The organism is Pseudomonas sp. WS 5411, from assembly GCF_012985595.1.
Taxonomy (GTDB): Bacteria; Pseudomonadota; Gammaproteobacteria; order Pseudomonadales; family Pseudomonadaceae; genus Aquipseudomonas; species Aquipseudomonas shahriarae.
On record NZ_JAARMC010000017.1, the window covers coordinates 1 to 57,671 of the forward strand.

Genomic DNA, 57,671 nt, shown 5'->3' on the forward strand with positions numbered 1-57,671 from the left:
GCTTTGCTTTTGATCTTAGGCGCCCCGTTAAACCACGCTGGCCGTCATCCGATATTGATTTGGGGGGTAACCCGGCAGGACGCCGGGTTAGCCGCGCTGGGCCATGAATGGCCCAGCGCGGCGGCCCCCCAAATCAATGTCGGATGACAGGCACACCGAGCCTAGGCGAGCGGCCGAGTGGTGGGGCAAGAGCCCTTTTGGTTACTTTTGGCTGGGCCGGCACTCCGGGCTCTTTTCCAAAAGTGACCCGCCGTAAGGGCGGAACCCTAAGTGGCCGTGATCGCAGCAACGGATATGTACACATACCCATAAGAAAGTTGTGTAGATACCTATGCTGCGATAGCGGTATATCAAGTTAAGGTCTGTTACTGACACACTGCTATCGCAAGCAGCCCCGCTCCCACCTTGGGCTGCATTTCAACCCTGGACTGGCCTCAAGCCAGGCTCTCGTCGATCACCAGCACCAGCTTCCCGGAAATCTGGTTGGTCGCCAGCTCCGCAAACGCTGCTTCCGCATCCTTGATCGGGAAGGTCTTGGCCAACTGCGGGCTCAGCCGCCCTTCGCCAAACAACGGCCACACCTGCTGGCCCAGATCGCTCAACAGATCCGCTTTGAATTGATCATCACGGCTGCGCAAGGTCGAGCCCAGCACCTGCACGCGCTTGGCCAGCACCTGCGCCAAGTCCAATTGGGCCTCGCGCCCCCCCATCAAGCCGATCAATACCCAACGCCCATCGCGGGCCAGGAGTTTGAGGTTAATGGCCCCATAGTTGCCGCCCACCGGATCGAGAATCACGTCGAACGGGCCAAAATCCCCCAGGCTCTCGATGCCGTCGGTACGTACCACACCGCCCTGGGCGCCGAGGTCTTCGCAATAGGCCAGGCGGTCCGCCGAGCCGACGCTGACCCAGCACGGGCTGCCAAAGGCCTTGCACAGCTGGATCGCTGCCGAGCCGACGCCACTGGCACCAGCGTGTAACAGCACCTTTTCCCCGGGCTTGAGCGCCGCCAGTTGGAACAGGTTGAGCCAGGCGGTGCTGTATACCTCGGGCAACGCAGCGGCTTCGGCCAGGGACAGACCTTCCGGCACCGGCAGCACGTGGCGCGCGTCCACCACCACTTCCTGGGCCATGCCGCCGCCCGCCAGCAGCGCACAGACCCGATCCCCCACTTGCCAGGACGAGCCGGCGCCAACCTCGCTGATTACCCCGGAACACTCCAGGCCCAGCACCTCACTGGCCCCGGGCGGTGGCGGATAGAGCCCTGCACGCTGTAATAAATCCGCCCGATTCAGGCCGGCTGCCGCCACCTGAATGCGAACTTGCCCTACATCGCACGTAGGACTCGGGGTCTCAACCCACTCCACATGACCTTCAACGCCTTGCAATGCTTTCACAGTGCCTCCATAGTGAGTCTGGACTGAGCCCGTTGCTGTAGCGCCGGGCTTTTTGCATTATGCGACCGGCCCAAATGGAACCGGCGACTTCAAAGACGGCCTAATATGCGTTATCAATTGCCCCCGCGTCGAATCAGCATGAAGCATTTGTTCCCCAGTACCGCCCTCGCTCTTTTCATTGGTCTCGGCCTGTTGCCGCTGTCGACCAATACGTTCGCAGCCAACAGCTGGGACAAACTTCAGCCTGATCGCGATGAGGTGATTGCCAGCCTTAACGTCGTTGAGTTGCTCAAGCGCCACCATTACAGCAAACCGCCGTTGGACGATGCGCGCTCGGTGATTATCTATGACAGCTATCTCAAGCTGCTGGATCCCTCGCGCAGCTACTTCCTGGCCAGCGATGTGGCCGAGTTCGACAAATGGAAGACCCAGTTCGACGACTTCCTCAAGAGCGGCGACCTGCAACCTGGCTTCACCATCTATAAGCGTTACCTGGACCGTGTCAAAGCGCGTCTGGACTTCGCTCTGGGTGAGTTGAACAAAGGCGTCGACAAGCTCGACTTCACCCAGAAGGAAACCCTGCTGGTGGATCGCAAGGAGGCCCCATGGCTGACCAGCACCGCCGCCCTGGATGACCTGTGGCGCAAGCGCGTCAAAGATGAAGTCCTGCGCCTGAAGATCGCCGGCAAAGAGCCCAAGGCGATCCAGGAGCTGCTGACCAAGCGCTACAAGAATCAATTGAGCCGCCTGGACCAGACCCGCGCCGAGGATATCTTCCAAGCGTATATCAACACCTTCGCGATGTCCTACGATCCGCACACCAATTATCTGTCGCCAGATAACGCGGAAAATTTTGATATCAACATGAGTCTGTCCCTTGAAGGCATCGGGGCCGTGCTGCAGAGCGACAACGATCAGGTGAAGATCGTGCGCCTGGTGCCGGCAGGCCCTGCGGACAAGACCAAGCAGGTCGCCCCGGCCGACAAGATCATCGGCGTGGCCCAGGCTGACAAAGAGATGGTCGACGTGGTCGGCTGGCGCCTGGACGAAGTGGTCAAGCTGATCCGCGGGCCCAAGGGCAGCGTGGTGCGCCTGGAAGTGATTCCCCACACCAATGCGCCAAATGACCAGACCAGCAAGATCGTGTCGATCACCCGTGAAGCGGTGAAGCTCGAAGACCAGGCCGTGCAGAAGAAAGTCCTCAACCTCAAGCAGGATGGCAAGGACTACAAGCTGGGCGTCATTGAGATCCCGGCGTTCTACCTGGACTTCAAGGCCTTCCGTGCCGGCGATCCGGACTACAAGAGCACCACCCGCGATGTGAAAAAAATCCTCACCGAGCTGACCAAAGAGAAGGTTGACGGCGTGGTCATCGACCTGCGCAACAACGGCGGCGGCTCGTTGCAGGAAGCCACCGAGCTGACCAGCCTGTTCATCGACAAGGGTCCGACCGTGTTGGTGCGCAACGCTGACGGCCGCGTGGATGTGCTGGAAGACGAAAACCCGGGTGCCTTCTACAAGGGCCCGCTGGCACTGCTGGTCAACCGTCTCTCGGCCTCGGCCTCGGAGATTTTTGCCGGCGCGATGCAGGACTACCACCGCGCGCTGATCATCGGTGGCCAGACCTTCGGCAAAGGCACGGTGCAGACAATCCAGCCGCTTAACCATGGCGAACTGAAGCTGACCCTGGCCAAGTTCTACCGGGTTTCCGGCCAGAGCACCCAGCACCAGGGCGTACTGCCGGACATTGATTTCCCGTCGCTCATCGACACCAAGGAAATCGGCGAAAGCGCCCTGCCTGAAGCCATGCCGTGGGACACCATCCGCCCGGCTATCAAGCCGGCGTCCGATCCCTTCAAGCCGTACCTGGCCCAGCTCAAGGCCGAACATGACCTGCGCTCCGCCAAGGATGCCGAGTTTGTGTTTATCCGCGACAAGCTGGCCCTGGCCAAGAAGCTGATGGCCGAGAAGACCGTCAGCCTCAATGAAGTGGACCGTCGCGCGCAGCACACTGCGATCGAGAACCAGCAACTGGCCCTGGAAAACATCCGTCGCAAGGCCAAGGGTGAAGACCCGCTCAAGGAGCTGAAGAAAGAAGACGAAGACGCGCTGCCGACCGAACCTGAAAAGACCAAGCCGGAAGACGACGCCTACCTGAGCGAGACCGGGCGGATTCTGCTGGACTACCTGAAAACCAGTAAGGCAGTCGCCAAGCAGTAGATGATGGCAATTTAATGTCTCCGCTCCACTGAGCGTCATCAAACAGACATCATTCTGTCGTGAAATGAAGGACCGGGTGCCCCAGGCACCCGGTCCTTTTTTTTCGACCGAGATCATCATGACCATGACCGAACAGCTGCATGCCCTGGGCTCCATCCTGGCTCAAGGCAGTCTGCACAGTCTGTTCCAACCGATTATCAGCCTCAGCGAACGCCGTATCCTTGGCTACGAAGCCCTGAGCCGCGGCCCGTCCAACAGCCCGCTGCACTCGCCCCTTGCGTTGTTTTGCGTGGCGCGCCAGGCCGGACGCCTGAATGAACTGGAGATAGCCTGCAGGCAAAGTGCCTGCAAGCGCTTCAGCGAGCAGGCGCTGCCAGGCAAGCTGTTTCTCAACGTCTCGCCCGAGTCCCTGCTGGAAACCACCCATCAACCGGGGCGCACCCTGCAGATGCTGCGCGAGTACGGAATCGCGCCCAGCCAGATCGTGATCGAACTCACGGAGCAAGCGCCGACCGACGACTTCCAACTGCTGCAGACCGCCCTGCACCACTACCGCGACATGGGTTTTTCGATTGCCCTGGATGACTTGGGCGCCGGTTACTCCAGCCTGCGCCTGTGGTCTGAGTTACGCCCGGACTACGTGAAAATCGACCGGCACTTTATCGACGGCATTCATCAGGATGCGCTCAAGCGCGAGTTCGTCGGCTCGATCCTGCAGATCGCCAAGGCCTCCCGCGCACAGGTGATTGCCGAAGGCATCGAGTTGCCGGAGGAACTGGCGGTGCTCACGGAAATGGGCGTGGACCTGATCCAGGGCTACCTGCTGTGCCGTCCCCAGGAACATCCGCCGATCGAAGCAAGGTTGATGCTGGCCAAGCCTGACAGCACCAGCGTCTCGCTCAATGAAGACGCCAGTGACCTCAGCGCCCTGCTCAACGAGCAACCGGCCGTGGCCCAGGACACCGCCACGGCAAAAGTCCTGGAAGCGTTTCGCAGCCAGGCCAATCTCAACTCCCTGGCGGTCCTGGATGGACGCGGGCAGCCCATCGGCATTGTGCATCGGCACTCGTTGTCCGACGTCCTGCTCAAGCCATTTGCCACCGACCTGTTTGCGCGCAAGCCGATCAGCCGCCTGATGAGCGACGACTTCCTGGCCGTGGAGTTGAGCCAGTCGTTGCAACAGGTCAGCCGCCTGCTGACCAGCCGCGCGCGGCAGCGCATCGAAGAAGATTTCATCATCACCCAGAACGGCAACTACCTGGGCCTGGGACGGGTGATCGACGTGCTCAAGCTGATTACCGAACTGAAAATCCAGCAGGCGCGCTACGCCAACCCACTGACCCTGCTACCGGGCAACGTGCCGATCCAGCAGTGCCTGACGCGACTGTTGCAGCAGCAGCGCGAATCGGTGATTTGCTATGTGGATATCGACAGTTTCAAGCCGTTCAATGACATCTACGGCTATGGCCGAGGCGATGAGGTGTTGCTGTGCCTGGCACAGTGCCTGAACGACCGGGTGGACCCCAGCCGCGATTTTGTCGGGCATATTGGCGGCGATGATTTTCTCCTGGTCCTGGGTGCCCAGGACTGGCGCAAGCGTCTCAACCAATTGGTGGACGATTTCCAGACCCAATGCCGGCGCTTCTACCGCAGCGAGCATTTGGACGCGGGCTGTTTTATCGCCCTGAATCGCCAGGGGGTGCGCCAGGAGTTTGCCTTGCTGTCGCTGTCCATTGGCGTGGTGCACCTGCATCCGCTGAGCTGTGGATATCTGGATGCCAGCCAGTTGGCGGAACTGGCCTCGCAGGCCAAGCATCACGCCAAGAACGTGGCCGGCTACAGCATCCACGTCCTCGACAGCCGCGAACTTCTGTAAGGCCGGCCCTTACAACTGCTCCAGGCGTATCTGCGCCAGCGGATGCCCGGCCTTGGCGGCAATGGTCCACCAGCGTGCGGCTTCGGCCGGGTCTGGGGCCTTGCCCAGGCTGCCCGCCAGGCTCAACACTCCCACCTGATAGGCGGCCTTGCCATCACCGGCCTGGCCCGCCAGGCGCAGCAAGCGCACGCCCTCTTCCCGCGCGCCAAGCCCTTGGCCGCGAAACGTCAGGATATGACCATAGAAACTTTGGGCCTCGACATTACCCAGGTTGGCCATGCGCGCAAACTGACCCTCCAGCCAGTGCCAGCCACGGGGCTGACGCATAAACCATGACCAATGAAACAACCTGCGGGCCAACCAATAGCTGACGTACGCTTTAAGCTTCCAGAACACTCAGGCCTCCGCTGACTCAGGATATTCGTACTCGAACACACGCACCACTTCCGAGGCATGCCACGACGCCGCAGCAACGCCATCGGACGGTCCGCAAAAGCGCCCGAGGCGCTCGACACATTCAAAAAAACCGGTGCGCGGCAAGCGGCTGGCGCCCTGGCTGATCACCAGTGAACTGCGCAGCGGTTGATCCGCCTTGGCATCCAGAGCCGCCAGGTGCTCCAGGGCGGCGGTCAGGGTTTGCATGGCTGGCGTGGGGAATTGCAGACGCTCCAGCAACGCACGGTAGGTCAAAAGATGTCGCTGGCGACGGGCCTGATCGAGCTCATTGAGCAACCCATCCCAATGTTGACGACTGATGCGCACACTCACACTTCATCCCTCCAACCCGCAATCCCCAACTCCCAGGCCAGGCTGCGACGAATCGCGGCATCCGGCTGGCGCTCACCACTTTCAATCAACCCCAGGTAGGACGGGCTGATGCCCACGGTGCGAGCCAGGGTCTCGATGGCCAGGCCTTTGGCTTCGCGCAGGCTGCGCAATTGTGCCAGGGGACGCAGGTCCTGCTCGGTAGCGACGGGAGGGGTCTGTGCAGAAGAAGTAGCGGGTTGCGGCACACCGGCGGCTTTTAGCAGCGCCTGGTACTGAGCCCATGGCAGAACCGCGTATTCGGGTTCGCCGTCCCGTGAAATGATTTGTATATCCATGACTGCCCCGTAGGATCACAACACTTACGAAGTAAGTACTTTCCTTAGGAGTGTAATCCTAACAGCCCCAAAGAGCGCAGGGGGATAATCCGCGCCTTCAGTTTTTTTTCGGGTTTTCCTGCTCCAGAAGCTGCGGCGTTGCGGGCAGACGCTCCACCACCACCAGCTTCTCCGGGCGCTGGCGTTCACGCCAGGCGCGGAAGGCACTCAACTCGCCGTCCAGGTTCTTCATGACCCAGGCCAGTACCGCAATGTCATCGAGCATGCCGAACATGGGCAAGAAGTCCGGGATCGCATCAATCGGGCTGAGGAAGTACATCAGCCCCGCCACCACCGAGATCAGCGCCTTGGGGCTGATCGCCCGGTACTCGCCACGCCAGTAGGCCAGGCACAGCGCCTGAAGCAGCTTCAGGTCGTCCTTGAGCTTACCCAAGCGATTGCCCTGGCTTGAGCCTTTGGCAGCCACAGCGAACAACAGGGTGGGCAGGCGCCCACGCACGATCAGGCGGGCGGCCAACGGCAGGAAGCGGGTGAAATTCCAGGGTGCTTTCATCGTCACTCCAGTTCCAGGCAAGAGAAAAGGTTATCCACACAACTTGTGGATAACCTTGTGAACAGAGCCCATTTTCGCGGCTGAAAGCCACGTAATACAAGGCCCTGAGTCAGATCGGGCGTTTTTTGCGCACATAAAAAAAACCCAAGAATTCATTGACTTGAAGCGCGCCTGCGGCTAGCCGTGCCGAGGTATTGCATCAGACTGCTCTAAGTCGCAGGTGTTCGTTTTGATTTGCCCCACGGTCAACTGTGGGAGCTGTCGAGCCCCAGCGAGGCGGCGATGGCGGCGGCATGGCCAACAGGAGTGTTGCCTCCACCGCTATCGCAGCCTCGCCAGGGCTCGACAGCTTCCATACGGATTGGATCAAGCCCCACACCAGAAACAACAACGCCCCGTAAAACGGGGCGTTGGGTGTTTTTGCAGCGGCTTACTTGGCAGCCGGTGCCTCAGGCGCATCGGCCTTGGCCGGGTCCTTGATTGCCAGCAGCTCCAGGTCGAAGACCAGTACGGAGTTGGCTGGAATTGCCGGGCTCGGGCTCTGGGCACCGTAGGCCAGGTCGGACGGGATGTACAACTCGACCTTCTCACCCACGTGCATCAGTTGCAGGCCTTCGACCCAACCCGGGATCACGCCGCTGACCGGCAGGTCAATCGGGCTGCCGCGATCCACGGAGCTGTCAAAGGTGGTGCCGTTGGTCAGCTTGCCGGTGTAGTGAACAGTCACTACGTCGGTAGGCTTGGGCTGGGCGCCTTCGGCTTTCTTCACGATCTTGTACTGCAGACCGGAAGCGGTGGTGACTACGCCGTCTTTCTTGGCGTTGTCTTCGAGGTATTTCTTGCCGGCAGCTGCCGACTCTTCGCTCAACTTGGTCATGCGTTCTTCAGCACGCTTCTGCAGTGCGGAAAACGCTTCAACCAGTTCTGCGTCCTTCAGTTTCTGTTCTTTCTTGCCGACGGCATCTTCGATGCCTTGGGCCACGGCCTTGGAGTCCAGGTCGTCCATACCTTCCTGAGCCAGGCTTTTGCCCATGTTCAGGCCGATACCGTAGGAAGCTTTCTGCGCCGGGGTTTTCAGCTCTACGCTGGTTTGCGAATCACAACCCGCAAGTACCAGGCTAACCAGGGCCACCGCCGCCGCCAACCGATGCTGTTTCATGCTATTTCCTTGTTCATGCGCCAAAAGGGCATTCGAATAAAGTCGCGAGCTTATCAGGCGGCCACGACCAATGGCTACCGGCATGTGAGCAGGAAACTTCTGATAAGTTCACGTGTTTAAAAGCATTTTCATCTGCCCCAAAGCCCGGCGAAGGACAGCAGGCAAGCCGAAAACCGCCGCAACAGACCGATCATGGCTACTTGCCGCCTGCTACGCTCGGTGGCATAAGGACGCAACAACTCGACAAGGATAGTTATCTTGCGCATTTTTTCCCGTGTTTTACTCCTGATCCTGTCATTTATGGGACTGGCCCTGGCCGTGGTCCTCTATTACGTGGTCAACCCCAAGCTGCCGGATTACGTGCCGGTGCAGCAGGTGCACTACCAGGACCAATGGACCGCCACCGACCGCCAGGTCTACTACTTCACGCCTCAGGGCACCCAGGTCAAGGGCCTGCGCTATAACTGGTTCACCGCGCTGGAGCTGCCGTTTTCCCAGCAGCGTTTTGCCGAACCGGCCAACCTGGCGCGTTTCGGTTTCCTCGTGGACCCGCGACAACAGGCCACAGCCCAGAACCCTGGCAACCTGCCCGTCGGCTTCGCCCGGCACAAGAATGCCGGCAGCGACGACGAGTTTCTCGATATCACTTGTGCCGCCTGCCACACCGGCGAGTTGCACTTCAATGGCCAGGCCCTGCGCATCGACGGCGGTGCTGCACAGCATGTGCTGCCCTCCAGCGTGCCGACCCTGCGCGGTGGCAGCTTCGGCCAGGCGTTGGTGGCCAGTCTCGCCTCCACCTATTACAACCCGCTGAAGTTCAGGCGCTTCGCCCACAGCGTGCTGGGGGATCAATACGACGCCCAGTACGATCAGTTGCGCCAGGACTTCAAAAAGTCCCTGGACAACTTCCTCAAGGTGGCCTGGAACGATACCCACCGTGGTCTCTACCCCACCGAAGAAGGCCCGGGGCGCACCGATGCGTTCGGCCGCATCGCCAACGCGAGCTTTGGTGATGCGATTTCGCCGGACAACTACCGCATCGCCAACGCGCCGGTGGACTACCCGCAACTGTGGGACATGTGGACCTTCGACTGGGTGCAATGGAACGGCTCGGCCCAGCAACCCATGGCGCGCAATATCGGCGAAGCCTTGGGCGTAGGCGCGACCCTGGCGTTCTTCGACAGCGCCGGCCAGCCGCTCAAGGGCGATGCACGCTACCCTTCCAGCGTACGCGTGCGTGACCTAAACCGCATCGAAGAAACCCTGCAACGGCTCAAGCCGCCGACCTGGCCTGAAGCGCTGTTCGGCGCCATTGACAAACCCCTGGCCGCCCGTGGCCGCGCGCTGTTCGCAGAGAACTGCGCAGCTTGCCATGTGCCCAGCGTGAGCGAAGTCAACGGGCGCCCGGTGCAGCAGTTGAAGATGCTGCCAGTGGACTACATCGGCACCGACCCGGGCACCGCCAGCAACATTGCCGACCAGCGCTACGACCTCAGCGCCCTGCAATGGGACCCGGCCGAACTGGCGCAGTTGAATGTGGAGTTGCACCCGACGCCGACCGAACCCCTGGACTTGCGCAGCCTGTCCGTGGCCAAGGGCCTGGCCTATGTCACGGCGTTTGTCGAAGAGCACGCCTACCGCGCCGCCGGCATCAGCCCGGCCGAACGCCCACGCCTGGACGGCTACGGCCTGCCTATCGGCGTGCGCGAACTGCGCGCCTACAAGGCCCGTCCACTGGCTGGCGTGTGGGCCACGCCGCCGTTTCTGCACAATGGTTCGGTGCCGACGATCTACCAGTTGCTTTCGCCCCAGTACGAGCGCAGCCGCACCTTCTATAAAGGCACCTTCGACTACAACCCGCGTCACCTGGGTTATCGCACCGAAGCCTTTAAAAATGCGTTCCTGTTCGATACCAGCATCACCGGCAACCACAACAGCGGCCACGAATTCCGCGCCGGCAAGCGTGGCAATGGGGTAATTGGCCGGGGCCTGGAGCCTGAGGAGCGCTGGGCGCTGCTGGAATACCTGAAGGTACTGGGCGGCCCCCTGGAGCAACAACTGCCATGACTTCCCCATTTCGATACAAGGACCGTTCCATGCTCGCTCGACTGTGGCTGCGCCTCGGCGCGTTTCTCGGCAAGACGCTGTTATGGCTGGTGGGCCTGGGCCTGCTCGGCTGGTTGCTGGCGACCCTGTGGTTTGCCTGGCACCACCGCGGCCCGGTGTCGGCCGATGAACAGATTCCGCCGGGCGAAGCCGCCATGACCCAAGGCATCATTCAGACGGCCGTGCGTATCGTCGACCAGCACCGCGAAGGCACCCGCTACCTGCGTGATGCCCATGCCAAGGCCCATGGCTGCGTGAAGGCCGAAGTCAGTGTGCTGCCTGGTCTCGACCCGGCGCTGCGCCAGGGCGTGTTCGCCGAGCCGGGCAAGACCTGGCAGGCGATGATGCGCCTGTCCAACGGCAACGCTTATCCACAGTTCGACAGCATCCGCGACGCCCGCGGCTTGGCGATCAAACTGCTGGACGTGCCGGGCAAGCAACTGCTGGCCGATCAGCAGGCGCGCACCGAGCAGGACTTTGTGATGTTCAGCCACCCCAACTTCTTTGTCAGCGACGTGGCGGAATACGCGCAGAACGTCGGGGCCCAGGCCGATGGCAAGAAGGCCATGGCGTTTTTCCCCAGCCTCGACCCGCGCAGTTGGCAGGTGCGCCATCTGTTCATCGCCCTGGCGACGTTGGCGCCGGCCCCCGCCAGCCCGACCGAGGCGACATACTTTTCGGTATCGCCCTACAAATTTGGCACGGCCAACGCCAAGTTCCGCGTCGCCCCGGACCCGCAAAGCTGCCCGGAATACAACCTGCCCAAGCAGAACCAGGACTTGCCGAACTTCTTGCGCAGCGCCTTGAGCCAGCAGTTGTCCACCGACCGGGTCGACGCGTGTTTTGTGTTGCAGATCCAGCGCCAGAACCCACAGAAATACATGCCCATCGAAGACACCAGCATCGAATGGAAGGAAAGCGACGCGCCCTACGAGAGCGTGGCAAAAATCCGCATTCCGGCGCAAGACTTTGATACCCCAGCCTTGAACCTGGCCTGCGACAACCAGTCGTTCAACCCATGGTTTGGTGTGGAAGAGCACCGGCCGATTGGGGGGATCAATCGGCTGCGCAAGGCGGTGTATGAAGCGGTGAGTGATTATCGGCATAGCCGCAACGCCCCGTGAACAACGCCCGCGCTGACGTCAGCAAGAACGCCTCACCGCGTCATCGTTAACGATCATCGCGGGCAAGCCCGCTCCCACAGAAAAGCCCCTGCGGCGTTGTATCGGACGCCGTCAGCAACCATTGCTGAAAACTACGCGCTGCCGAAGGCGGGTTGCGATGCTGTGGTTGCATCAGTTGCAGGCGGCCACGGCTGTGCATGTGGTGCGCCAAGGCCAGTTGCAGGCGACCGGCAGCCAGCTCGCCTTCGAGCAAGCGCTTCCAGCCCAGGGCCACGCCATGCCCCATCACCGCCGACTGCATCAGCAACTGATAGCTGTTGGTGCGCAAAGCGTGCCGGGGCGTGTGGTATTGCGCGCCGATATCGGCGAACCAGTCGGTCCAGGTCAACCAATCGTGATAGTGGTCCTCGACGATCAACAAGGTATGGCTGTGCAACAGGTGTTGGGCGTCGCGTATCGCGCCATGACGCTCGATGTAGGCCGGGCTGCACACGGCGATGACCTGCTCGCTGGCAAACACCGGGGTCAGTTCCAGGCCAAGGGGCGCCGGCAGTTCGTCGAGGTGATAGAACAGGCCCAGGTCATATTCGCTGACATCCAGGTGGCTCGGGCTTTCACTGCACAGGATGCGGATATCCAGGTCCGGGTGCGCATGCTGGAACGCCGGCAGCAGCGCGGCGAGCCAGATCGAGCTGATGGTCGGCGTGCTGGCCAGGGTCAGTTGGCGATCGGCACCGCGTCGGCGCAGCTCCGCCGACTCACGGTCGAGCTCGCGCAGCAGGCGCTGGATGGTACGAAAGTAACGCACCCCGGCCGGGGTCAGACTCAGCCCCAACGCCAACCGATAAAACAGCGGCCGTGCCAGGTCCTCTTCGAGGCGCTTGATCTGCCGGCTCACCGCGCTTTGGGTCAGGTTCAGTTCGTGGGCCGCCTGGGTAAAGCTCAGATGACGGGCGGCCGCTTCAAACGTCTGCAAACAATTGAGCGGTGGAAGGTCGACATTTCGGCGCGACATGCAGGGATCCGTGGCTGATCAGATGAGCAGGCATCCTGCCATTTGCCCGCTCACAACGCGACCCGCGCAACCCGTTTGCTCCAGGTGCGGTGATGCACCTGCACCCCGTTTTCCAGGGCCTGCTGCTGCGCCTCAATGTAGAACCACTGGGCGTCGGCGCGCACCTGCAGGCGACTGTCGACCTCCACCGACCACGGCGCTCGCTCGACGCGGTACTGCCAGTGGATATCGGCCTGGGTCGACAACGGGTCCCAGGGCAAGGTGCGATATTGCTCGGTACAGCGCTGGTCCACCGCCAGGCCATGCTCGGTGAAACGCACGGCGCCCAGGTCGTCCTCGATGGTGACGCAGACTTCGCCACTGCCCACATCCTCGCTCAAGGTGCGTTTAGGCGCTGCCGCCCGCAGCACCTCCAGCGCAACCGGGCTAGCCGCTTGCGGGGCCTCGAACGGGCACGGCACGGCCGCGCCGCTGAAGATCGGCAATTGCACACGCTGCACGGCGGGCAGCACAGTCAGGGTGGTCAACTCACGACTGGGCCACAGCAACGGGAAGCTCGCAGTACTCAGGGCCAGGCGCAAGCGGTGGCCGGCCGGCACGCGTACGCCGACGTGATCCAGGTTCAATTGCACGTCCATGGGCTCGCCCGGCACAGGCGGCGTCAGACGGGAGAAATCTTCACGTAGGGCAAGGTTAAGCACGCCGTAGGTGATCTGCGTGACTTGGCCGTCGGGCGCCACCGCATTCAGGCGTGCCACCAGTTGCCCGCAGGGGGTATCGCTGGCCAGGCGCAGGTGCAAGCGCACATCCCCCAGCAGCGCCAGGGGTTCAGCCAACGGCGGCGAGTCGAAACACAGCGACTGCGCATCGTCGCGACGCTGATCGGTGGGGCCATCGGGGCCGAACCAGATGGCGCAGTACTCGCCCTGGTGCAGACCGGTGGTCAGTGGCGAACAGATACTGCGCGGGCCGCCCAGTGCCTGCTGGCCGGGGCTGAGGCCATGGTCGTTGAGGCTGTAGTCGGTCCATTGCACCTGGGGATCGGGCCAGCCCGAGGTCTGCACCCAGATCCCTGGGCGCTCGGCATAACTGCCCTTGGGTGCCAGCACATCCTGTAGGTAAAAGGTGCAGGCAGCGTCGTCCATCACCCGATTGTCGATACCTTTAAGCCAGTGGTCCCACCAGCGCTTGGCCTCCTGCAGGAAGCCAATGGCCGGGTTGGGCACGGCGAAGTGCGGGTACTTGTGAATCCACGGGCCGATCATGGCTTTCTTCGGTCCCGGCAGATGTTGCATCAGGCGCGGCACCGCATTCTTGTAGGCATCGCCCCAACCGCCCACGGCATACACCGCCGCCTTGATCGCCGAGTAGTCCTCGCAGACCGAACCGTGACGCCAATAGGCGTCGCGGGTCTGGTGCTGCAGCCAGGTCTCGGCCAGCAGCGGCATGGCGTCGAGGCGTTGTTGCCACAGGCTTTTCCAGGCATCGCCGACCAGCAGCGGGTCGGGCGCCGCCGCGCTGAAGTTGAGCATGGTCGCGGCCCAGCCGAAGTTCTCCAGCAGCAGGTTGCCGCCCTTGTAATGGATGTCATCGGCATAGCGGTCATCGGTGGAGCACAGGGTGATGATCGCCTTCAATGCTTCGGGCTGGCGCGCGGCGACTTGCAGGCTGTTGAAGCCGCCCCAGGAGATGCCCATCATTCCCAGGTTGCCGTCGCACCAGGGCTGCTGGCACAGCCAGTCGATCACTTCGAGGGCGTCATCCTGCTCCTGCAACAGGTACTCATCGGCCATCAGGCCCTGGGATTCGCCATTGCCGCGCATATCGACCCGCACGCAGACATAGCCCTGCCCCGCCATCCACGGATGGGTCAGCGCATCGCGTACCGCCGTGCCATCACGCTTGCGATAGGGCAGGTATTCGAGGATCGCCGGGAAGGCCTGCACACTGGCGGTGTCAGGCAGCCAGATACGCGCTGCCAGTTGCGTGCCGTCGCTCAGGGGGATCAGGCAGTGCTCGATTTCACGGACCTTGTAGGCAAACTCGGTGACGATTTCCATCGGTAACTCCAGCAACAAAGAGGCAAGTCAGCGGGCAAAATCCGCCACGGGGCTGGCACCACGCAGGCCAGGTTCGACGTGGACCGCAGGGGCCTTTACGTCCAGCAACGCGGGGTTCTTCAACCAGTAGAGCAACGACGTGCTGGCCAGCAGCACCAGGATCATTCCCGGCAGGCCGCCGAGGTTGGAGAGCATCTTCACCCCGTCGATGCCGACAAAGGCCACCATGACCCACGACACCGTGCCGATGATCACGCCCCAGACAATCTTCAGCAGCGGGTTGCCGTCCAGGTCCGAATCGGCGGTGACGCCTTTGCTGCACAGGTTGGCGATCACGTCGGTGCTGGAGTCGGCGGCAGTGACAAAGGAGATAAAGGCGACAAACAACAAAAACGCGATCATCAGGCCGCTGGCCGGCAACTGCTGGAACATCTGGTACAGCACATGCTCCACGCCTTGCTCGTTGAGCACGCGGTTCAAACTGCCATCGCCGAGGGCATCGAAGTACAGGCTGCTGCCGGAGAAAATGCAGATCCACAGCGCGGTAAACAGCGCCGGGTACAACATGTTGATCTGGATAAATTCGCGCACCCTGTAGCCCCGGCCGATCTTGCCGAGGAACAGCGCACTGACCGGGGCCCAGGCGAACCACACCGACCAGTAGAACACCGTCCAGCTCTGCGGCCAGCTGTCGCCACTGGCGGCACCGGTGGACAGGCTGCGGCTGAAGAAGGTGTCGAGGTACACCCCCAGGGACTCGACGCCCAGGCTGAAGATGTACAGGGTTGGCCCACACACCAACACGAACGCGCCCAGGGCCAGCATGATCCAGGTGTTGAACGACGACAGCATGACGATGCCGCGCTGCAGGCCGCTGGCGGCCGAGGCGACAAAGGTGAACACGATCACCGCAATGATCAGGCCCAGGCGCAACGGCGTGGTCTCACCGCCGATGTACTGGCTCAGGCCACCGGACAGGGTCAGCGCCCCGGTGCCCAGGGACGACGCCATGCCTGCGACCAGGGCGAACATCGCCAGGGTGTCGATCAACCCCGCATAGCGTTTGACCCGCTCGGCGCCGAGCAAAGGTTGCAACATGGCGCCAATCGAGAAGTGGCTGCGCAGGTTGTAGAACACCAGGGCAAACACCAGGGAGGGCACCAGGTAAATCGCGTAGGGCGTGAGGGTCCAGTGCAGGAACATCGTCGACAGGGCAAAGCTCTTGGCCGCCGCGCTGCCCGCCTCGATCGGCAGGCTGGAGGGTGGCGAGTACAGATGGTAGAGCGGCTCGGCCGTGGTCCAGAACAGCACGCCCACCGCCAGGGTGGTGCACAGCGCGACCATGAACCAGCGCCATTTGCTCAACAGCGGCGTGGCGCCCTCCCCGCCGATACGCACCTGGCCCAGGGGCGAAAAATACACAATGGCCGTGAGCACCAGCATGGCGAAAGAACCGGCACTGAATAGCCAGGAAAAGTTTTGCAGGATCACCGTATTAAGCTGTTTGCTCACGGCGAGGAATGCGGTGAGGTCAACGTAGCTGGCGATCACCGCCGCCAGCAAGATCAGAAAGGTTGGCCAGAAGACCAAAGGACGCAATGGGTATTTCATCTCGTGCGCTTCCCCAGACAGACTATTTTTATTGCCTTTGCAGGCCATTGTTAGAAGCGGGCACTGTGCCGCCTTGAAGTCTTCGCGTGGCTATAGATAAGCGTGGGTGCCGGCCGCGGTGCAATCGACCAATGGGTATGGGGGTATTCCGTCAGGTCATGGCTGAGCAGGAGCAAAACCGCGATTGCTGTGGCGAGCGGGCTTGCCCGCGTTGGGTCGCGCAGCGGCCCCAGTAGGGTCGCGCCGAGTCTTCCAGGTAGACCGGGGGGATGGCTTTGGGGCTGCTACGCAGCCCAACGCGGGCAAGCCCGCTCGCCACAACAAGCCCGCTCGCCACAATTGATTCTCAGGTTTTAGGGTTTTTATCCGCCCCCCCTGTAAAGAGTTCATATAGTTTGCCTGTTCGCCATAACGTTTACGTCGCCGCTATTGAGTAACTAAGTCCAAACCCTCTACCGTCACCTCCTACCCCAACACCCGTAGGAAGTTATCGTGGAAAGTTCAACTTTAGGCATGGTCGTCCTGTCGATGATTGCGCTCTTCGGCACTGCCGCGTTTTGCTTCGAACACCTCGCCACCCGCAGCGAGAAGAAAAAGAAAACCAAATAAGCGGGTCGTCAACCTCAGCAGCACCCCAGCGTTTAAAGGGATACCCGGGCGGCGGGCTATCCCTTTTTTTCGTGCACCCGGCAGAACCTTTTCTATATGCCGTCTTAATGCCGCTGCGCGTAATCAGTGCCCGAACTTGATACTCCGGGGATTAACCTCCCCGCCTCCGCAGTTGCGGCTTATTTACTCAGGGGAGTTACACCGTGCTCACACTTACGTTCATTTATATCGCCAGCGGCATATGTGCCGTGGGGCTGTTCGCTTACTTGGGCTACGCCCTTATTCGCGCAGAAAAATTCTAGGGAGTTGGCCATGTACGACCTGATGTTTATCAGCCTTTCCCTGGTGTTTTTTGTTGCGACTGCCATGGCCATTGTCGCCATGGGCAAGATTTGAACGGAGCCACGACATGTTAAGCACGCTGCTGGAATTTACGCTGGTCCTGGGGGTAATGACGGGGCTCGCCGTACTGATGGGCAAATGGCTGACCCGGGTCTTCACCGGAACCCACCATGCCTTGCCGGAACGTTATACCTATCGCCTGCTGGGCATCGACCCACAGGAAACCATGGGCTGGGCCCGCTTCGGTTCGGCGCTGTTGTTGTCGAACGCGGCAATGATGCTGCTGGGCTATCTGGTCCTGCGCCTGCAGGCGGTCACGCCGATCAACCCGCTGGGGCTCGCCGCGCAATCGCCGGACCTGGCGTTCAACACCGCCGTGTCCTTTATCACCAACACTAACTGGCAGGCGTATTCGGGCGAGACCAGCCTGTCGAACTTCAGCCAGATGGCGGTCATCACCTTTCTGATGTTCGTCGGCGCCACCTCCGGCGTGGTTGCGGCGGCCGGTTTCATTCGCGGCCTGAGCCGCTCCAGTTCGGGCGATATCGGTAACTTCTGGGTCGACTTCACCCGCACGCTGTACCGCGTAATGCTGCCGCTGTGCGTGGGCATGGCGCTGGTGTATGTCTGGCAGGGCATGCCACAGACCTTCGCCTCCCAGGCCCTGGTCACGACCCTGGAAGGGGCGCAGCAACAGTTGATTGTCGGTGCGGTGGCCAGCTTTGAGTCGATCAAGCATATCGGCACCAACGGCGGTGGTTTTTTCAGCATGAACGCCGCGCATCCGTTCGAAAACCCGACGCCGCTGACCAACATCCTGCATATCCTCAGCATGTTGCTGATCCCCTCGGCGCTGACCTACACCTTTGGCAGCATGCTGTTGCAACGTCGTCAGGGCTGGGTGTTTTTCGGCACCTTCCTGGTGATGTTCATCGGCTTCCTCGCCCTGGTCTACAGCGCCGAGCAGAACGGCAACCCACTGCTGACCCAGGCCGGCGCCAACCAGACCCTGTCGGTGGAACACAGCGGCGGCAACATGGAAGGCAAGGAACTGCGCTTCGGCATCGCCGACAGCAGCCTGTTTATCGCCACGACCACCGCCGCCACCACCGGTTCGGTCAACACCATGCATGACTCGCTGACGCCCATGGGCGGCTTCGTGCCCCTGGCGCAGATGATGCTCAACTGCGTGTTCGGCGGCGACGGCGTGGGCTTTATCAACCTGATCCAGTACGCCCTGCTCACGGTGTTCCTGGTGGGCATGATGATCGGCCGCAGCCCGGAGTTCCTCGGCAAGAAAATCGAGGCGCGGGAGATCAAGCTGGTGATGCTCTCGGTGCTCGCGCACCCCATCAGCATCCTCGGCTTCACCGCCCTCGCCGCCCTGTGGCCCGACACCATGGCCAGCCTCAACAACATCGGCCCCCACGGGTTCAGCGAGGTGTTGTACGCCTACACCTCCGGCACCGCCAACAACGGCTCGGCCTTTGCCGGCTTGAACGCCAACACGCCGTTTTTCAACACCACCATCGGCCTGGCAATGCTGATCGGACGCTTCTTCACCATGCTGCCGATGCTGGCCGTGGCCGGCTCCCTGGCGATGAAAAAAACCGTGCCTGCCGGTGCCGGCACCATCCCCACCGCCACCCCGCTGTTCATGCTGCTGGTGGTGTTCGTGGTGCTGGTGGTGGGCGGCCTGACCTTTTTGCCGGCGCTCGCGCTCGGCCCGCTGGTGGAGCAACTGCAGTTGCTGTCCGGCCAGACGTACAACTGAGGACACCTTGATGACGACTCACTCGATATTCAAAGGGCTGTTGCGCCCAGTGCTGGTTTCGGCGGTGTTTTTCATGCTGTTGACGGGGCTCGCCTACCCGGCGTTCACCACCGTGACCGCACAGCTGATGTTCCCGTTCCAGGCCCGTGGCTCGCTGATTGAACGCGATGGCCTGGTCATGGGCTCGACGCTGATCGGCCAACACTTCACCCGGCCGGAATACTTCCATGGCCGCCCGAGCATGACCCTGGGCGCCGACCCGCAAGACCCAGGCAAAAGCGTCTCGCAGCCGTACAACGCCGGTTCCAGCGGCGCCAGCAACCTGGGGCCGACCAGCCAGAAACTGGTGGACCAGGTGGCCGCCCGCGTGCAGGCCTATCGCCTGGCCAACGGCCTGCCCGCCGACGCCCAAGTGCCAGTGGACGCGGTCACCGCCTCCGCCTCGGGCCTCGACCCGCATATCTCGGTGGCCAATGCACGGCTGCAACTGCCACGGGTGGCGCGCCTGCGGCAAATCCCCGAAGCCGAGCTGCTGCAACTGGTCAGCCAGCACACCAGCGCGCGCACCCTCGGCCTGCTCGGCGAGCCCCGGGTCAATGTGCTGCAACTCAACCTGGCGCTGAACGCCCGCCTGCCATCACCTCCTATTGCGGCCAGTGAGTAAGAGATTTCCCCCATGAAAAATGCTCGTTTACCTCTGTTTGATCGCGCCATCGTGCTCACCGCGTGCGGCGATGCCCTGAAAAAACTGTTGCCCCAGGCGCAATGGAAAAACCCGGTGATGTTCGTGGTCTACCTGGGCAGCATCCTCACCACCCTGCTCTGGTTCCAGTCCCTGGGCGGCCAGGGTGAAGCTCCCAGCGGCTTTATCCTCAGCATTACCTTGTGGCTGTGGTTTACCGTGCTGTTCGCCAACTTCGCCGAGGCCTTGGCCGAGGGCCGCAGCCGCGCCCAGGCCGCCAGCCTGCGCGGGATGAAACGCCAGACCCTGGCCAAGCTGCTGCAACAGCCCAAGCATGGCGCGCCATGGCTGCCGACCGAAGCGTCGCTGCTGCGCAAGGATCAAGTGGTGTTGATCGAAGCCGGCGACCTGGTGCCGCTCGATGGCATCGTGATCGAGGGCGTGGCGTCGGTGGATGAAAGCGCGATCACCGGCGAATCGGCGCCGGTCATTCGCGAGTCCGGTGGCGATTTTTCCTCGGTCACCGGCGGCACCCGTGTGCTGTCGGACTGGCTGGTGGTGCGCATCAGCGTCAACCCTGGCGAGTCGTTCCTGGACCGCATGATCTCGATGGTCGAGTCGGCCAAGCGTCAGAAAACCCCGAACGAGGTGGCCCTGACCATCCTGCTGGTGGGCCTGACCCTGTTGTTCCTGCTGGTGATCGCCACGCTGAGCCCTTACTCGATCTTCGCCGTGGCCATGAGCGGCAGCGGCAGCGTGGTCAGTGCCACAGTACTGGTGGCCTTGCTGGTCTGCCTGATCCCCACCACCATCGGCGGCCTGCTCTCGGCCATCGGCGTGGCGGGCATGAGCCGGATGATGTCGGCGAATGTCATCGCCACCTCCGGGCGGGCGGTCGAGGCCGCGGGTGACGTCGACGTATTGCTGCTGGACAAGACCGGCACCATCACCCTGGGCAACCGCCAGGCCAGCAGCTTTTTGCCGGCACCGGGGATCAAAGAGGCCGACTTGGCGGATGCCGCGCAATTGGCCTCCCTGGCCGATGAAACCCCGGAAGGCCGCAGCATCGTGGTCCTGGCCAAGCAGAAGTTCGACATTCGCGCGCGGGACATCAACCAACTGGGCGCCAGCTTTGTGCACTTCACTGCGCAGACCCGTATGAGCGGGGTCGACCTGCCCGCAGGCCGGGCGATTCGCAAGGGTGCAGCGGACGCGATTCGCCGCCATGTCGAGGCCTTGGGCGGTAGTTTTCCGACAGCCTTGCAGGCCAAGGTCGATGAAGTCTCGCGGCGCGGCAGCACGCCGCTGGTGGTCAGCGACGGCGCCACGGCGCTGGGCGTGGTGGAACTCAAGGACGTGGTCAAAGGCGGCATCAAGGAACGCTTCGCCGAGCTGCGGCGCATGGGCATCAAGACCGTAATGATCACCGGCGACAACCGCCTGACCGCCGCCGCCATTGCCGTGGAGGCCGGGGTGGATGACTTCCTCGCCGAGGCCCGCCCGGAAGACAAGCTGCAATTGATCCGCGACTACCAGGCCAAAGGCAAGCTGGTGGCCATGACCGGCGACGGCACTAACGACGCGCCGGCGCTGGCCCAGGCTGACGTGGCGGTGGCAATGAACAGCGGCACCCAGGCTGCCAAGGAGGCCGGCAACATGGTCGACCTCGACAGCAACCCGACCAAGCTGATCGAAGTGGTCGAGGTCGGCAAACAGATGCTGATGACCCGCGGCGCCCTCACCACCTTCAGCGTGGCGAATGACGTGGCGAAGTACTTTGCAATCATCCCGGCGGCGTTTGTCGCGACCTATCCCCAGCTCGGCGCGTTGAACGTAATGCAGCTGACCAGCCCCAACTCGGCGATTCTCAGCGCGGTGATTTTTAACGCGCTGATCATCGTCGCGCTGATTCCCCTGGCCCTGCGCGGCGTGACTTACCGCGCAATCGGCGCGGCGGCGCTGCTCAACCGCAACCTGCTGATCTATGGCCTGGGCGGGGTGTTGGTGCCGTTTGCCGGGATCAAGCTGATCGACATGCTCTTGACCGCAGTGGGCTTGGTGTAACGACTCAACCCCATGTGGGAGCGGGCTTGCCCGCGATAGCGGTGTGACTGACTCACCCCTGTCGCGGGCAAGCCCGCTCCCACACTTGAACCGCATTGACCAGGAATGACATGCCCGCCTTAAACAACGAACGCCCCGACCCCGACGCCCTGCTCGCTCGGGTCCAACAAGAAGAACAGGCCGCCTTGCGCGGCAAATTGCGTATCTACTTTGGCTCTAACGCCGGGGTCGGCAAGACCTGCGCGATGCTCGAAGCGGCACGCCGCGAAACCGCCCTGGGCCGCGACGTGCTGGCCGGCGTGGTGGAAACCCACGGCCGCCAGGACACCGCCGAGCTGCTCCACGGCCTCGAACAACTGCCTCGCGCCCAGCACCGGCACCGTGAATTCGCCCTCAGCGAATTTGACCTTGACGCCGCCCTGTTGCGCCATCCTGCCGTGTTACTGGTGGACGAACTGGCCCACAGCAACGTGCCCGGCTCGCGCCACCCCAAACGCTGGCAAGACGTGGAAGAACTGCTCAGCGCCGGCATCGACGTGTGGACCACCCTCAACGTCCAGCACCTGGAAAGCCTGAATGACCTGGTCAGCGGAATCATCGGCATACGCGTGCGCGAAACCGTACCGGACCATGTGTTCGACAACGCCCACGAAGTGGTGGTGATCGACCTGCCACCCGACGATCTGCTGCAACGCCTCAAGGACGGCAAGGTGTACCTGGGCCCGGCGGCGGCGCGCGCCTCACAGCATTTTTTCCGCAAGGGCAACCTGTTGGCGTTGCGCGAGCTGGCCCTGCGCCGCACGGCCGACCGGGTCGACACGCAGATGCGCGTGTACCGCCGCGAACAGTCGATCAAGACCCTGTGGCCGGCCCGCGAACGGCTGTTGGTCGGCGTAGCCGGTGATGCCGGCGATGAGCGCCTGGTGCGTGAAGCGGCGCGCCTGGCGCAAAAACTGGAAGCCGACTGGATTGTGGTCCATGTGGCCTCGGCCCAGGGGCGCGGCGCCCGGCGCTACCTGAGCGCGATGAAAACCCTGGCCCTGGCCGAAGAATTCGGCGCCGATACCGCCACACTGCCGGGTATGGACGTTGCCGAAGCCCTGGTGGCCTGCGCCCGTGAGCACAACGCCAGTCGCCTGATGCTCGGCCATCATCCGCGCCGCCGCTGGCGGTTCTGGCATCAGTCGGTCAGCGACCGGATCAGCCGTCACCACCCGCAAATCGACCAGATTGTGATTGCCCATGGCCTGCTGCCGGGCAAACCCGCCGTGCGCGAAAACACCACGCCACTGCCCGGCACTCGCCTGGCCTACGTCTGGACCAGCCTGGCCTGTTTCGCCACCAGCGCCGTCGCCGCGCTGCTGCTGCAGGTGTTCGACCTGGCCAACGTGGTCATGCTGTTTTTGCTCACAGTGGTGCTGGTTGCGCTGCGCTTTGGACGCGGCCCCGGCGTATGGGCGGCGATGCTTGCGGTGCTGTGTTTCGACTTCTTTTTCGTCCAGCCGCGCTATTCCTTCACCGTCACCGACACTCAGTATTTCTTCACCTTTGCCTTGATGCTCGGCATCGCCCTGATCACCGGCCAACTCACCGCGCGCCTGCGCCACGAAGCACGTACCGCCGCCGCACGGGAACGCCGCGCAACCTCCCTGGCGCGCCTGGCCCGTGATTTGTCGGCGGCGCTGACGGTGGAGCAAATCAGCGAAGTGGCGCTGCGCACCTTCAGCGGCGTCTTCGAGGCACGGGTGGGCCTGGCCCTGCCGGACGCCGCCGATGGCGTCCACAGCGTGAGCGCCGGTGGGCTGCCGATCGACGACAGCATCGCGCAATGGACCTACGACCACGGCCACCCCGCCGGGCACGGCACCGACACCCTGTCCGCGGCCAAGGGCTGCTACTGGCCGCTCAAGGCGCCGATGCGCGTGCGCGGCGTGCTGGTGCTGGAACTGGCTCAGCGCGATCGCCTGAACGACCCGCAGGAACGCCGCCTGCTGGAAGCCTGCATGAGCCAGCTGGCGATTGCCCTGGAGCGCGTGCATTTCGTCGAAGTGGCGCAAAGCACCCTGGTACAGATGGAAGGCGAAAAAATGCGCAACACCCTGCTCGCGGCGATTTCCCACGACCTGCGCACACCGCTGACCACCCTGATCGGCGCCGCCGAGACCGCCCTGCCCCACGCCCAGCCGGGGCCACTGAACGAGCTGCTGCAGGGCATTCACGAACAGGCCACGTCCATGCAGCGCCTGATCGAAAACCTGTTGGACATGGCACGCCTGCAAGAGCGCGGCGTGCGCCTGAACCGCCAATGGCACTCGCTGGAAGAAATCGTCGGCAGCGCCCTGCGTCAATTGCGCGAACCCTTGGCGCAACACCGCGTGCAGACCACGCTCGACGCGCACTTGCCGTTGGTGGAGGTCGACGCGCTGCTGATCGAGCGGGTGCTGGTCAACCTGCTGGACAACGCCGCCAAGTACACCCCGCCGGGCACCACCATCAGCGTGGCCGCCAGCCAGGCCGGCGAGCAGATTGTGCTGGAGGTCAGCGACACCGGCCCCGGTAGCGCGCCGGCCAATCTGTTTGAGCCCTTCACGCGCGGCCAGCAGGAATCGTCGGTGGCCGGCATCGGCCTGGGCCTGGCGCTGGTCAAGCGCATCGTCGAAGCCCACGGCGGGCGCATCCAGGCCAACCCCGGCCGCGCGGGCGGCATGCATTTCACCATCACGCTACCGGCAGGCACCCCGCCGGCCATGGAACCCTTATGAACACTGCACGCATTCTGATCGTTGAAGACGAGGCCAACATCCGCCGCTTTGTGCGCATTGCCCTGCAAGATGAAGGCTTTCATGTGTTCGAGGCCGACAGCGTCAAACGTGCGCTGATCCATGCCGCCAGCCGACAGCCGGACCTGGTGATCGTCGACCTCGGCTTGCCGGACAGTGATGGCAAACAATTGATCCGCGAACTGCGCGGCTGGCTGGCGGTACCGATCCTGGTGCTGTCGGCGCGTGACCGTGAAGAAGAAAAAGTCGCCGCCCTGGACGCCGGTGCCGATGATTACCTGACCAAGCCATTCGGCGTGCCCGAGTTGCTGGCACGCATCCGTGCCCAACTGCGCCGGCATGGGCACACTGGCACGGTGATGGCCACCAGCAAGGTGGTGTTTGGTGAGATTGCCGTCGACCTGGCGACCCATGAGGTGTGGCGCTCAGGCCAGCCGGTACACCTGACGCCCATCGAGTACCGCTTGCTCTGCGCGATGATCCGTGGCCAGAGCCGGGTCCTGACGCACCGGCAACTGCTGCTGGAAGTGTGGGGCCTGGATTACGTCGACCGCGCCCACTATCTACGGGTGCATATGGCGCATCTGCGGCAAAAGCTGGAGGTGGATCCGGCGCAGCCGCAGTACTTTATTACCGAATTGCAGGTGGGCTACCGGCTGGTGGGGTTGTAGAACAGCAAATCCCAGGCACAAAAAAGCCCGCTCAATGAGCGGGCTTTGCGTGGTGACCTGGCGTTCAGCGTTCCAGGTAACCGAATATGGCGCAGCGGACGGGACTCGAACCCGCGACCCCCGGCGTGACAGGCCGGTATTCTAACCGACTGAACTACCGCTGCGCGTAGCGTTGGACGTAATGGTGGGTGATGACGGGATCGAACCGCCGACCCTCTGCTTGTAAGGCAGATGCTCTCCCAGCTGAGCTAATCACCCTTTACGTTCGGTGCGGGGCGCATCATATACGAAAAATCCGCAATGTGTTGATTTAAATGCAATTTATTTTAAATATCTTTTCGCCGGCAGCCTACACCCCGGAAAACCGGCGCATGTAGCGGGTAGATGCGAGTCTATTGGTTACCCCGCCCCAGCCCCACAAAAGGACGACGCGGCGCTCTCAGGTGCTTCGCGAGCAAGCCCATTCCCACAGAAAGGCAAACCCCAGACAGCAAAAAGCCCGCTCGATGAGCGGGCTTTCTGTGGTGACCTGGCGTTCAGTGTTCCAGGTTACCGAATATGGCGCAGCGGACGGGACTCGAACCCGCGACCCCCGGCGTGACAGGCCGGTATTCTAACCGACTGAACTACCGCTGCGCGTAACACATGAAGCGAATGGTGGGTGATGACGGGATCGAACCGCCGACCCTCTGCTTGTAAGGCAGATGCTCTCCCAGCTGAGCTAATCACCCTTCGTTTCGGTGTGGCGCGCATTCTACGGAGCGTCCCCTGGTCTGGCAAGCACTTTCTTAAATCTTTTTTTTCAGCCCTTCCAATGGCTTAGGCAGGGTTGGCCTCAGGCCTTATCAAGAGAATAATGCCCCACTTTGTATAAAGGAGAGACTCACCCCATGTGGTTCAAGAACCTGCTTATCTATCGCCTGACCCAAGATCTGCCTGTTGATGCCGAGGCGTTGGAAACTGCAATGGCCACCAAACTGGCGCGCCCTTGTGCAAGCCAGGAGTTGACCACTTACGGTTTCGTCGCGCCTTTTGGCAAAGGCGAAGACGCGCCCCTGGTGCACGTCAGCGGTGACTTCATGCTGATCGCTGCGCGCAAGGAAGAACGTATCCTGCCGGGTAGTGTGGTGCGTGATGCGGTGAAGGAAAAGGTCGAAGAGATCGAAGCCGAGCAAATGCGCAAGGTCTACAAAAAGGAACGCGACCAGATCAAGGATGAAATCATCCAGGCCTTCCTGCCTCGTGCGTTTATCCGTCGCTCGTCGACCTTCGCTGCCATCGCGCCGAAACAGGGCCTGATCCTGGTGAACTCGGCCAGCCCCAAGCGCGCCGAAGACCTGCTGTCGACCCTGCGTGAAGTGATCGGCACCCTGCCGGTACGCCCACTGACCGTGAAAACCGCGCCGACTGCGGTGATGACCGACTGGGTCACCACCCAGAAGCCGGCCGATGACTTCTTCGTGCTCGACGAATGCGAACTGCGCGACACCCACGAAGACGGCGGCATCGTGCGCTGCAAGCGCCAGGACCTGACCGGCGAAGAAATCCAACTGCACCTGACCACCGGCAAAGTCGTGACCCAACTGTCCCTGGCCTGGCAGGACAAGCTGTCGTTCATGCTCGACGACAAAATGACCGTCAAGCGCCTGAAGTTTGAAGACCTGCTGCAAGACCAGGCCGAACAGGACGGCGGCGACGAAGCCCTGGGCCAACTGGATGCCAGCTTTACCCTGATGATGCTGACCTTCGGCGACTTCCTGCCGGCGCTGGTGGAAGCATTGGGTGGTGAAGAGACCCCGCAAGGCATCTAAACGCGCACGCTCAATGTAGGAGCTGGCTTGCCTGCGATGGCGGCGTATCAGTTACAGAGTCACTGACTGACTGACACACCGCTATCGCAGGCAAGCCAGCTCCCACAGTTGATGGGGTTACCACTCCCAGTACTCTAATAATAAGGACATCGCCATGCGCGCACTCGCCGCCTTGAGCCGTTTCGCCGGCACTACCTTCGCCTACTGGGTGCTGATTTTTGCTGTGCTCGCCTTCCTTCAGCCCCACTGGTTTATCGACCTGAAAAGCGCCATCGTGCCGCTGCTGGGCCTGGTGATGTTCGGCATGGGCCTGACCCTCAAACTGGAAGATTTCGCCGAAGTCGCGCGCCATCCGTGGCGCGTGGCCCTGGGCGTGATCGCGCAATTTGTGATCATGCCCAGCGTGGCCTGGCTGCTGTGCCAGACCTTCAACCTGCCAGCAGAAATCGCCGTTGGCGTGATTCTGGTCGGTTGCTGCCCTAGTGGCACCTCTTCCAACGTCATGACGTGGCTGGGCCGTGGCGACCTGGCGCTGTCAGTGGCCATCTCTTCCATCACCACCCTCCTCGCCCCGCTGCTGACGCCGGCCTTGATCTGGCTACTGGCCTCGGCCTGGTTGCCGGTGTCGTTCATGGACCTGCTCTGGTCGATCCTGCAAATGGTGTTGCTGCCTATCGTGCTGGGTGTCTTGGCGCAGCGTCTGCTGGGTGAGCGCGTGCGTCATGCCGTCGAAGTGCTGCCGCTGGTCTCAGTGGTCAGCATCGTGACCATCGTCGCTGCCGTGGTGGCTGCAAGCCAGGCGAAGATTGCCGAGTCGGGCCTGCTGATCATGGCGGTGGTGATGCTGCACAACAGCTTTGGCTACCTGCTGGGTTACCTCACCGCCCGCGTATTCGGGCTGCCACTGGCCCAACGCAAGTCATTGGCGCTGGAAGTCGGCATGCAGAACTCGGGGCTGGGCGCCGCATTGGCCAGTGCGCACTTCTCGCCACTGGCGGCGGTGCCCAGCGCGTTGTTCAGTGTCTGGCACAATATTTCCGGGGCGTTGTTGTCGACGTATTTCCGCCGGATGAGCGAGAAGGAAGATCGCAAGGCCCTCGCCGAAACTTGATCGGCTGCGGGCTTTTCGGCACTCTACGAACCTTCGCGGGGACGACCCCGCGACTCGTTTGAGCACTTACCAGGGGACGACCCCACTTCTAAAAGGAAGGTCTTTATGTCCTGGGTCATTCTGTTTTTCGCCGGGTTGTTTGAAGTTGGCTGGGCCGTCGGCCTGAAATACACCGACGGTTTCAGCAAGCCAATGCCCACCGCCCTGACGATTGCCGCCATGGCCGTCAGCCTCGGCCTGCTGGGGCTGGCCATGAAGGAGCTGCCGCTGGGTACCGCCTATGCCATCTGGACCGGCGTCGGTGCAGTGGGCACGGTGATTGCCGGGATTATCCTGTTTGGGGAGTCCATGGCGCTATTCCGACTGGCCAGTGTGGCGTTGATCATTGCCGGGTTGATCGGGCTCAAGATTAGCGCGTAAGCCACTAACGCTATCGCAGGCAAGTCGAATCGTCGACTTGCCTGCGATGAGGCCCTTAAATCCGAAAACCTACCTGACACTCCCCCGCAACGCCCCAACCTGTTCCTGCAAGGCCTGTGGCGTCGCCTGCTCCACCGCCAACGGCGGCCCCGCCACCAACGTCACCCGCGACCAGATCCGGTGAAAGATCCCCTTGTTCGGGTCACGGCTGAAAAAGCTCCCCCACAACCCCTGCAACGCCATGGGAATCACCGGTACCGGGGTTTCCTCGAGAATCCGTGTCACACCACTCTTGAACTCGTTCATCTCACCGTCGGCAGTCAACTTGCCTTCGGGGAAAATGCACACCAACTCGCCATCCTTCAGGTACTGGCTGATGCGCTGGAAGGCCTTTTCATAGATCTGCAGGTCTTCATGGCGTCCGGCAATCGGAATGGTGCCAGCGGTGCGGAAGATAAAGTTGAGCACCGGTAAGCGGTAGATCTTGTAATACATCACAAAGCGAATCGGCCGACGCACCGCGCCGCCAATCAGCAGTGCATCGACAAACGACACATGGTTGCACACCAGCAACGCCGCGCCTTCGTCCGGTATATGTTGCAGGTCGCGATGCTGCACGCGGTACATGGAGTGGCCGAGCAGCCAGATCATGAAGCGCATGGTGAACTCGGGAACAATCCTGAAGATGTAGGTGTTGACCGCGATATTAAGCAGCGACACCACCAGGAACAGCTCGGGGATCGACAGCTTGGCCACACTCAACAGCACGATGGTGACAATCGCCGAGACCACCATGAACAGCGCATTGAGAATATTGTTGGCGGCAATCACCCGCGCCCGCTCGTTTTCAGCGGTACGCGACTGGATCAAGGCATACAGCGGCACGATATAGAACCCGCCAAACACCCCCAGGCCGAGGATGTCAGCCAGCACCCACCAGGCCTGGCCGTACCCCAACACCGCCAGCCAGTCGTTGGCCTGGACGTTTTGCGGGAAGCCGCCGGAATGCCACCAGAGCAACAGGCCAAACACCGTCAGGCCGAATGAACCAAAGGGCACCAGACCGATTTCCACCTTACGCCCGGAGAGTTTTTCGCAGAGCATCGAGCCCAGCGCGATACCAACCGAGAACACCGTGAGGATCAGGGTCACCACGGTCTCATCGCCATACAGCCACTCTTTGGCGTAGGCCGGGATTTGCGTGAGGTAGATCGCCCCGACAAACCAGAACCACGAGTTGCCGACAATCGAGCGCGACACGGCGGGCGTCTGCCCCAGGCCCAGGCGCAAGGTGGCCCAGGACTGGCTGAAGATGTTCCAGTCCAGGCGCATCTCGGGGCTGGACGCCGCGGCGCGCGGGATACCCCGGCTGGCCAGGTAACCCAGCACGGCAATCGCGACAATCGCAGTCGACACCACCGGCGCGTACTGCGCAGAGGACATCATGACCCCGGCCCCGATGGTCCCGGCGAGGATCGCCAGGAATGTGCCCATTTCCACCAGGCCATTGCCGCCCACCAACTCCTCTTCGCGCAAGGCTTGCGGCATGATCGAGTACTTCACCGGGCCAAACAGCGCCGAGTGGGTGCCCATGGCAAACAGCGCCAGCAGCATCAGTTCCAGGTGGTTGGTCATAAAGCCGACGGCCCCCACGGCCATGATCACGATCTCGCCGAGCTTGATTGCGCGGATCAACGCATCCTTGTTGAATTTCTCGCCAAACTGCCCGGCCAGGGCCGAGAACAGGAAGAACGGCAGGATAAACAGCAAGGCGCACAGGTTGACCCAGATCGAGCGGTCACCTTCGATGGTCAGCTTGTAGAGAATGGCGAGGATCAACGACTGCTTGAAAATATTGTCGTTGAACGCCCCCAGGGACTGGGTAATGAAGAACGGCAGAAAACGCCGTTTGCGCAGCAAAGTAAATTGCGAGGGGTGACTCATCGTCAGTGTTCCTGCGTGGCCTGAAGGCTTTATTGATTTTTCAGGCCACGACTTTACCTAATCCTGCTTACTTATTCCCCAATCCTGCAATGCACGGTGAAACAAACAGCTCACCTTTATAGGCACCCTGCACCGTGCGCTTGCTGACCACCAGCCACATCAGGGCCAGCGCGGCGACCAGCACGCTGCCGGTCACGCTGAAAAATGCCAGGTGCAAGGTACTGCCCAGTTTCAACGTGGTCAGGGCATACACCCCCAGCGGGAAGGTAAAACCCCACCAGCCCAGGTTGAATGGAATCCCGGCACGCAGGTAACGCAGGGTGATCAGCACCGCGATCAACATCCACCACAGGCCCAGGCCCCACAGGGTGATGCCGGCAACCAGCCCCAGGCCGGCGGCAATCTCGCCGATGCCGGCAAAGCCATTGGCGGCGAAGATCGCCGGCGCGTCCTGGCCCAGCAGCAACATGCCCAGGGCGCCGGTGCCGATCGGGCCCAGGGCCAGCCAGCTCGACGCGGCCATGTTGGCGTGGGGCAGTTTATGCAGGGCCATGCGCAGCATCAGGATCGTCAGAATGCTGAACGCAACCGGCAAAGAAAACGCCCAGAGCACGTAGCTGGTCACCAGCATCACCAGTTGCGAATGGGCGTCGACCAGATGCGGCGCCAACAGGCCACCACTGGCGGCGGCGACTTCGGCAGCCACCACCGGCAACAGCCAGACCGCTGTCATCTGGTCGATGCTGTGTTCCTGGCGGGTAAACATCATGAACGGGATCAACACCCCGCACGCCAGGGCCATGGCGACGTCCAGCCACCACAGGGCCTCGGCCAGTTGCACCACGCCCTCGCCCCAGCGCGGCAGGCCAAACAGCAGCAGGCCATTGATAATGGTCGCCAGGCCCATGGGGATGGTGCCGAAGAACATCGAGACCGTGGAGTGTCCGAAGATTCGCCGCGCCTCGTGAAAAAACATCACCCAGCGCGCCGCGTATAAACCGCTGAACAACACAAACAAAACGATCGTCAGCAGCCACAGCCCTTCGGCGATGGCATAGACACCCGGCAGTTGCACCGGCAATTGCGCCAGGGCCAACGCCAGCACGCCGGTGCCCATGGTGGCGGCGAACCAGTTGGGGGTGAACTGGCGAATCACTTCCCTGGGGGCGGCCAAATGGCTGAAAGGTTTGTAACTGGGGGTGATGCTATTGGGGCAGGTCATGGCTCAATCCTCTTCCTCGTAGGAGGTTGAGCCCATGATAGAAGCCTAAGAAATATCTATATAACGGGTAATATCTCTAACTGTTATCTGTTTTACCTATATGCAGACTTGGCCGGCGCTTGCCTCATCAAGCCAATCAAGGCGCCGAGGGCCAATACGATCAACACCCCGCCGTAGCCATAAGTGGTAGCGATCAGGCCAAAACTGCGGGTCAGGTTGCCCGCCAACAGGGTCGGCAGGCAGAACGCCAGGTAACTGAGGACGTAGAACGCCGACATCAACCCGGCCCGCTCATGGGGCAAGGCCAGGGGGACTACGCTGCGCAACGCGCCGAGAAAACCTGCGCCAAATCCGCTGCCAGCCACCAGCGTGGCGAAGAAAAACAAGCTCAGGTTGGCGCTGTGAACCGCACCGAGGATCAGTGTGACGCCCACGGCCAACAGGCCGGCTCCCAGGCGCAGCACCTTGTCCGCCGGGCGATTGCGCAGGCTGAAAATCATCACCGCACCGCTCAAGGTCAACACCGCGACCAGGCCGCCACCGATCAGGTTGGAGGTGGATCCGGTCGCCGCCCTTACCAGCGACGGCGCCAGCGACAAGTAGAAACCACTCATGGCCCACACCGCGATATCCACCGGCAGCGACAGCCACAAGGCCCGGCGCGCCTGGGCCGGCACATGCAGGGTCGGCCATAGCGAGGCGAGCGCGCCAGGGATGGGGCTGACGCTTTCCGGCAAGCGCCAGACATACAGGCTCTGCAACAGCATCGGCGCGAACAAGGCCCAATAGATCAACTGGGTCGGCAGCGGCGCGAACTCCACCAGTACACTGCTGCCCATGGCGCCACAGGCCATGCCCAGCAATGGCGCAACACTGTTGACCAGCGGGCCCTGCCGACGGTCGGTGTCGAGCAACGCAGCGCCGAGCACGGCGGTGGCCATGCCTGTGGCAAACCCCTGCAAGGTGCGGGCGGCAATCAGCCAGGCGACACTGTCGGCGTAGATAAACAGCAGCATCGCCAGCATATTCAGCACCAGCGCGGCAAAGATCACTGGCTTGCGCCCCAGGTAATCCGACAGCGAACCGACGGTCAACAACGCAGCCAGCAGGCTCAAGGCATAGACGCCGAAGATCAGCGTCAAGGTGCCAGCAGAAAAGTGCAGGCCCTCCTGGTAAAGGTGATACAACGGCGTCGGCGCGCTGGAGGCGGCGAGAAACGTCAGCATGGTGCTCGCCAGAAACACCAGGCTGGAACGATGAGAAGTGACGCTGGACATGGGCACGCTCCGCTAAAGCTAATATTTTGCTTTTGTGCAGTGTGCTACTGGGTCGCGCTTAAAGCAAATTCTTTGTGTTAAGGTTTTGGCATGGCGATAAAAGAAGGCCTCCGCCCGGGGGGCCGTAGTGCCCGGGTACAAGAATCGGTTCATTCGGCGGTGCACCAGCTACTGCAAGAGCAAGAGCGCGCCAGCGTGACAGTACCGCAAATTGCCACACGCGCCGGGGTCACGCCGTCGACCATCTACCGGCGCTGGGGCGACCTCGCAGCCCTGCTCGCCGACGTCGCCCTGGCCCGCATGCGCCCCGACAGCGAGCCCGCCAACACCGGCAGCCTGCGCGGCGACCTGCAAGCCTGGGCCGAGCAGTACCTGGACGAGATGAGTTCGGAACCGGGGCGCACGATGATGCGCGATGTGCAGTGCAGCCAGACGCCGGGGTACTGCGTGACGATTCTGGGGGGACAGTTGCAGGTGATACTGGACCGTTACCAAGGCAGCGGCCAGGCATTGCCCAGCGTGGATCGACTGATCAATCTGCTGGCGGCGCCGACGGTGTTTCGGATTCTGTTTGACGCAACGCCGATGCGGGTTGAGGAGTTGCATGAGCTGATTGAGATTGCCCTGCACACCTGACCCAACTGTGTGTATGCGGGCTTATGTGGGAGCGGGCTTGCCCGCGATTGCAAGGTGTCAGTCAATACCTCTTTAACTGACCCGCCGCTATCGCGGGCAAGCCCGCTCCCACACAGGCCCGTACATCTTTAGACCTGGCTTAGGTACGCATCCCACGCCCGCTCACCAGCAGCCGTGCGCAGCCCAGATACAACACCACCGTCGCCACGATCATAAAGGTGATCGCCACGCTGATCTTGATATCCGACACGCCCAGGATCCCGTAGCGGAAGGCATTGACCATATGCAGCACCGGGTTGGCCAGCGACACGGTCTGCCAGAACGGCGGCAGCAGGGTAATCGAGTAGAACACGCCGCCCAGGTAGGTCAGCGGGGTCAGCACAAAGGTCGGGATGATCGAGATGTCATCGAAGTTGCGCGCAAACACGGCGTTGATAAAGCCCAGCAGCGAGAAGATTGTCGCCGTGAGCACCACCACCAGGATGGTCACCCCCAGGTGATGCACCTGCAGGTCGGTGAAGAACATCGACAGCACCGTCACAATCGCCCCGACCATCAAGCCACGCAGCACGCCGCCCAGGGTGTAGCCGATCAGGATGGTGTGTGGCGACACCGGCGAAACCATCAATTCCTCAATGGAACGCTGGAACTTGCTGCCAAAGAAACTCGACACCACGTTGCCGTAGGAGTTGGTGATCACCGACATCATGATCAACCCCGGCACGATGTACTCCATATAGGTGAAGCCACCCATATCGCCAATCTGCCGGCCGATCAGGTTCCCGAAGATCACGAAGTACAGAACCATGGTGATCGCTGGCGGCAGCAGGGTCTGCGGCCAGATGCGCATAAAGCGCTTCACTTCGCGGTAGACGATGGTGTTGAGCGCTACCAGATTGGGTTGGAACTCGGAATTCATACCGCCACCTTCGCCAGATTCTTCTCCACCAGGGACACGAACAACTCCTCCAGGCGATTGGTTTTGTTGCGCAGGCTCTGCACTTCAATGTTCTGCAAGGCCAGTTGGCTGAACAGCGCGGTGATGCCCACGGTTTTATCGACCTGCACTTCCAGGGTATGGCTGTCCACCAGGCGGTTGGGGTAGCCGATCAACGCAGGGGGCGCGGACAGGTTGTTTTTCAGGTCAAGCAGGAACGTCTCCACATGCAACTGGCCCAGCAAGTTACGCATGCTGGTGTTCTCGACAATGGTGCCGTGGTCGATGATGCCAATGTTGCGGCACAGCTGTTCAGCCTCTTCCAGGTAATGGGTGGTGAGGATGATGGTGATGCCTTTCTGGTTCAGCTCGGTGAGGAAGGTCCACATTGAGCGACGCAATTCGATGTCCACGCCGGCCGTCGGTTCGTCGAGGATCAGCAGGCGCGGCTCATGCACCAGGGCGCGGGCGATCATCAGGCGCCGCTTCATGCCGCCGGACAAGGAACGTGATGGCACGTCGCGCTTGTCCCACAACCCCAGCTGGGTCAGGTACTGCTCGGCGCGCTCCTTGGCGATTTTCGGCGGGATGCCGTAGTAACCGGCCTGGGTCACGACGATATCGAAGGTCTTTTCAAACTGGTTGAAATTGAACTCCTGGGGCACCACACCAATGCAGCGCTTGAGCGCGGCCGGGGATTTATCCAGGTCATGACCAAAGATATTCACCGTGCCACTAGTCTTGTTGACCAGGGTCGACAGAATACCGATGGTGGTGGATTTGCCGGCACCGTTGGGGCCGAGCAATGCGAAGAAATCACCTTCGGCGACATCCAGATCAATACCACTCAGGGCCTGGAAACCGTTGCCGTAGGTTTTGGTTAGCTGCCGGATGGACAGAGCGGAACTCATATCGGATTACGCACCAAGGAAGGGAATAGAAGAAATAGATAAGGGCGCGCCACACCTAATACAACCGCAGCGCACGGCAAGCATGGTGCTTGCCTGCGCCGCACAAGTACAGTCACCTGTATTAATAGTCAGTATTAAGTCAACGCGGTCATTACCGCTTTTTGATAGGCCGGACGTTGCTGCAAACGCCGGTACCACGCCTCTAGATTGGGCATCGCCGGGCGTTCGATCGGCATCTCGAACCAGGCATAAATAAAGCTGCCCAGGGGAATATCACCCATGCCGATCTCGTTGCCGGACAGGTAGGGCTGCTCAGCCAGGGCCTGGTCCACGGTTTTCAACACCTCGATACAGGCATTGCGCCCGGCATGGATGCTGTCCCAGTCCTGCCGCTCGGCCGGCGTGCGCAAAATGCCCCAGAACACCGTTTTGAACGGTTCGGCAAAGGTCGAGGTGGTCCAATCCATCCACTTCTCGGCATTGGCCCGCGCCTGCAGATCGGCGGGGTACCAGCTCGAAGCCTGTTTGGCGCAGAGGTAACGCACGATGGTGTTGGATTCCCACAACACAAACTCGCCGTCCTCGATCATCGGCACCCGGCCATTGGGATTCAATGCCCGGTACTGCGGTGTATCGACCACACCAAAGGCCCCGCCCGCATCAATTGCCTCATAGTCCAGGCCGAGTTCCTCGGCGCACCACAGTGCTTTCCTGACGTTTGACGAATTTTTACGACCCCAGATCTTCAGCATGACCGCCTCCCAGTGGATGAATGCCGGAGCAGCATACGCCGGTTCAGCCGCGACTCAAATCGCTCTGCATATCACCTAACAATTGCGGCGAATGCTCGCCAAACAGGTGCGGGTAACACTTTTCCAGGTGGGCAAAGAAGAATTCCTCGGGCACCTCGGCAAATTGCCCATGGTCCACCACATACTCCATGGAGCGCTGGCCCTGGCGGTTGAACGGGTGGAAAACGCTGTCGTTGATTCCGTCGAAATCCAGGGGCGGCACATCGAACAATTCGCACAATTGCTGGTTGAACGCCGGGGTCGCCTTGACCCAGCGCCCATCCAGATACAACTCCGTGTAGCCATGCATGGCGAACACATCACTCTTGAGCAACTCGATCAGGCGCGGGGTCGACAGATGGTTGCGCACATCGGCCAGGCCAATGCGCGACGCTATGCCGCAATGCCGGGCGCACGCCGCCAGCAGGGTGGCCTTGGGCACGCAATAGCTCTGCCCGGCAGCCAGGGCGTAACTACCACGCAGGGTTTGCGGATCGCGGCTGAAGGTGTAAGGGTTGTAGCGCACCGCTTCACGCACGGCGTAATACAGACTGACTGCCTGGTCACGGGGATCACGGCTCGAACCGCGATGTTTTTCGGCGAACTCCACCACCGTGGGGTGGTCACTATCGATGAAGCGGCTGGGACTCAAGTACGCATTCATGGGGATTTTCTCCGAGGCGAGCCTGGAGTCTAACCACAGGCCCGACCGAAGGTTAACGACGATTCGGCCAAATGTCGGCGCCTGCTGCCTGTGACTGTCGAGCACTTCCCGCCACACCACGTAACACCCTCAGGCACCGCTTTTCCGGATGCCGGCTAAGCTCTGAGGGTGCTTCTGCCCCTGGTTTCACGGAGGATTGAATATGCTGTTGTTGTGGATACTGGTTCTGGTGCTCGGCATTGCCTACCTGGCACACCGTCGTACCGCGCCCCTGCCCGCCCTGGGCGTGGTCGCCGTCTACCTGTTGGCGATGGGCGCCTTCAGCCATGCACCGGGCTGGTTGCTGCTGGTGTTCTGGGTGCTGCTCGCGATAGTCGCCGCCCCCCTGCTGCTGCCCGACCTGCGTCGCCAGTATTTCACCGCACCGCTGTTCAACTGGTTCCAGAAAGTATTGCCGCCGATGTCCGAGACCGAGCGCGATGCCATCGACGCCGGGACCGTGTGGTGGGACGGCGAACTGTTCAGCGGCCGCCCCGACTGGGACAAGCTGCTGGCCTACCCCAAGGTGCAGTTGACCGAAGAGGAACAGGCTTTTATCGACGGCCCCACCGAGGAGCTGTGCGCGATGGTCACCGATTGGGAAATCGGCCAGGCCATGGACCTGCCGGCAGCGGCCTGGGACCATATCAAGCAACACGGTTTCTTCGCCCTGATCATCCCCAAGGAGTTCGGTGGCAAGGGCTTTTCCGCCTACGCCCACTCCCAGGTGGCAATGAAACTGGCGACCCGCAGCGGCGACCTCGCCTCCACCGTCATGGTCCCCAACTCCCTGGGCCCGGCCGAGCTGCTGCTGCACTACGGTACCGACGAGCAACGCAACCACTACCTGCCGCGCCTGGCCCGTGGCGATGACATCCCGTGCTTTGCCCTGACCGGCCCGCTGGCCGGCTCCGATGCCGGCGCGATGCCCGACACCGGGGTGATCTGCAAGGGCGAATGGCAAGGCAAGGAAACCCTTGGCCTGCGCCTGAACTGGGAAAAACGCTATATCACCCTGGGCCCGGTCGCGACCCTGCTGGGCCTGGCCTTCAAGGCCTATGACCCGGACCATCTGCTGGGCGGGGAAGAAGACCTGGGCATCAGCCTGGCGCTGATCCCCACCGACACCCCCGGCGTGGAAATCGGGCGCCGTCATCTGCCCCTCGGCGCGGCATTCATGAACGGCCCCAACTCCGGCAAGGATGTGTTCATTCCCCTGGACTTCCTGATCGGTGGCCAGGAAATGCTCGGCAAGGGCTGGATGATGCTGATGAACTGCCTGTCGGTCGGCCGTTCGATCTCCCTGCCGGCGGTGGGCACCGGTGCAGCCAAGTTCACCAGCCTGGTGACCGGTCAGTACGCCCAGGTGCGCGAGCAGTTCAACGTACCGCTGTCCGCCTTCGAGGGCATCCAGGAAGCCCTGGCCCGTATCGGCGGGAATGCCTGGTTGATGGACAGTGCGCGGATGCTCACCGCCAATGCGGTGGACCTGGGGGAAAAACCCTCGGTGCTCTCGGCGATCCTCAAGTACCACCTGACCGAGCGCGGCCGCGAGTGCATCAGCCACGCCATGGACGTGCACGGCGGCAAGGGCATCATCATGGGCCCCAACAACTACCTGGGCCGCAGCTGGCAGGGGGCGCCGATCTTCATCACCGTGGAAGGGGCGAATATCCTTTCGCGCAACCTGATGATCTTCGGCCAGGGGGCGATTCGCTGCCATCCATTCGTCCTCAAGGAAATGGCCCTCGCCGGTCGTGAAGATCGCGACCAGGCACTCAAGGAGTTCGATGGGCTGTTGCTGCAACATATCGGTTTTGCGGTGAGCAACGCCGCCAGCACCCTGGTGTTGAACCTGGGCCTGGGCCACTTCGAAAAAGCCCCGGGCAACCGCTTGAGCCAGGGTTACTTCCGCGCCCTCAACCGCCAGGCCGCCGCGTTCGCCCTGCTGGCAGACCTGAGCATGATGCTGCTGGGTGGTGAGCTGAAGCGTCGTGAACGCCTGTCGGCACGGCTGGGGGATGTACTCAGCCATATGTACCTGGCCTCGGCGGCGCTCAAGCGCTACCACGACCTCGACTCCCCGGATCATCTGGAACCGCTGTTTGCCTGGGCCATGGAAGAAAGCCTTGGCCAATCGGAACGCGCGCTGGATGAGTTACTTAGCAACTTCCCCAACAAAGTGCTGGGCTGCCTGTTGCGGGTCATCGTGTTCCCATTCGGGCGTCGCCATAAAGGCCCGTCCGATGCACTGGACGCTGAAGTCGCCGCAGTGATTGGCCGGGCCAAGGGCGACCCGACCCTGGAAGAGCTGCTGGCTGGCTGCTATCGCCCGCAATCGGCGGAAGATCCGGTCGGCGCGTTGCAACACGCCTATGACCTACTGGGTGCCAGCCACCCGCTGCAAAAGAAACTCCACAGCGCCCTCAAAAGTGGCCAGGTCAAGCCGCGTGCAGGGGAACATGCCATCGACGCCGCACTGGAAGCTGGCGTGCTGCAACCAGCTGAAGCGCAAACCCTGCGCGACGCGGAAGTGGCGCGGCGCAAGGTGATCGACGTGGATGACTTCAGCAAAGAGGAGCTGGCCCAGGCGCCCGGCAGAGTCCGCTGAGACCAACCGTCATATAAAAACGGGCGCGAGAGCTATATACTCTCGCGCCCGTTTTTGCTTTTGAGGACTTACTCTCGTGTCCAACGTCGTTGCCGATCATCTCGTCTTGCTCGACCACCTGCGCAGCATCCTGGTTGCCGTCGGCGAAGCCGAACAGGTTCCCGAGGAAAGTCACGCGCTGTTCCTGGAACGCTTTGATGAACTGCGGGCCCTGCTGCCCATCGACCCGATCGAAAGCCAATACCTGGGCCAGGACATGATGAGCCAGGTCATCCTGCGCTACCCGCAGATTGCCCATCTGGTACCGCGCGACCTGTTGTGGTTCTTCGGCGGTGACTGCCTGCACTTCATGCCCGACGATGAACTGGACCTGTACCAGGCCCTGGAAGAACGTCGTTTCGAAGCCGAACAGAACGACGAACCGTTCGACTGGAACCAGGAAAAGCAATTGCTGGCCATGTCCAACGACCAGCCCAAGCACTGATCTCAAAAGCACCAAAGATCCAAATGTGGGAGCGGGCCCGCTCCCACACTAACCTGCTCCACATTCTCGATCGCGCGCCTACCGCCGATGCAATGTAGGCTCCTTAGCCATGCACTCCACCAGATAATCAATAAACACCCGCAACTTCGGCGGCAGGTAGCGTGTGGGCGAATGCAGCAACCAGGCATCCCCATGGTACGAGGCAATGAAATCCCATTGCGCCAGGACCTGCACCAACCGCCCCTCCTCCAAGGCATGCCGCGCGGTGAAGTACGGCAAGCTGCCAATCCCTACATCCTGCAACACCGCATCCAGCCGCACCCCCGTGTGATTGGCCGCATACCGCCCGCGTACCCCTACCGTCACTGTCTTACCCGCCTGGCGGAATTTCCAGCGCGCATCCCCCGGCGTTTCGCCCAGGTAGATGCAACTGTGCCCCAGCAAATCATGGGGATGCAGCGGCGTACCGTGGGCAGCCAGATACTGCGGCGTGGCACACAACAAATGCTCAATCGGTAATAACTGGCGCCCTACCAACCCCGGTGGCGGGCTATCGGTGATGCGGATGCTCAGGTCGACATTGTCATCAATCAAATCCACCTGCCGATCTTCGAGGATCAACTGCAGATCGACCTTGGGATAACGCCGCAAGAACTCTGGCATATGCGGATGCACCACAAACCGCCCGACCGCCTTGGGCACACTGACCCGCACCAGTCCTTCGGCTTCGTGGGTGTACTGGCCGCTGATTTCCATCACCGAGCGCGCCGCGCTGACCATTTCCTGGCAGCGTTTGAAAACCTCTTCGCCACCTTCGCTCAAGCGTAATTTGCGTGTGGTGCGCTGCAGCAGCCGCGTGGCCAGGGCCTGTTCCAGGCGCGAGATGCTGCGACTTACCGCCGATGGCGACGCCCCCAGTTGGCGCGCCGCCTCGGAGAAGCTGCCGGTTTCCACCACCTTGACGAAAATCGCCATTTCGCCCAGCAGCGGCAAAGGAAGATTGATGCTCATGACGCACAAATCCATTGAGATTTCAGCGGATTATCACCCATTGGCGCACTACTTATACTGCTGTTTAGAACCCTGATGCGGATGTAGACGATGACCCAGCGCCTGTTTTTTACCCATGACCACCTGGTTGCCGATGTTGATGTGCTGGAGTGCACGCCGTTTGAGCAGCAGTTTGCGGTGGTGCTGCACTCCACCATTTTCCACCCCCAGGGTGGCGGCCAGCCTTTTGATACGGGTTGGCTGGGAGACAGCAACGTGTTGAAAGTGGTGCAGGAAGCCGAGCGCATCGTGCACTACGTGGACCAGCCCGTCGCACTCGGGCTCCAGCAAGCGCGGGTCGACGGCGAGCGCCGCGCCCTGCATACACGCCTGCATTCGGCAGGGCATCTGATTGGCAACGCCGGTGAGACCCTGGGCTGGATGCCGATCAAGGCCCACCACTGGCCAGGCGAAGGCAAGATCAGTTTTATCCGTGGGGAGTTCGCCCAGAACATGGAGGCCGATGCCCTGCAACAACAGGTCAACCAATGGATCGCCGCAGATTTACCGCGCCAAATGACGCTGCAAAGCGGCTCCCGGGAAGTAGGTTTTGGTGATCTGCCGCCCTACGCCTGCGGCGGCACTCACGTACAGGCCCTCGCCCAAGTCGGCCAGGTCACGATCCTCGGCCTGTCGGAGAAGAAGGGCACGTTGTCGGTGCGCTACAGCCTCGACTGACAGATTGATGGCAGGCGGCGTTTTATTATTGAGATAGGACATCACCGCGCAAGGGGCTCCCCTGGAGCTTGTGGGTGATGCTAGTGTGTGAAAATGTTTCCGACATAAAAATCGGAAACCTCCTACTCACCACCTGCAAAGGAATGCCCCCAGCAATGGACTTCTCCCTCAAGCATCTGGCCGCCGCCATCCTGATGGTCACCAGCCTGTCCGCCGTTACCGCACCAGCGTTCGCCAATATCACCCCGCAACAGAGCGCGACCATCCTCAAGACGTTCAATGACGCCTCGTTCAAGGACTTCCGCACCTTCCTCGGCAGCCTGGCCACAAGTGAACTGGGCAAAACCGCCGACTTGGGCCCGGCAATCAGTGCTTTTCTCGATAACAAACGCCTGTCCGCCGAACAGCAAAACGAAATTCATCGCCTGCTGGGTCTCTACGCCCGAGTGAAATACGGCACGGCGGCTACCGAGACCCTGCGCGAGCTGGTGGCCATACCGACCTTCCAGGTAGAAGGCGTAGCCCAGCACGACAACCCTGAATTCATCAAGATCGCCGACAAGATCAAAAGCCTGGCCCAGGCGTTCAACCTGAAGTTCCGCAATATCGACAACCGCGTCTACGAAATATCCCTGGAAGGTGCCGGCGACGAAGTTGTGGGCATCCACGCCCACGCCGACGTGGTGCCGGTGACCCCGGAAAACTGGGTACTGGCCGATGGCACCCGCCTCGACCCGTTCAAGGTCACGCTGATTGGCGACCGCATGTACGGCCGCGGCACCGAGGATGACAAGAACGGCATCGTGGTGACGCTGTACGCGATGAAAGTGATCAAGGAAGAAAACCTGCCCCTGGCACGCAACTTCAAGCTGCTGGTGGACACCACCGAAGAAACCACCGGCGACGCCATTCCCTACTACTTCGAACACAACCCGACGCCCAACTACAACCTCGCGCTGGACGGCGGCTACCCGGTCGTCATCGCCGAAAAGGGTTATGGCACGGTCATGGCCACCTTTGCCAAGCGCAAAGCCGACGGCAAAGGCGCCGAAATCATTGCCATGACCGGCGGCCTGGCGACCAACCAGATTCCTTCGGCATCGGTGGCCACGTTGCGCAGCGACAGCCCCGCCGAACTGGCTGCCAGCCTGCAACAGGCCGGGAGTGCATTCGCCAAGGCCAATGGTGGCGATTTCACAGTAGATGCCAAGGTCGTCGACAAAGACGTCAAGCTGACCGTCACCGGGGTATCGGCGCACTCTTCCGAACCCGAATCGGGCATCAACCCGGTGGCGCGGATGCTGGTCTTTATCAACAGCCTGGACGGCAAGGTTGCGTTCAAACACAACGAGATTACTGACGCTGCCCGCTATGCCTCCGATAACTGGGGCCTGGATTACCTGGGCGGCAAATTGGGCGTGGGCTTTGCCGATACGTTCATGGGGCCACTGACCACCTCGCCGACCTTTGTCGGCATGGACGAAAAAGCCTTCAAGCTGGCGGTCAACCTGCGGGTGCCAAAAGGTAAATCTCCAGAAACGCTCAAGAAAGAGATCGCTGACAAGCTGAGCGCCTGGAGCCAAAAGACCCATATTGCGCCAGCCTTCGACTACTCGGTCGCCGCGCCGATGTACCGTAACCCCGAGGGTGAATGGGTCAAGGCGCTGCTGGCCGTGGCCACGGAAAACCTGGGCATGAAGCCTGAGTACGGGACTTCGGCTGGCGCAACCTCGGTGCATGACCTGCCCAATGGCGTGCAATTCGGCCTGGCCCGCCCCGAGGTCAAATACACCGGGCACACCGACAACGAGTTCAAGACCACCGAGCAGTTCCTGCTGGACCTGCAGATCGTGACGGAAATGATGGGCCGTATCGGGCAGTTGCCGAAACTCTGACCCAGCACCTGGACCCGCTTGTGCGGCGGGTCCATTTGCGCAGGCTTGAATTGCAGACAAACAAAAACGCCGCTCATCACTGAGCGGCGTTTTTGTTGAATATGGAGCGGGAAACGAGACTCGAACTCGCGACCCCGACCTTGGCAAGGTCGTGCTCTACCAACTGAGCTATTCCCGCAAATGGCGTCCCCTAGGGGACTCGAACCCCTGTTACCGCCGTGAAAGGGCGGTGTCCTAGGCCACTAGACGAAGGGGACACGCTAACTGAAACACATGGTGTGTGTTCCAGTGCCCAGAGGCCTTGTCCGAAGACTTGGTCCTGGTTTCACTCAGTGCCGCCCGAAAGCCACACTGTTTAAAAATGGAGCGGGAAACGAGACTCGAACTCGCGACCCCGACCTTGGCAAGGTCGTGCTCTACCAACTGAGCTATTCCCGCAATGGCGTCCCCTAGGGGACTCGAACCCCTGTTACCGCCGTGAAAGGGCGGTGTCCTAGGCCACTAGACGAAGGGGACACACGTACAACATTCACTCCCTACCGCGTTTCGCTGTGTGCTTTACGCTGTAAGTGGCGCGCATTCTATGGATGGATTGAAAGGTCGTCAACCCCCAAGGATAAATTTATTTAAATCAATGACTTCGCCCCGCTTTACCGCCACTGTCGGAGTTTCTCGCCGTCCAGGCTTTGGCGCCTATATTCTGGCGCCCGACAAGACGTTATAGTCCTGACCCGCGAATGGTGGCAATGTGCATCTATTCAGAGTTACTACATATACAGATGAAAGCACTGACTCATCTCGTCGAAGAGTCCTATCCGCCGCAAGCGCCAATCACTACACTTCAACGCACATACTACAAAGAGGTCACACCGGTGACACCACTCATGATCACCCTGCTGGTAATAGCCGGGATCGTAATACTGATCGCCATTGGCTACATGAACCACGTGGTGGAAAACAACAAACTGGAAAAAGCCCGGGCCCAGATTGAGCTCAATGATCGGCTGCGCCGCTGTGGCGAGATCACCGAGACGTTCCCCGGCCAACTGATGACGCCGCAGCTCAAACTGCTGCTGACCCGCCTGGAACTGAACGTCAACCAACGCATGCTCCACCTCAACAAATCCAGCAGCACCATCAAGGCCCGTATTGCCGAGCTGGAAGCACTGGTGGGCCAGGGCGAGTCGATCCCGGTGAACAACCCTCCAGGGCCGATCCAGACCGAAGCCAAGGCCAAGGATGTACGCTTCCTGCTCGAAGCCCTGCACGGCCAGGTCACCCGCGCCGCCCAGGACGGCTTTTTGCCCACCAACGAGGCCAAGCACTGGATCCGCGAAATCCGTCACCTGCTGGTGCTGCTGCACATCGAGTTCTTCAACAATCTTGGCCAACACGCGCTGCAACAGGCGCAGCCCGGCCAGGCGCGCCTGGCGTTCGAGCGCGGCGTGCAATACCTGCGCAAGCAGCCTGAACCGGCCACCTACAGCCAGCACCTGCAACTGCTGGAAAAACAATTGGCGCGTGCCAACTCCATGGTGCTGACCAACAGCCAGCAAACCGCCGAAGAGACCAATGAGCTGACCGCAGGCTTGAAAGCCGATGACGCTGATGCCGAGTGGAAAAAGAAAGTCATCTACGACTGATCCTCTCCTGCCTTGATTCGCCGGGTGCATGCTTTGCACCCGGAGCCATCATCCTGCCTCTACCCCTCGCTGCAATAACTCGCGTACAAAAGTGCACTTCATTCCGTAAACGAAAGAGGCCTTCATGCCAAGTGTCATCATTGATGGTCAGCCCCTGCACTACGTGGACCAGGGCTCGGGCCCTGCTGTCCTGCTCGGCCAGAGCTACCTGTGGGACCAGCACATGTGGGCACCGCAGATCGCCGCCCTGTCGCAACAGTACCGAGTGATCGTGCCAGAGCTGTGGGGTCACGGTGAGTCTGGCCCGCTACCGGCACAGACCCGCACCCTGGACGACCTGGCACGCCAGGCCCTGGCCTTGCTGGACCATCTGGAGATTGCCCAGGTCAACCTAGTGGGTTTATCCGTCGGCGGCATGTGGGCTGCGCCGCTGGCGTTGCTGGCGCCCGAGCGGGTCAACAGCCTGGTATTGATGGATACCTATCTGGGCGCAGAGCCTGAGGCCACCCGCGAACAGTATTTCGCACTGCTCGGCGCAATCGAGGCCGCGGGTGCTATTCCAGATGCCCTGCTGGATATCATCGTGCCGATCTTCTTCCGCCCCGGCATCGACCACGACTCTGCGCTGTATCAGGACTTCCGCCAGTCCCTGCGCGACTTCCCCAAGGATCGCCTGCTGCAAAGCATCGTGCCCCTGGGTCGCCTGATTTTCGGTCGTGGGGATGCGCTGGAAGGCTTATCCCGCCTGAATGCTGATACGACTCTGGTGATGTGTGGCAACGAGGACCAGCCGCGCCCCCCCGCAGAAGCGCAGGAAATGGCCGATCTGATCGGCTGCGATATGGTATTGATCCCGGACGCAGGGCATATCTCCAGCCGGGAAAATCCTGATTTCGTCAATGAGGCACTGCTGACCTTTTTGGCCAATCACGCCTGATCACACCTCGAGTATCTCCAACGTAGATGAGATGCCGAGGCGCGCAGCTACACTCCCCCCTGTGGGAGCGGGCTCGCCCGCGATGGCGCCCGTGAGTACACCTCAGGGTGTCAGCTCCCTCAGGGAACTCGTTCCGGCCCTGAATATGATCACAGCCGGAAATGCCCCACCATCCCCTTGAGTTCCGCCCCCAGTTGCGCCAACTCGATACTCGATGCCGCATTACCCTGCATGCTCAGCGCCGATTGATCGGCGCTGGCGCGGATACTGGTGACGCTGCGGTTGATTTCTTCGGCCACCGAGCTCTGCTGCTCGGCCGCCGCCGCGATCTGCTGGTTCATCTGCTGGATCAGCGACACCGCCGCGGCAATGCTGCCCAACGCACTTTCGGTTTCCAGGGCATCGCTGACAGCCAGCTTCACCAGCTCGCCGCTGTGCTGGATATCCCGCACTGAAGACTGCGCCGCGCTGCGCAAGGTGCTGACCAGACGTTCGATTTCCTCCGTCGATTGCTGGGTGCGCCTGGCCAGGGCGCGCACCTCATCGGCGACCACCGCAAAGCCGCGCCCTTGCTCCCCGGCGCGTGCCGCCTCGATGGCGGCGTTGAGCGCCAGCAGGTTGGTCTGCTCGGCAACACTTTTGATCACCTCCAACACGCTACCGATATTCTGGATTTCGGCGCTCAGGCTTTCGATGCTGGTGCTGGCAGAGGTCGCCGAACTGGCCAGCAGCTCGATGCGCTGCAGGCTCTGGCGTACCACCTGCTGGCCAGTGTCGACCTTATCGTCGGCGGTCTGCGCCGCTTGCGCGGCCTGCTCGGCATTGCGTGCCACATCGTGCACCGTGGCGGCCATCTGGTTCATGGCAGTGGCGACTTGCTCGGTTTCTTCTTTCTGGCTACTGACTTCGAGATTGGTCTGCTCGGCCCCCCGGGACAATGACTGGGCCGAGCTGGCCAATTGTTCAATCCCCGCCTGCAGCCCGCTGACCATATTGCTCAGGCCCCCGCCCATCTGCTGCATCGCCTGCATCAACTGGCCCATCTCATCCTGTCGGCTCACCTCCATGCGCCCGCTGAGATCCCCGGCCGCAATCTGCCGGGCCACGGCAATCACGCTGCGCAGCGGCATCACGATCAGCCGGGTAATCAGCCACGCGGCAATCACCCCGACCAATAAGGCCAGGGCCGATGACACAATGATCAGCAAGCTGCTCTTGGCCAACTGCGCCTGCATCGACTGGTCCTGCGCGGCATAGGCCTGGTTGACCTGCGCCACCACTTGCGCGGCCCGCTCATGCAACTGTTGGTAGACGATCTTTTCCTGGGCCAGCAGGCCGGTGTATTCGGTGAGTTTTTCGCTGAAGGCTCCGATATGCCCGACCACCTCATTGAGCACGGTCTGATAGCCAGGATCCTTGACCAGGTTCTGCAGTTGCCCGGCCTGGGCCAGGGCCTGATCGGCCTGCTCGATGTGGCCTTGCCCGGCACTGTCCGCGTCGCCCTTGCGGCTCTGATCCAGGCGCACATGGGCTTCGTTCATGGCCTGCAACATCAAGCGCGAAACCTGCCCCACCTGCCCGGCCTGCTCGATAAACTCGGCGCCCTCTTTGCCTTGGCTTTCCTTGAGGTTATAGGCCCCATCGTCGGCCAGGCCGGCCTGCAATACATCAAGGTTGTTGGCGACACTGGACACCGACCAACTGGCCATTTCCAGCGCCAGGTCCTTGGCCTGGGTCAGCTCGACAAATTCGTCAAATGCCTTGCGATAGGCGCCCAGCGCCTGCTCGACCTCGCTCATGTTGAGCGCCTGGGCTTCGGCCACCAGGCTATCCACCCGTTGGTGCAGGACCTCGACCGAGTCGGCATCGCTGCGCAACGCATACTCCTGCTCAATCAAACGCACATTCAGCAGCCCCTCATTGAGCGAAGACATGCCCTTGAGCCCCACAAAACGCTGACCAACGGTTTGCAGGGACCACACGCCAATCGCCGCCACCAGGGCCGTCAACAGCAATACCAGGGCAAACCCCAGCCCCAGCTTCCTGGCCAGCCCAAGGTTGGCAAATCGTCGTTGCACGGCCGAAATCATTGCGCAAAGTCCTCTTGGGGTGGCGAACGCCAGCAAGCCCGGTATCCATGCAACGAGATTCGCAATCCCGGGCCCTGCAACACAAGACGTTGGCGCCACAATAATGGCAAAAAGCTACATCCCCGTCGTTTTCAGAATGGTGGAGGTCGATCCTGTGGGGCCCATGGCTTTGAACAATGCCAGGGCCCGATGATCGCAAGCATAGGCCACATTGATCCGCAGCCATTCAGCGTGCTCGCCGGTCGGGCTGAACAACTCGCCGGAAGACAGCAAGACCCCAAGCTGTCGGGCCCTTGCGTGCACCCTTGAGCCATCCCCTGAACCCGGGCGCGCCCACACAAACATGCCACCTGCGGGCACCGCAAAGACCTCCCACTCTTCATCCTCCAGCACCTGCAAGGTCTTCGCCATCTCCGCGCTCAGCCGTCGGCGCAGGCGCTGTACCCATTTGCGGTAGGTACCGTTGGTCAGGAGACTGGCCACCATCGCTTCGGCAAAGCGTGAGGTGCCCATACCGGTCAAGGTCTTGAGCTTGAGCAATTGGCTGATGAGGGCCGTGCTGGCGGTGAGATAGCCAACCCGCAGGGCGCTGCTCAGGGTCTTGGAAAAGCTCGAGACATAGATCACCCGATCATCATGGGCCAACGCCGCCAGACGGGTACAGGAAGCATGTTGCAGGTCGCCGTAGACATCCTCCTCGACAATCAGGAAGTCCCGAGTGTGGGCCAGGTGCAACAGACGCTCGGCGACCACCCGCGACAGGCTGGTGCCCGTCGGGTTGTGGTAGAGGCTGTTGATGAACAGGCACTTGGGGCGGTGGCGGGCCAGCAGCGTTTCCAGGGCCTGGATATCCGGGCCGCTGCGGGTTCTGGGCACCTCCAGCAACATGACACCGTGGAAAGCCAACTGACGATACAGGTTGCCGTAGCCAGGGCTCTCGACCACCACCGTGTCGCCGGCCTTGAGCAAGGTGCGGATCAGCAGGTCCTGGGCATGGCTCGCGCCGTGGGTGGTGAGGATCTGCTCGGCAGTGCTGGCCACCTGGATCTGTGTCAGGCGCTTGTGCAATTGCTCACGTAGCGCTGGCAACCCCAGGGGCGTGCTGTAATTGAAAACCCCAGCGGTATCGGTACGGCTGATTTCGCGAATCGCATAGCTGATGTCATCACTTTCACGCCAGGAGTCCGGCAGCCAGCCGCACCCCAGCTTCAATTCTCCCAACTGGTTATCGGTAAAGGCCCCCCACCTGCGTTCTGCCCCCTCATACCACTGGCACTCCGCCAATGGGCTGCTGGCCACCGGTTGCTCGGCGATAACAAACCCCGAACCGGCCCTTGAGGCCAAGACCCCTTCGGCCACCATGCGCTCCAGCGCCTCGATCACACTGGATTGACTGAGCAGGTTGTCCTGGGCCAGTTGCCGGATGGAAGGCAGGCGCGTTCCGGGGCTGACCCCGCTCTCCCGAATCCATGCGGCAATGGCGCTGACAATTTGCTGAACCACCGGTACAAGGGCTTGTCGATTGATCCCTAAATCCATGAGCCACCCCCCTTCAACTGTTTGGCATTTAACTCAAAACAGTTAAGCACAGAAGGCCAGGATCACCCTGTTCATAAATTTATTAAATCATTGATTTTATTGGGTTATTTACCTATTGAAACACAATAGCCCAGGGCATCTTGCCACCTGCGGAAACGCCCCACAGCACTGGAAATCACTTTCTCAGTGGTGCACGGCGACCCGTCCTAAATAGCCGTCGCACCGCCATCCACGGCCAATGCCTGGCCAGTGGTGAACGCGGCGCCATCGCTGCACAGATACAGCACCGCGCTGGCGATTTCCCCGACCGTGCCAATGCGCCCGACCGGGTGCATGGCGGCGGCAAACTCGGCCTTGCGCGGGTCGGCTTCATAGGCACGACGGAACATGTCGGTGTCGATCACCGCCGGGCACACGGCGTTGACGCGGATTTTCTTTTTCGCGTACTCGATGGCTGCCGACTTGGTCAGGCCAATCACCGCATGCTTGGACGCCGCATAAATACTCATCTTCGGCGCAGCCCCCAACCCCGCCACCGACGCGGTATTGACGATCGCCCCACCGCCCTGGGCCAGCAGCAACGGCAGCTGATACTTCATGCACAACCACACGCCCTTGACGTTGACCCCCATGATGGCGTCGAACTCATCCAGGGTGCCATCGGCCAACTTGCCCTGTTCAATCTCGATGCCGGCATTGTTGAACGCATAGTCCAGGCGACCATAGCTGTTCAGCACTTGCTGCATCAGTTGCTGCACATCCGCCTCCAGGGTGACATTGCAGCGCACGAACAACGCCTCGCCGCCCGTCTCGCGGATCAACGCGACGGTGCCCTCTCCGCCCGCCACATCCAGGTCGGCGACCACGACCTTCAGGCCTTCGTTGGCGAATGCCAGCGCCGTGGCGCGGCCGATACCGTTGGCAGCGCCTGTGACCAGGGCGACCTGGCCGGAAAACGTCATGCTCATTGCTTATATCCTTGGATGAATGCCCGTGGGCCCAGCATAGCCAGGGCCAGGCGCCACGCGTCAGCACTATCAGAGGGCCGGTTGAGCGCCCATGCACGGCAGTGATAAGCCTGCCGGGCCCACTATCAACCCAGCCTATCGCCGGGCATTCGCAGGTATCGGCCGACCTTGCTCCTGGCGCCTGGAAGGTCTATCACTTGAGGTCCATTTATCCAGAGTCCTTGCCATGACTGCCCAGACCAACCGCCAATTCCTGCTTGCCAAACGCCCGGTCGGTGCGGCCACGCGGGACACCTTCACCTACCAGGAAGTGCCGGTGGGCAACCTGGCGGACGGCCAGGTGCTGGTGCGCAACGAATACCTGTCCCTCGACCCGGCCATGCGTGGCTGGATGAATGAAGGCAAATCCTACATCCCGCCGGTCGCCATCGGCGAAGTCATGCGCGCCTTGGGCGTAGGCCAGGTCATCGCCTCGAACACACCGAAATTCGCGGTCGGGGACTACGTGAATGGCGCCCTGGGTGTACAGGACTACTTCCTCGGCGAGCCGCGCGGTTTCTATAAGGTCGATCCGAAACTGGCGCCGCTGCCGCGCTATCTGTCGGCGCTGGGCATGACCGGCATGACCGCCTACTTTGCCCTGCTCGACACCGGCGCGCCCAAGGCCGGCGATACCGTAGTGATTTCCGGCGCCGCCGGGGCGGTGGGCAGCATTGCCGGGCAGATCGCCAAGATCAAAGGCTGCCGCGTGGTAGGGATTGCTGGCGGCGCCGACAAGTGCAAGTTTTTGCTGGAGGAACTAGGGTTCGACGCGGCCATCGACTACAAGCACGAAGACGTGCCGGCGGCCCTCAAGCGCGAATGCCCAAAAGGCGTGGACGTGTATTTCGATAACGTCGGCGGCGATATCCTCGACGCCGTGCTCAGCCGCCTCGCGTTGAAGGCGCGGGTGGTGATCTGCGGGGCCATCAGCCAGTACAACAATAAGGAAGCCGTGAAGGGGCCGGCCAACTACTTGTCACTGCTGGTCAATCGGGCGCGTATGGAAGGGTTTGTGGTGATGGACCATGCGGCGAACTTTGCCGCCGCCGGGCAGGAAATGGCCGGTTGGATGGCGCAAGGCAAGCTCAAGAGCAAGGAAGATATTGTCGAGGGACTGGAGACGTTCCCTGAAACGCTGATGAAGCTGTTCAACGGCGAGAACTTTGGCAAGTTGGTGCTGAAGGTCAACTGACACCCCACAGCGCCCTTGTGGGATCGGGTGCCAACCGGCACACCGTAAGCAACTGTGGGAGCTGGCTTGCCTGCGATAGCATCACCTCGGACTGACTGAAAAACCGAGGTGCCTGCATCGCTGGCAAGCCAGCTCCCACATTTTTAGCGCAAAGGCATCAGGCGATTTCGGCAACCACCGCCGCCAGGGCCTTGGCCGGATCGGCCGCCTGGCTGATCGGACGACCGATCACCAAGTAATCAGAACCCGCATCCAGCGCCTGGCGCGGCGTAAGAATCCGCCGCTGATCGTCCTGGGCGCTGCCCGCCGGACGAATCCCCGGGGTCACCAGTTGCAGCGTAGGATGGGCAGTCTTCAACGCCTGGGCCTCCAGCGCCGAACACACCAGGCCATCGAGGCCGGCTTTCTGCGCCAGGGCCGCCAGACGCAGTACTTGCTCCTGGGGCTCGATATCCAGGCCAATACCGGCCAGGTCCTCACGCTCCATGCTGGTCAGCACGGTCACACCGATCAGCAACGGCTTGGGACCGCTGCGCTGATCCAGCACCTCACGGCACGCGGCCATCATGCGCAGGCCGCCGGAACAGTGGACGTTGACCATCCACACGCCCATCTCGGCCGCGGCCTTGACCGCCATCGCGGTGGTGTTGGGGATATCGTGGAATTTCAGGTCGAGGAACACCTCAAAACCCTTGTCACGCAGGGTGCCGACGATTTCTGCGGCACAACTGGTGAACAGCTCCTTGCCGACCTTGACCCGGCAGAGCTTGGGGTCCAACTGGTCAGCCAGCTTCAGTGCGGCGTCACGGGTAGGGTAATCCAGGGCGACGATGATAGGAGTCTGGCAGACGGACATTGGAATGGGCTCTCAGGCAAGTCGAAATCGGCGCGGATTGTAGCGCAAGCAGCGGCTTTGCGGGATCCGATGATCGGTAAATCCTCGGCAAGCGCCTATTTTTCTGGGAGAACCGACTAATATTTCAAAGCAGATACATTCACGACACGCCTGCAACATGCCCCGACAGTAGCCTCGCCCGCAGGTGACGGCAAAAACGTGACTACCCTGGACCTAGCCATTGCCGGCTCCTACAAAGGATCAGCTCACCTTGTCCTCGCGACGAACCTGCGCCTGAGTCGCGCTCCAATCCGTCAACAGGCTATACGCCACCGCCAACAAGGTCGGCCCGATAAACAAGCCGATAAAGCCAAACGCGATCAAGCCACCAAATACCCCCAGCAACACGATCACCAGTGGCAGGTTACCGCCGCGGCTGATCAGGTAGGGCTTGAGCACGTTGTCTACGCCACTGATGATGAATGTGCCCCAGACGCCGAGGAACACCGCGTAGGTGTAATCGCCCTTCCATACCAACCAGGCCGTGGCCGGGATCCAGACCAGGGGCGGGCCCATCGGGATCAGGCTGAGCAGGAAGGTGACGATGCCCAGCACCAGTGCCCCGGGCACGCCGGCAATCAGGAAGCCGATCAGTGCCAGCAATGCCTGGGCGGCGGCGGTGCCGATCACGCCGTTGACCACCCGTTGCACCGTACCGGCCACCAGGTCGATGTAGTAGCCGGCGCGATCACCGATCAAACGCTCCAGCAGGCGGTGGACGAACATCGCCAGGCGTGGCCCGTCGCGGTAGAAAAAGAATACAAACACCAGGCTGAGGGTCAGTTCGAGGATGCCACCGCCGATCTGCGCGCTGCGGGCCAGCAGCCAGTTGCCGACTTGCCCCAGGTAGGGCTTGATCGTGACCATCAGGGCCGCGCCCTGCTGGTCGATGCTGTCCCACATGCCCACCAGCCGCTCTCCCACAAACGGGATCGAGCCCAGCCAGGTGGGTGCTTCGGGCAGGCCGTCGACCTGGACGTCCTTGATCAGCGCCACGGCATCGCGCACATGGTCGGCCAGGTTGAAGCCCAGCCACACCAGTGGCACTGCCACCAGCAACATCCAGCCCAAGGTCAGAATCCCCGCTGCCAGGGACTCACGGCCGCCCAGGGCGCGGGTCAACAGGCGCATCAGCGGCCAGCTGGCAAACGCCAGCACCGCGCCCCAGAACAGCGCCGACCAGAACGGCGCCATCACCCAGAAACTGGCACCAAACAGCACCAGGAGCAGGATCTGCACCAGCAGGCGATCATTGTTGAGCATGTGCTTTCTCGAAAAGAAGTCTGTTGAGGGAGAGCTTAGGCGAACGGCGCGGGTCCGTTCGCCCTGGAACGATCAGCGGATCACTTGCAGATGCAGGCCCTGGGTCTCGCCAGTAGCGGTTTCCAGGCGCGCCGCACGCACGCCCTTGTCGATCAGGCCCTGGCGCCAGGCTTCAGCGTTGGGTCCGCTCAAACTGACCCGCAAGGTGGTGTCGAGGTTCAATCCACGGGAAATCAGGGTCAACCATGTTGCGTCGGGCTCAGCCCCCAGCAAAGGGAAATCCAGGTCGCCGGTGCTTTTCAGTTCGCGCAGCAGTGTGGCAGAGGTCGGCAGCAATTGCCCCAATGGCGCGCTGGCGTCCATTTGCTCCACATGCAGGTAAGCCCGGCGATTGCCGCGGGTGATGCCGTACAGCGCCACCAGAGAGTTGTCCTGAGGGGCGGCCAGGCGCAGCAAGAGGAATTCCTGCTGGCCATCGGCGCCGACCAGCTTGGCATTGCCCAACACTTCATTGGCCCAGAGGCTGCTTTCGCCACAATCGCGGGCCTGGCACCAGAACAACAACTGCGCGCCCTGTTCTTGCAACGCCTCGCGCGTGGCTTTGAAGGCCGTGCTGGAACTGTGCTCGGCAGGCAGTTCATAGGTGATGGCGGTTACTTGGCCACGGGCCGTGGCCTGACCGTCGTAGCGCAACTGGCCGCTGATCTTGCGGATCGCGCCCATGGGGTAGATGCGTTCTTTTTCTTCGGCGGGACGGTAGTCGACAATCTGCGCATCCACCTGACGGGCCACGCTGGGCAGATCCTGGCTTCCCGGTAGATCAGCAGCGAAGACCAACGGGCTGATGCAGCACAGCCCAAGCACACGGATAATTCCCTTGGCACTACTCATCGGATCGGTGCGCCTGGGCCGGTGGATGCCTTCGCGGTATTCGGATTGTTCATGGTTGACTCCCTTTCAATCCGCCCAGCCTCGACAGTTGCCCCCGCCAAGTCAAGGCGCGGTGAAGAACCGATTGAAACAGTCTGCAACAAGAACCGCTCCCGACTCGTCATTCAGGTGCAAATGATGGCCACCTGCAAGGGTGGTGACAGTGAACGGCACCTGCGCAAGCAGCTCGGGATGTTTGGCCAGCATGCCTTCTTGCGCGACCACCAACTGTGCAGGGCACGCCACTCGACGCACAAAGGCCATGGCCTGTTCTTCCGTCAGGCGTATTGGCGAGGCCAGGGTCAGGCGGCTGTCACTGCGCCAGGTGTAGCCGCCCGGCACTGGTATCAAGCCGCGCTGGGCCAGGAGTTCCGCGGCTTCACGGCTGACGGCCACCACGCCTTTCATTCGCGCTTCCACCGCCCGGTCGAGGGTGCCGTACACCGGTTTGCGCTTGTCCTGCAGGTTGATCTGCGCCTGCAGGGCCATGCCCAGGCGCTCGGCGGGGTCCTCGCCGGTGGCGGTCGGCGGGATCACGCCGTCGATCAACGCCAAGTGCGTCACGCGCTCCGGCAAGGCCCCGGCCAGCACCGTGGAAACGACTGCCCCCAGGGAGTGGCCAAGTAATGCAAAACGTTTCCAGCCCAGCTGTTCGGCCACTTGCAGCACATCAAACACGTAATCCCACAAGGCGTACCCCGCCCCAGCCGGGCGGTGGGCCGAGTGGCCGTGACCGGCCATGTCCAGGGCGACAATGCGCAAACCCTGCAGCTTGGGCGCCAGGCGCGCAAAGCTGTTGGCGTTGTCCAGCCAGCCATGCAGGGCGATCACCGGCAGGCCGTCTTCCGGGCCGAACAGATGGGCCGCGAGCTCAATGTGCGGCAGGCTCAGGCGCACTTCTTCGACAGGCGTGGTCATGCGCAACTGCGCTCGCGGGCTTCCCAACGGGTAAACAGGTTCTTGATCAGGGTCGCCGTGTCCTGCGGCCGCTCCAGGGGAAACATGTGGCCGCCGGGCATGGTCAGCATCTCGCCCATGGGCAGGCGTGCGACGCCGCTGGCGTGATGGCGCATCACCACCCGGCTCTGCCGGCCGCGTACTACGGCCAGTGGCACTTTCAATTGGCGGGTCTGGCCGGGGCTGGTGTGTGGCACGCCCCGATAAATGCTGATTTCCGTGGCCGGGTCGAACCGCAGGCGCAGGCGATCGCCGACCTGGTGCAGACCATGTTGCAGGTAGGCCTCCAGGCAGTCCGGGTCAAACCCGCGAAACAGTGTCTTGCCGGAAAAATACTGACGCGCGGCGTCCAGGTCGCTGAACTCTTCGCGCCGGCCCAGGGTGCGGCCAGCCGGGGTCAGGCGGTCGATCAGGCCAAAACGCTTGGCCGCGCGGATCACCCAGCGGTCAGCCAGGGTCAGCACCGGCGAGTCGAGCATCACCACCCCGCGATACAACTGCGGGCAACGCAGGGCCGCGTGCAAATGCAGCACCCCGCCCAATGAGTGGCCGACGCCCCACACCGGCTCCGGCTGCTGCTCCAGGTGGTGGATCAGTTCGTCCACCAGGTTCTGCCAATTGTCATCCACCGGAAACCGCGGGTCGTGGCCGTGCTGCGACAGGTGCGCCACCGCGTACTCCGGGGCCAGGGCATCGAACAATTTGCCGTAGGTCGCCGAAGGAAAGCCATTGGCATGAGTGAAAAACACATGTTGCGACATAACCAACCCATCATCCAAAACAGAATTCGATTGTCCTCACGCCTGGCCGCTACAGCAATGACTGTAACTGCCAGGAATGATGACACTCACGCCACACCTATCGCGCCGGCGGGTTCTCGCCCAGGGGCACCACGGCCATGGTCAGGCGCGACACACAACTGGCCTTGCCCTCGTCACTGGTCAGGCGGATGTCCCAGACATGGGTGGTGCGCCCGATGTGGATCGCCCTGGCCACCGCCGTCACCCGCCCGGAACGCAGGCCACGCAGGTGGTTGGCGTTGATTTCCAGGCCCACGCAATAGAACTTGCTGGCATCGATGCACAGGTAGCTGGCCATGGAGCCGACCGTTTCGGCCAACACCACCGAGGCCCCACCGTGCAGCAAGCCATAGGGTTGATGGGTGCGATGGTCAATCACCATGCTGGCGGTCAGGGATTGGTCGTCGAAGGTCTCGAAACGGATATCCAGCACTTCACCAATGGTGTTTTTCTGGATGACATTGAGTTGCTCGATATTAGGGAGGGTGCGCCACAGGCTCATTGCAGTGTCCTTGTTGATTTTATTTGGGTGCTCAATCCTGCCACAGCACTGCCTCGGAACGTGCGCTCCAGGCCTGGAACTGTGGGCCGTAGGTTGACTCGATCACGTTGCGCTTGATCTTCAGGGTCGGTGTCAGAAAGCCGTTTTCCACGGCCCAACTGTCTTTCACCACCACCAGTTGACGCAAGCGCTCATGTTTATCCAGCACTTGGTTGACCTCTTCCAGCAGGCGCTCCAGGCTGCCATGCAAGGATTGCCGGGCCTCGCCGGCGGCCTCCTGCTGGCC

Annotated in this window: 48 protein-coding genes and 8 tRNA genes (1 of these 56 running past the window's edge); 21 read left to right on the forward strand and 35 right to left on the reverse strand. The window is 61.7% G+C overall.

Translation table 11 applies throughout. The features are described 5' to 3' along the window. Positions 1–434: 434 nt before the first annotated feature. Complete coding sequence (locus tag HBR93_RS19845) at positions 435–1,397, reverse strand: zinc-binding dehydrogenase (RefSeq protein ID WP_169960917.1); 963 nt, start codon at positions 1,395–1,397, stop codon at positions 435–437. Between the two features lie 138 nt (positions 1,398–1,535). On the opposite strand from HBR93_RS19845, the gene HBR93_RS19850 reads away from it, so the two are divergent. After that, a complete protein-coding gene (locus tag HBR93_RS19850) occupies positions 1,536–3,617 on the forward strand; it encodes a carboxy terminal-processing peptidase (RefSeq protein WP_169960918.1) in 2,082 nt (693 codons plus the stop codon). A gap of 118 nt (positions 3,618–3,735) precedes the next feature. Next, positions 3,736–5,493 carry a bifunctional diguanylate cyclase/phosphodiesterase gene (locus HBR93_RS19855; RefSeq protein WP_057440674.1) on the forward strand — a complete coding sequence of 586 codons (1,758 nt, stop codon included), beginning with the start codon at positions 3,736–3,738 and terminating at the stop codon, positions 5,491–5,493. Positions 5,494–5,502: 9 nt separating this feature from the next. Here HBR93_RS19855 and HBR93_RS19860 read toward each other — a convergent pair whose 3' ends face one another. The 5 genes from HBR93_RS19860 to HBR93_RS19880 form a co-directional block, all read right to left on the reverse strand. Next, a complete protein-coding gene (locus HBR93_RS19860) occupies positions 5,503–5,889 on the reverse strand; it encodes a sel1 repeat family protein (RefSeq protein WP_169960919.1) in 387 nt (128 codons plus the stop codon). Next, positions 5,890–6,261, reverse strand: coding sequence for a hypothetical protein (locus tag HBR93_RS19865; protein ID WP_057440671.1), 372 nt, complete (start codon positions 6,259–6,261; stop codon positions 5,890–5,892). Then, a complete protein-coding gene (locus HBR93_RS19870; protein WP_115127719.1) occupies positions 6,258–6,596 on the reverse strand; it encodes a helix-turn-helix transcriptional regulator in 339 nt (112 codons plus the stop codon). The genes HBR93_RS19865 and HBR93_RS19870 overlap by 4 nt, the downstream gene beginning before the upstream one ends. Before the next feature lie 97 nt (positions 6,597–6,693). Beyond that, positions 6,694–7,149, reverse strand: coding sequence for a DUF1232 domain-containing protein (locus HBR93_RS19875; RefSeq protein WP_169960920.1), 456 nt, complete (start codon positions 7,147–7,149; stop codon positions 6,694–6,696). 430 nt (positions 7,150–7,579) lie between these two features. Beyond that, positions 7,580–8,308, reverse strand: a complete 729-nt coding sequence (locus tag HBR93_RS19880) for an FKBP-type peptidyl-prolyl cis-trans isomerase (RefSeq protein WP_115127718.1) — start codon at positions 8,306–8,308, stop codon at positions 7,580–7,582. 258 nt (positions 8,309–8,566) lie between these two features. Between HBR93_RS19880 and HBR93_RS19885 the strand changes: the two genes are divergently transcribed. Then, positions 8,567–10,375 carry a di-heme-cytochrome C peroxidase gene (locus HBR93_RS19885; RefSeq protein WP_169960921.1) on the forward strand — a complete coding sequence of 603 codons (1,809 nt, stop codon included), beginning with the start codon at positions 8,567–8,569 and terminating at the stop codon, positions 10,373–10,375. A gap of 29 nt (positions 10,376–10,404) precedes the next feature. Next, a complete protein-coding gene (locus HBR93_RS19890; protein WP_169960922.1) occupies positions 10,405–11,538 on the forward strand; it encodes a catalase family protein in 1,134 nt (377 codons plus the stop codon). A 46-nt stretch (positions 11,539–11,584) separates the two neighbouring features. Here the strand turns inward: HBR93_RS19890 and HBR93_RS19895 are convergent, their stop codons facing one another. The 3 genes from HBR93_RS19895 to HBR93_RS19905 are packed head-to-tail and all read right to left on the reverse strand — an operon-like array spanning position 11,585 to position 16,224. Then, a complete protein-coding gene (locus HBR93_RS19895; RefSeq protein WP_057959022.1) occupies positions 11,585–12,553 on the reverse strand; it encodes a LysR substrate-binding domain-containing protein in 969 nt (322 codons plus the stop codon). A gap of 50 nt (positions 12,554–12,603) precedes the next feature. Then, positions 12,604–14,613, reverse strand: coding sequence for a CocE/NonD family hydrolase (locus tag HBR93_RS19900; RefSeq protein ID WP_169960923.1), 2,010 nt, complete (start codon positions 14,611–14,613; stop codon positions 12,604–12,606). 27 nt (positions 14,614–14,640) lie between these two features. After that, the gene (locus HBR93_RS19905) at positions 14,641–16,224 is read right to left on the reverse strand and encodes a BCCT family transporter (RefSeq protein WP_057959020.1); all 1,584 of its coding nucleotides are present in this window, start codon (positions 16,222–16,224) and stop codon (positions 14,641–14,643) included. A gap of 812 nt (positions 16,225–17,036) precedes the next feature. Here HBR93_RS19905 and kdpF point away from each other — a divergent pair. From kdpF to HBR93_RS19935, 6 genes are all read left to right on the forward strand, one after another. Next, on the forward strand, positions 17,037–17,135 hold the full coding sequence (kdpF, locus tag HBR93_RS19910) for a K(+)-transporting ATPase subunit F (RefSeq protein WP_081044208.1): 99 nt from the start codon (positions 17,037–17,039) through the stop codon (positions 17,133–17,135). Positions 17,136–17,242: 107 nt separating this feature from the next. Continuing rightward, positions 17,243–18,949: a potassium-transporting ATPase subunit KdpA gene (gene kdpA, locus HBR93_RS19915; protein WP_169960924.1), complete on the forward strand. Its 1,707-nt coding sequence runs from the start codon at positions 17,243–17,245 to the stop codon at positions 18,947–18,949. Positions 18,950–18,959: 10 nt separating this feature from the next. Continuing rightward, positions 18,960–19,613: a K(+)-transporting ATPase subunit C gene (gene kdpC / locus HBR93_RS19920; protein ID WP_169960925.1), complete on the forward strand. Its 654-nt coding sequence runs from the start codon at positions 18,960–18,962 to the stop codon at positions 19,611–19,613. Between the two features lie 12 nt (positions 19,614–19,625). Next, complete coding sequence (kdpB, locus tag HBR93_RS19925; RefSeq protein ID WP_057959017.1) at positions 19,626–21,695, forward strand: potassium-transporting ATPase subunit KdpB; 2,070 nt, start codon at positions 19,626–19,628, stop codon at positions 21,693–21,695. A gap of 110 nt (positions 21,696–21,805) precedes the next feature. Further along, entirely contained in the window at positions 21,806–24,457 is a 2,652-nt protein-coding gene (locus tag HBR93_RS19930; protein WP_115127711.1) for a sensor histidine kinase KdpD, read from the forward strand. After that, positions 24,454–25,146 carry a response regulator gene (locus tag HBR93_RS19935; RefSeq protein ID WP_057959015.1) on the forward strand — a complete coding sequence of 231 codons (693 nt, stop codon included), beginning with the start codon at positions 24,454–24,456 and terminating at the stop codon, positions 25,144–25,146. The genes HBR93_RS19930 and HBR93_RS19935 overlap by 4 nt, the downstream gene beginning before the upstream one ends. Before the next feature lie 87 nt (positions 25,147–25,233). On the opposite strand, the gene HBR93_RS19940 is transcribed toward HBR93_RS19935, so the two are convergent. The 4 genes from HBR93_RS19940 to HBR93_RS19955 form a co-directional block, all read right to left on the reverse strand. Continuing rightward, positions 25,234–25,310: transfer RNA gene (locus tag HBR93_RS19940), tRNA-Asp, on the reverse strand. 18 nt (positions 25,311–25,328) lie between these two features. After that, positions 25,329–25,404, reverse strand: a tRNA-Val gene (locus HBR93_RS19945). Positions 25,405–25,705: 301 nt separating this feature from the next. Next, positions 25,706–25,782: transfer RNA gene (locus HBR93_RS19950), tRNA-Asp, on the reverse strand. A 19-nt stretch (positions 25,783–25,801) separates the two neighbouring features. Continuing rightward, a tRNA-Val gene (locus HBR93_RS19955) sits at positions 25,802–25,877 on the reverse strand. A gap of 159 nt (positions 25,878–26,036) precedes the next feature. On the opposite strand from HBR93_RS19955, the gene rdgC reads away from it, so the two are divergent. The 3 genes from rdgC to sugE all read left to right on the forward strand — a co-directional run bounded on the left by rdgC (position 26,037) and on the right by sugE (position 28,488). Next, positions 26,037–26,957, forward strand: coding sequence for a recombination-associated protein RdgC (gene rdgC, locus HBR93_RS19960; protein ID WP_057438902.1), 921 nt, complete (start codon positions 26,037–26,039; stop codon positions 26,955–26,957). A 154-nt stretch (positions 26,958–27,111) separates the two neighbouring features. Next, a complete protein-coding gene (locus HBR93_RS19965; RefSeq protein WP_057438901.1) occupies positions 27,112–28,068 on the forward strand; it encodes a bile acid:sodium symporter family protein in 957 nt (318 codons plus the stop codon). Between the two features lie 105 nt (positions 28,069–28,173). Then, complete coding sequence (sugE, locus tag HBR93_RS19970) at positions 28,174–28,488, forward strand: quaternary ammonium compound efflux SMR transporter SugE (RefSeq protein WP_057438900.1); 315 nt, start codon at positions 28,174–28,176, stop codon at positions 28,486–28,488. A 69-nt stretch (positions 28,489–28,557) separates the two neighbouring features. On the opposite strand, the gene HBR93_RS19975 is transcribed toward sugE, so the two are convergent. From HBR93_RS19975 to HBR93_RS19985, 3 genes are all read right to left on the reverse strand, one after another. After that, on the reverse strand, positions 28,558–30,432 hold the full coding sequence (locus HBR93_RS19975; protein ID WP_057438899.1) for an MFS transporter: 1,875 nt from the start codon (positions 30,430–30,432) through the stop codon (positions 28,558–28,560). A gap of 67 nt (positions 30,433–30,499) precedes the next feature. Further along, positions 30,500–31,654 carry a TDT family transporter gene (locus HBR93_RS19980; protein WP_057438898.1) on the reverse strand — a complete coding sequence of 385 codons (1,155 nt, stop codon included), beginning with the start codon at positions 31,652–31,654 and terminating at the stop codon, positions 30,500–30,502. A gap of 92 nt (positions 31,655–31,746) precedes the next feature. Then, positions 31,747–32,931, reverse strand: coding sequence for an MFS transporter (locus HBR93_RS19985; protein WP_169960926.1), 1,185 nt, complete (start codon positions 32,929–32,931; stop codon positions 31,747–31,749). A 90-nt stretch (positions 32,932–33,021) separates the two neighbouring features. On the opposite strand from HBR93_RS19985, the gene HBR93_RS19990 reads away from it, so the two are divergent. Beyond that, a complete protein-coding gene (locus HBR93_RS19990) occupies positions 33,022–33,567 on the forward strand; it encodes a TetR/AcrR family transcriptional regulator (protein ID WP_169960927.1) in 546 nt (181 codons plus the stop codon). Between the two features lie 139 nt (positions 33,568–33,706). On the opposite strand, the gene HBR93_RS19995 is transcribed toward HBR93_RS19990, so the two are convergent. From HBR93_RS19995 to HBR93_RS20010, 4 genes are all read right to left on the reverse strand, one after another. Further along, positions 33,707–34,486 (reverse strand): ABC transporter permease, encoded by a 780-nt coding sequence (locus HBR93_RS19995; protein WP_057438896.1) that lies wholly within the window; start codon positions 34,484–34,486, stop codon positions 33,707–33,709. After that, the gene (locus HBR93_RS20000; protein ID WP_057438895.1) at positions 34,483–35,415 is read right to left on the reverse strand and encodes an ABC transporter ATP-binding protein; all 933 of its coding nucleotides are present in this window, start codon (positions 35,413–35,415) and stop codon (positions 34,483–34,485) included. The genes HBR93_RS19995 and HBR93_RS20000 overlap by 4 nt, the downstream gene beginning before the upstream one ends. 134 nt (positions 35,416–35,549) lie before the next feature. Further along, the gene (locus tag HBR93_RS20005) at positions 35,550–36,167 is read right to left on the reverse strand and encodes a glutathione S-transferase (protein WP_115127706.1); all 618 of its coding nucleotides are present in this window, start codon (positions 36,165–36,167) and stop codon (positions 35,550–35,552) included. A gap of 43 nt (positions 36,168–36,210) precedes the next feature. Next, on the reverse strand, positions 36,211–36,870 hold the full coding sequence (locus HBR93_RS20010) for a transglutaminase family protein (RefSeq protein ID WP_057438894.1): 660 nt from the start codon (positions 36,868–36,870) through the stop codon (positions 36,211–36,213). A 202-nt stretch (positions 36,871–37,072) separates the two neighbouring features. Here HBR93_RS20010 and HBR93_RS20015 point away from each other — a divergent pair, with 202 nt between their 5' ends. Then, on the forward strand, positions 37,073–39,520 hold the full coding sequence (locus tag HBR93_RS20015; protein ID WP_169960928.1) for an acyl-CoA dehydrogenase: 2,448 nt from the start codon (positions 37,073–37,075) through the stop codon (positions 39,518–39,520). Positions 39,521–39,596: 76 nt separating this feature from the next. After that, positions 39,597–40,004, forward strand: coding sequence for a PA2817 family protein (locus HBR93_RS20020; protein WP_057438892.1), 408 nt, complete (start codon positions 39,597–39,599; stop codon positions 40,002–40,004). Positions 40,005–40,082: 78 nt separating this feature from the next. On the opposite strand, the gene HBR93_RS20025 is transcribed toward HBR93_RS20020, so the two are convergent. Beyond that, positions 40,083–41,015, reverse strand: a complete 933-nt coding sequence (locus HBR93_RS20025) for a LysR family transcriptional regulator (RefSeq protein ID WP_057438891.1) — start codon at positions 41,013–41,015, stop codon at positions 40,083–40,085. A 90-nt stretch (positions 41,016–41,105) separates the two neighbouring features. On the opposite strand from HBR93_RS20025, the gene HBR93_RS20030 reads away from it, so the two are divergent. Beyond that, complete coding sequence (locus tag HBR93_RS20030) at positions 41,106–41,732, forward strand: hypothetical protein (protein WP_057438890.1); 627 nt, start codon at positions 41,106–41,108, stop codon at positions 41,730–41,732. A 155-nt stretch (positions 41,733–41,887) separates the two neighbouring features. Further along, complete coding sequence (locus HBR93_RS20035; RefSeq protein ID WP_169960929.1) at positions 41,888–43,627, forward strand: dipeptidase; 1,740 nt, start codon at positions 41,888–41,890, stop codon at positions 43,625–43,627. A gap of 102 nt (positions 43,628–43,729) precedes the next feature. Here HBR93_RS20035 and HBR93_RS20040 read toward each other — a convergent pair. The 4 genes from HBR93_RS20040 to HBR93_RS20055 all read right to left on the reverse strand — a co-directional run bounded on the left by HBR93_RS20040 (position 43,730) and on the right by HBR93_RS20055 (position 44,143). After that, positions 43,730–43,805, reverse strand: a tRNA-Gly gene (locus tag HBR93_RS20040). A 3-nt stretch (positions 43,806–43,808) separates the two neighbouring features. Then, positions 43,809–43,884: transfer RNA gene (locus HBR93_RS20045), tRNA-Glu, on the reverse strand. A gap of 105 nt (positions 43,885–43,989) precedes the next feature. Beyond that, positions 43,990–44,065, reverse strand: a tRNA-Gly gene (locus HBR93_RS20050). 2 nt (positions 44,066–44,067) lie between these two features. Continuing rightward, a tRNA-Glu gene (locus HBR93_RS20055) sits at positions 44,068–44,143 on the reverse strand. A 356-nt stretch (positions 44,144–44,499) separates the two neighbouring features. Between HBR93_RS20055 and HBR93_RS20060 the strand changes: the two genes are divergently transcribed. Then, positions 44,500–45,270 (forward strand): hypothetical protein, encoded by a 771-nt coding sequence (locus HBR93_RS20060; RefSeq protein ID WP_057438889.1) that lies wholly within the window; start codon positions 44,500–44,502, stop codon positions 45,268–45,270. A 124-nt stretch (positions 45,271–45,394) separates the two neighbouring features. Next, positions 45,395–46,207, forward strand: a complete 813-nt coding sequence (locus tag HBR93_RS20065) for an alpha/beta fold hydrolase (protein ID WP_169960930.1) — start codon at positions 45,395–45,397, stop codon at positions 46,205–46,207. Between the two features lie 149 nt (positions 46,208–46,356). On the opposite strand, the gene HBR93_RS20070 is transcribed toward HBR93_RS20065, so the two are convergent. The 3 genes from HBR93_RS20070 to HBR93_RS20080 form a co-directional block, all read right to left on the reverse strand. Continuing rightward, complete coding sequence (locus tag HBR93_RS20070) at positions 46,357–48,297, reverse strand: methyl-accepting chemotaxis protein (RefSeq protein WP_115127703.1); 1,941 nt, start codon at positions 48,295–48,297, stop codon at positions 46,357–46,359. A gap of 114 nt (positions 48,298–48,411) precedes the next feature. Beyond that, positions 48,412–49,836, reverse strand: a complete 1,425-nt coding sequence (locus tag HBR93_RS20075; protein WP_128593448.1) for a PLP-dependent aminotransferase family protein — start codon at positions 49,834–49,836, stop codon at positions 48,412–48,414. A 206-nt stretch (positions 49,837–50,042) separates the two neighbouring features. Then, positions 50,043–50,804, reverse strand: a complete 762-nt coding sequence (locus HBR93_RS20080; RefSeq protein ID WP_057438887.1) for an SDR family oxidoreductase — start codon at positions 50,802–50,804, stop codon at positions 50,043–50,045. A 226-nt stretch (positions 50,805–51,030) separates the two neighbouring features. Between HBR93_RS20080 and HBR93_RS20085 the strand changes: the two genes are divergently transcribed. Then, entirely contained in the window at positions 51,031–52,038 is a 1,008-nt protein-coding gene (locus HBR93_RS20085; protein ID WP_057438886.1) for an NADP-dependent oxidoreductase, read from the forward strand. A gap of 157 nt (positions 52,039–52,195) precedes the next feature. Here HBR93_RS20085 and pyrF read toward each other — a convergent pair whose 3' ends face one another. From pyrF to HBR93_RS20120, 7 genes are all read right to left on the reverse strand, one after another. Continuing rightward, positions 52,196–52,894 (reverse strand): orotidine-5'-phosphate decarboxylase, encoded by a 699-nt coding sequence (gene pyrF / locus HBR93_RS20090; protein ID WP_057438885.1) that lies wholly within the window; start codon positions 52,892–52,894, stop codon positions 52,196–52,198. 240 nt (positions 52,895–53,134) lie between these two features. Further along, positions 53,135–54,196, reverse strand: a complete 1,062-nt coding sequence (locus HBR93_RS20095) for an AI-2E family transporter (RefSeq protein ID WP_057438884.1) — start codon at positions 54,194–54,196, stop codon at positions 53,135–53,137. Positions 54,197–54,268: 72 nt separating this feature from the next. After that, entirely contained in the window at positions 54,269–55,087 is an 819-nt protein-coding gene (locus HBR93_RS20100) for a DUF4892 domain-containing protein (RefSeq protein ID WP_057438883.1), read from the reverse strand. A 102-nt stretch (positions 55,088–55,189) separates the two neighbouring features. Next, complete coding sequence (locus HBR93_RS20105) at positions 55,190–56,044, reverse strand: alpha/beta hydrolase (RefSeq protein ID WP_169960931.1); 855 nt, start codon at positions 56,042–56,044, stop codon at positions 55,190–55,192. Further along, positions 56,041–56,844 carry an alpha/beta hydrolase gene (locus tag HBR93_RS20110; RefSeq protein ID WP_057438882.1) on the reverse strand — a complete coding sequence of 268 codons (804 nt, stop codon included), beginning with the start codon at positions 56,842–56,844 and terminating at the stop codon, positions 56,041–56,043. Before HBR93_RS20110 ends, HBR93_RS20105 begins: the two co-directional genes overlap by 4 nt. Before the next feature lie 97 nt (positions 56,845–56,941). Beyond that, positions 56,942–57,385: a hotdog fold thioesterase gene (locus HBR93_RS20115; protein ID WP_169960932.1), complete on the reverse strand. Its 444-nt coding sequence runs from the start codon at positions 57,383–57,385 to the stop codon at positions 56,942–56,944. Positions 57,386–57,416: 31 nt separating this feature from the next. Continuing rightward, positions 57,417–57,671 carry the final stretch of an AMP-binding protein gene (locus HBR93_RS20120; protein ID WP_057958999.1) on the reverse strand. The gene runs 1,413 nt beyond the window's last position, so the window shows 255 of its 1,668 coding nt (coding positions 1,414–1,668); its start codon lies beyond the right edge, outside the window — the gene reads right to left on this strand; it ends in the stop codon at positions 57,417–57,419.

Coding starts and splice junctions, on each gene's coding strand:
- HBR93_RS19850 (WP_169960918.1), top strand. CDS start 1,536: ATGAAGCATTTGTTCCCCAGTACCGCCCTCGCTCTTTTCATTGGTCTC.
- HBR93_RS19855 (WP_057440674.1), top strand. CDS start 3,736: ATGACCATGACCGAACAGCTGCATGCCCTGGGCTCCATCCTGGCTCAA.
- HBR93_RS19870 (WP_115127719.1), bottom strand. CDS start 6,596: ATGGATATACAAATCATTTCACGGGACGGCGAACCCGAATACGCGGTT.
- HBR93_RS19875 (WP_169960920.1), bottom strand. CDS start 7,149: ATGAAAGCACCCTGGAATTTCACCCGCTTCCTGCCGTTGGCCGCCCGC.
- HBR93_RS19880 (WP_115127718.1), bottom strand. CDS start 8,308: ATGAAACAGCATCGGTTGGCGGCGGCGGTGGCCCTGGTTAGCCTGGTA.
- HBR93_RS19890 (WP_169960922.1), top strand. CDS start 10,405: ATGCTCGCTCGACTGTGGCTGCGCCTCGGCGCGTTTCTCGGCAAGACG.
- HBR93_RS19895 (WP_057959022.1), bottom strand. CDS start 12,553: ATGTCGCGCCGAAATGTCGACCTTCCACCGCTCAATTGTTTGCAGACG.
- HBR93_RS19900 (WP_169960923.1), bottom strand. CDS start 14,613: ATGGAAATCGTCACCGAGTTTGCCTACAAGGTCCGTGAAATCGAGCAC.
- HBR93_RS19905 (WP_057959020.1), bottom strand. CDS start 16,224: ATGAAATACCCATTGCGTCCTTTGGTCTTCTGGCCAACCTTTCTGATC.
- kdpA (WP_169960924.1), top strand. CDS start 17,243: ATGTTAAGCACGCTGCTGGAATTTACGCTGGTCCTGGGGGTAATGACG.
- kdpC (WP_169960925.1), top strand. CDS start 18,960: ATGACGACTCACTCGATATTCAAAGGGCTGTTGCGCCCAGTGCTGGTT.
- kdpB (WP_057959017.1), top strand. CDS start 19,626: ATGAAAAATGCTCGTTTACCTCTGTTTGATCGCGCCATCGTGCTCACC.
- HBR93_RS19930 (WP_115127711.1), top strand. CDS start 21,806: ATGCCCGCCTTAAACAACGAACGCCCCGACCCCGACGCCCTGCTCGCT.
- HBR93_RS19935 (WP_057959015.1), top strand. CDS start 24,454: ATGAACACTGCACGCATTCTGATCGTTGAAGACGAGGCCAACATCCGC.
- rdgC (WP_057438902.1), top strand. CDS start 26,037: ATGTGGTTCAAGAACCTGCTTATCTATCGCCTGACCCAAGATCTGCCT.
- HBR93_RS19965 (WP_057438901.1), top strand. CDS start 27,112: ATGCGCGCACTCGCCGCCTTGAGCCGTTTCGCCGGCACTACCTTCGCC.
- sugE (WP_057438900.1), top strand. CDS start 28,174: ATGTCCTGGGTCATTCTGTTTTTCGCCGGGTTGTTTGAAGTTGGCTGG.
- HBR93_RS19975 (WP_057438899.1), bottom strand. CDS start 30,432: ATGAGTCACCCCTCGCAATTTACTTTGCTGCGCAAACGGCGTTTTCTG.
- HBR93_RS19980 (WP_057438898.1), bottom strand. CDS start 31,654: ATGACCTGCCCCAATAGCATCACCCCCAGTTACAAACCTTTCAGCCAT.
- HBR93_RS19985 (WP_169960926.1), bottom strand. CDS start 32,931: ATGTCCAGCGTCACTTCTCATCGTTCCAGCCTGGTGTTTCTGGCGAGC.
- HBR93_RS19990 (WP_169960927.1), top strand. CDS start 33,022: ATGGCGATAAAAGAAGGCCTCCGCCCGGGGGGCCGTAGTGCCCGGGTA.
- HBR93_RS19995 (WP_057438896.1), bottom strand. CDS start 34,486: ATGAATTCCGAGTTCCAACCCAATCTGGTAGCGCTCAACACCATCGTC.
- HBR93_RS20000 (WP_057438895.1), bottom strand. CDS start 35,415: ATGAGTTCCGCTCTGTCCATCCGGCAGCTAACCAAAACCTACGGCAAC.
- HBR93_RS20005 (WP_115127706.1), bottom strand. CDS start 36,167: ATGCTGAAGATCTGGGGTCGTAAAAATTCGTCAAACGTCAGGAAAGCA.
- HBR93_RS20010 (WP_057438894.1), bottom strand. CDS start 36,870: ATGAATGCGTACTTGAGTCCCAGCCGCTTCATCGATAGTGACCACCCC.
- HBR93_RS20015 (WP_169960928.1), top strand. CDS start 37,073: ATGCTGTTGTTGTGGATACTGGTTCTGGTGCTCGGCATTGCCTACCTG.
- HBR93_RS20025 (WP_057438891.1), bottom strand. CDS start 41,015: ATGAGCATCAATCTTCCTTTGCCGCTGCTGGGCGAAATGGCGATTTTC.
- HBR93_RS20030 (WP_057438890.1), top strand. CDS start 41,106: ATGACCCAGCGCCTGTTTTTTACCCATGACCACCTGGTTGCCGATGTT.
- HBR93_RS20035 (WP_169960929.1), top strand. CDS start 41,888: ATGGACTTCTCCCTCAAGCATCTGGCCGCCGCCATCCTGATGGTCACC.
- HBR93_RS20065 (WP_169960930.1), top strand. CDS start 45,395: ATGCCAAGTGTCATCATTGATGGTCAGCCCCTGCACTACGTGGACCAG.
- HBR93_RS20070 (WP_115127703.1), bottom strand. CDS start 48,297: ATGATTTCGGCCGTGCAACGACGATTTGCCAACCTTGGGCTGGCCAGG.
- HBR93_RS20075 (WP_128593448.1), bottom strand. CDS start 49,836: ATGGATTTAGGGATCAATCGACAAGCCCTTGTACCGGTGGTTCAGCAA.
- HBR93_RS20080 (WP_057438887.1), bottom strand. CDS start 50,804: ATGAGCATGACGTTTTCCGGCCAGGTCGCCCTGGTCACAGGCGCTGCC.
- HBR93_RS20085 (WP_057438886.1), top strand. CDS start 51,031: ATGACTGCCCAGACCAACCGCCAATTCCTGCTTGCCAAACGCCCGGTC.
- pyrF (WP_057438885.1), bottom strand. CDS start 52,894: ATGTCCGTCTGCCAGACTCCTATCATCGTCGCCCTGGATTACCCTACC.
- HBR93_RS20095 (WP_057438884.1), bottom strand. CDS start 54,196: ATGCTCAACAATGATCGCCTGCTGGTGCAGATCCTGCTCCTGGTGCTG.
- HBR93_RS20100 (WP_057438883.1), bottom strand. CDS start 55,087: ATGAGTAGTGCCAAGGGAATTATCCGTGTGCTTGGGCTGTGCTGCATC.
- HBR93_RS20105 (WP_169960931.1), bottom strand. CDS start 56,044: ATGACCACGCCTGTCGAAGAAGTGCGCCTGAGCCTGCCGCACATTGAG.
- HBR93_RS20110 (WP_057438882.1), bottom strand. CDS start 56,844: ATGTCGCAACATGTGTTTTTCACTCATGCCAATGGCTTTCCTTCGGCG.
- HBR93_RS20115 (WP_169960932.1), bottom strand. CDS start 57,385: ATGAGCCTGTGGCGCACCCTCCCTAATATCGAGCAACTCAATGTCATC.